Genomic DNA, 44,551 nt, shown 5'->3' with positions numbered 1-44,551 from the left:
CGTCCGGATCCGTCCCGGGACGGCGGTCCCGGCGGCGTCCCGGGCGCTCGGCGCGCTCCTGCTCGTCGCGCCGCGCCGCCTCGCGCAGCGCGGCCTCGTGGGCGGCGATCTCGGCGAGGTCGGCCTCGGTGGCCGGACCGGTGACCACGGGCCGGCGGGCCGTGTGGGAGATCGCCAGGATGATCGCCGCGATGATCCAGTTGGACAGCAGCGAGGAGCCGCCCGCGGACATGAACGGGGTGGTCAGCCCGGTCAGGGGGATGAGCCGGGTGACCCCGCCCACCACCACGAACAGCTGCAGCACGATGACCGCGGACAGCCCCGCCGCCAGCAGCTTGCCGAAGGAGTCACGGGTGCCCAGGGCGGCCCGGAAGCCCCGGGTGACGAACAGGAAGAACAGCACGAGCACGGCGCTCAGGCCGATGAGCCCCAGCTCCTCGCCGAACGCGGTCATGATCATGTCCGAGTTGGCGTAGGAGACGAGGTCCGGCCGGCCCTGGCCGAGCCCCTGCCCGAAGAGCCCGCCGGAGGAGAGCCCGAACAGGCCCTGGACGATCTGCCCGGAGCCGCCCGGGGCCCGGTTGTACACCTCCGGGTCGAACGCGTTGAGCCAGGAGTCCAGGCGTGCCGCCACGTGGCCGAAGGTCTGGCTCGCGAAGAACCCTCCGACGGCCACGAGCAGCAGCCCGATGACGATCCAGCCGAGCCGGCTCGTGGCGAGGTAGATCATGGCCAGGAAGAGGCCGAAGAACAGGATCGCGGAGCCGAGGTCCCGCTGGAACACCAGCACGCCGATCGCGATGATCCACGCCGCGAACATCGGCGCCATGTCCCGGAACCGCGGCAGGCGCACGGGGCCGATCTTCTTGCCGGCCAGCAGGATGAGGTCCCGGTTGGTCGAGAGGTAGCCGGCGAAGAAGACGGCCAGGGTGATCTTGGCGACCTCCCCGGGCTGGAAGGTGCGACCGCCCACGGAGATCCAGATCCGGGCGCCGTTGAGCTCCAGGCCGAGACCGGGCAGGAGGGGCAGGAGCAGCAGCAGCCCGCTGAGCACCAGGCAGATGTAGGTGATCCGCCGCAGCACCCGGTGGTCCTTGAGGAACCAGAGCACCAGGCAGGCGGCGGTCATGGCGAAGGCCGTCCACACCACCTGGGAGCCCGCGGCCGTCTGGTCCGTGGTGAGGTCGATCCGGTGGATCATGGCGATGCCCAGGCCGTTGAGGGCCACGACGATCGGCAGGACATAGGGGTCCGCGTACTTGGCCCGCAGCCGCAGCACCACGTGCAGGACCAGCGCGCCGATGCCCAGGACCAGCCCGGAGACGAAGAGGTGCGGGTCCCCCGAGCCCAGCTGGTCGGGGTCCACGAGGACGTTCGCGCCCACGCCGATGCCCACGGCGAGCACGAGCAGGAGCAGCTCGGTGAGCCGCCGCGGCTTCTGGCGGGGCTCGGCCTGCTCCTCCCGGGGGGAGGTCGCGGCGGGGGCGCTCATCCGTCACCACCGGGAGAGACCGCGGGAGAGGCCGCGGGGGAGGCGGCGGGGGAGGCGGTGGCCCGCTGGACGGTGCCCGTCGGGCGCGGCTCCGGGCCGGGCGTCTCCTCGGGCACGGACTCGCGCAGCTCGCGCACGATCCGCTCCGCCTCCTCGAGGCTGCCGGCGGGGATGGCGTTGCGGACCCGTTCCTGGGCGAAGCCCGGGAGGTCCTCGACCCGCAGGTCCGTGGCGCGCTCGAGGTCGCTGAGGCTCACGGGCCCCAGCGACTGGGAGACGCCGTTGTAGATCGCCACGTTGCCCTGCTGCTCGCCGACGTAGTACTGCGAGCTGATCCAGCCGCTCGTGAGCCAGCCCCCGGCCACGAGCAGCAGCCCTGCCGTGGCCAGCGCGAGCACGGCCACGGCGCGCCGGTGGCGGCGCCGGCGCGGGGACGGGACGGTGGCGTCGGCCCGGTGCAGCGCCGACTCGACGTCCCGCGGATCGGCCAGCGTGTCGGGGGCGGAGGTCTGCAGGAGGGTCGCGCGGCGCTCCAGGACGCTGTCGCTCACGGTGGGGATGCGCCCGGTCTGGGTGGCGTTGGCGGCGGCGCCCACCAGCAGGTGGGGGCGCGCGGCGAGGTCGCGGCGCAGCGCGGCCGCCGAGGACTCGGCCTCGGCGGTCCCCGGCGTCCCGGCGTCCCCGGTGATCTCGTCCGAGGTGCGGGCGAACTCCGGGTCCGGGACGGCGCCGCGGGCCTCGCCGGCCTGCGGCACGGGGGCGGTGTCGTCGGTCTCGAAGACCTGGACGACCACCACGGTCACGTTGTCGGGGGCCCCGCGGTCCAGGGTCAGCTCCACGAGCGTGTCCACGATCTGGTTGAGGTCGTCGGTGGAGCCCAGCACCGAGTGGATGGTCTCCGGGCGGACCACGGCGTTGAGCCCGTCGGAGCACAGCAGCCAGCGCTCGCCGCGCTCCGGGCGGAGGGTCTCCACGTCGATCTCGGGGGAGGCGTCGACGTCCCCGAGCACGCGCATGAGGACGTTCTTGTGCGGGTGGGACTCGGCCTCGTCCGGGCGCAGCCGGCCCTCGTCGATGAGCCGCTGGACGAAGGTGTGGTCCTTGGTGACCTGGCGGAACTCGTCGCCCCGGAGCCGGTACGCGCGGGAGTCCCCGATGTGGGCCACGACGAGCTCGTCCTGGTCGGCGAGCAGGGCCGTGACGGTGGTGCCCATGCCGCCCAGGCGGGCGTTGCCCAGGACCAGCTTGGCGAGGTTCTGGTTGGCGTTCTGGATCTCGTCCGTGAGCACGGTGGCGCCGTCGCCGTGGTGGTCCGGGCGGTCGAGGCTCGTGAGGTCCATGACCGCGGAGGCCGAGGCGACGTCCCCGCCCACGTGTCCGCCCATGCCGTCGGCGACCACGGCGAGGTGGCGGCCCGCGTAGGCGGAGTCGTCGTTCTTCGAGCGGACGCGGCCCACGTCGGAGCGCGCCGCGTAGCGGAAGGCGATCGCCATGCGTCAGGACCTCAGTTCCAGGACGGTCTTGCCCACCCGGAACGGGGTCCCGGGGTCGAGCGGCACGGCCCGGGAGAGGCGCTGCTGGCCGACGAAGGTGCCGTTGGTGGAGCCGAGGTCCTCGAGGAACCAGCGGGAGCCCTGCGGGAACAGCCGGGCGTGGCGCCCCGAGGCGTAGTCGTCGCCGAGGGGCACGGTGGCCTCGGGGGAGCGGCCCAGCAGCACCGGGGCGTTGCCCAGCGGGTAGCTGCGGCCGCGGAGCGGGCCGTCGAGGACGACCAGGGTCTGGGGGCGGGAGCGCTGCCCGGTGCTGGGGCCCGCGGCGGGCGGGACCGGGTCCTCCACGGCGCCCCGGCGCTCGGCGCGGGACCTCGTGAGGACCGCCGGGAGCTTCCCGCCGACCGCCAGGTCACGCCCCTGGCTGGCGACGATGCTGAAGATGAAGATCCAGAGCAGCGCCAGGAAGCCGAAGCGGAGCAGGGTGACGGTGAGTTCGGACATTCAGCGGTTCCCCTTCGGGGTCAGGAGGCGGAACGTGATCCTGGTCCGACCCATGGTGATCACGGAGCCGTTGACCAGCTCGGTGCGGCCGATCACCCGCTCCCCGTCCACGTAGGAACCGTTGGTCGAGCCGAGGTCCACGGCCACGAAGTGCTCGCCCTGCCGCCGGATCTCGAGGTGCTTGCGGGACACGCCGGTGTCCTCCACGGTGATGTCCGCCTCGGCGGAGCGGCCCAGCACGATCGAGTCCGCGTTGAGGGAGTAGCGCGCGCCGTCGACGTCGAGCACCGGGATCCAGTGCTGGGCGGGCACGGAGCGCGTCGGCTCCCCCTCGTCCTCCTCCCGGCGGTGGCCGCGGGCGATCCGCTGCCCGCTCGGGGTGGCGGGGGTGTTGGGGGACTCGGCGGTGCGCTGGGCCGAGGAGTGGACGCGGAACTCGCCGGCCTCCACCTCCGGGTTGCGGGTGAAGGACACCTTCACCGCCCCCTGGAGCGTGTAGGCCTGGCTGCGGGCGTGCTTGATGACGACGTCGCACAGCTCCTCCGCGAGCGGCGTGCCCCAGTCCTGGGCGCGCGGGAAGTCCTCGTCCGAGAACTCCACGACGAAGACGTTGGGGGCCATGGTGCGGCCGGCGGAGATCGTGAACGCCTCCTGGTCGAGCTCCCGCCGGAGGGCGCTGGCGATCTCGACGGCCTCCACCCGCTTCCGGGAGCCGGTGGAGAAGGTGGCGCGGACGGCCTTCTCGATGTTCTTCTCGAGGCTCTCGAGGAATCCCATGCCGCCTCCTTCCTGGCGTCGATCACGGTGCGCATGCACCCGGTCCCGGGTCAGGCGCTCTCCAGGATAGTAGACGCGACGCCTGTGAGCCCGGTGGGGGGTCCGCGCCGGGCGGGTCAGCGCCCCGGTCACGTCCTTGCCAGGGGGTCCGCAGGGGAGAAGAATCCCGGGTATGAAGCACACTGACCGAAGGCACCTGTCCCTGGCGGCGCTCGCCCTCTCCGCCCTGCTCCTCACGGGCTGCGGCGGCGACGGGGGTGACGGCGGCGCCGGAGGGGACGGCACCACCCCCCCGGCGGAGACCGGAGCCCCGGCCGACACCGCCACCCCCGACGACAGCGCGAGCCCGGACGACACCGCCACCCCGGACGACAGCGCGAGCCCCGACGACAGCGCGAGCCCCGACGACGACGGCACCGCCACGGCCTCCGGCTCGGCCTCGCCCTCGGAGAGCCCCACCGACGACGCCACCGGCGGGTCCGGCGGCGAGGCGGCCGTCGTGGCCTCCGCGGTCGCCGCGGCCGAGGACGCGGTGGGCGGTGACGCCCAGGCCTTCGAGATCGGACGGGAGGACAGCCCGGCCAGCTGGGAGGTCACCGTCGCCGCCGACGACCGCGAGCACCAGGTGTACGTCTCGCAGGACGGCGAGGACGTGATCAGCCAGGAGGAGGAGGGCGGCCTCGACAGCGACGACGGCGAGAAGCTCGCCCAGGTCCGGGTGCCCCTCGACGAGGGGCTGGCCACGGCGCTGGAGACGGTCAACGGCACGGTCGACGAGGCGCAGCTCGAGACGGAGGACGGCACGACCGTGTGGGAGGTCGAGATCGACGAGCCGGACGGCAACTCCGTGGACGTGTTCGTCAACGTCGAGGACGGCTCCGTGCTGAAGATCGACCGCTGACCCCGTGGTCGCGGACCCCGGCCGCACGGAGCGCCGCCGGCTGCGGCTGACGTTCCTGGGCCTGCTCATGGCGGTCCTGCTGGCCGCCCTCGACCAGACGATCGTGGCCACGGCGCTGCCCTCGATCGTCGGGGACCTGGACGGGCTCGACCGGATCTCCTGGGTGGTCACGGCGTACGTGCTCGCCGCCACCGTGGGCCTGCCGGTCTACGGGAAGCTGGGCGACCTCTACGGGCGCAAGCGGATCTTCCTGGTGGCCGTCGTGGTCTTCCTGCTCGGCTCCGTGCTCTCGGGCGCCGCCCAGGACATGACGCAGCTCATCGTCCTCCGCGCGCTGCAGGGCCTGGGCGGCGGCGGCCTCCTGATCGGGGCGCAGGCGATCATCGCGGACCTCGTGCCGGCCCGCGAGCGCGGCCGGTACATGGGCGTGATCGGGGCGGCCTTCGGTCTCGCCTCGGTGAGCGGGCCGCTGGTCGGCGGGTTCCTCACGGACCTCGTGAGCTGGCGGTGGGTGTTCTACATCAACCTGCCGCTGGGCCTGGTGACGCTCCTGTTCATCCCCCGCTTCCTGCACCTGCCGCACGTCCCCCGGGGACGGGTGCGCCTCGACGTGCTGGGCACGGCGCTGCTGGCGCTGGGCAGCGTGGCGTTCGTGCTCCTCACCACGTGGGCCGGCACGGCGTACGCGTGGTCGAGCCCGCGGATCCTCGGCCTCGCCGGGGCGGTCCTGGTGCTCGGCGTGCTGTTCGTGATGGTGGAGCGCCGCGCCGCGGAGCCGATCATCCCGCTGCACCTGTTCCGCGTGCGCAACTTCGTGGTGCCCACCGCGGCGGCCGTCGGCATGGGCGTGATCATGTTCGCGACCATCACCTACCTGCCCACCTACCTGCAGATGGTCGACGGCGCCTCGGCCACCACCGCCGGCCTGATGATGATCCCCGTGACGGCCGGGATGCTCGTCGGCACGATCGGCACCGGCCGCCGCATCGCACGCACGGGGCGCTACAAGCACTGGCCCGTGCTGGGCTCCGCGGTGATGGCCGCCGGGCTCGCGCTGCTCTCGCTGATCGACGAGTCCACCCCGTACGCCCTGACGGCCGCGGGGATGGCCGTCACCGGTCTCGGCATCGGCTGTCTCATGCAGAACCTCGTCCTGATCGTGCAGAACGCGGTGCCGCCCGCGGAGCTGGGGGCCGCGACGTCGTCGTCGAACTTCTTCCGCCAGATCGGGGCGTCCTTCGGGATCGCCGTGTTCGGCTCCGTCTTCGTCGCCCGGCTCGACGACGCGCTCGGGGGCCGCGTCGTGCCCGCCCTCGATCTCGACGCCCTGAGCCCCCAGGTGCTCGCGGGACTGCCCGCCCCGGTGCAGGAGGCCGTCGCGCAGGCCTTCGCCCAGGCGCTGCCGCCGATCTTCCTGTGGGGTCTCCCGGTAGCGGCGGCGTGCCTCGTGCTGTCCCTGCTCATCGAGGAGATCCCGCTGGGCACGACCGTGCCCGCCGCGCGGGAGGAGGCGCCGGGGCCGGCCGCGGCGCCCGCCGGGGCCGAGCGCGGCGGTTCCGCTGGCTAGGCTGGTGCCGGAACCACCACCGGATGCCTCAGGAGCAGCTCATGACCGATCCGCGCCCGTTCACCACCGCCGACCTCTACGACGAGCGCGGGGAGCAGCTGATGTCCTGCCCGCGCCAGTTCCTCGACCTGGGCGGGACGGCCGCGTTCACCGGGCCGGTGCGCACGGTCCGCTGCTTCCAGGACAACGGCCTGGTGAAGGCCGTGCTCAACTCCCCGGGGGAGGGCGCGGTCCTCGTCGTGGACGGCCACGGCTCCATGGGCACCGCGCTCATGGGGGACATGATCGCCGAGTCCGCGGTGCGCAACGGGTGGGCCGGGGTCATCATCAACGGCCCCGTGCGGGACCGGGTCGCCCTGGCCGGGCTGCCCCTCGGGGTCAAGGCCCTGGGCTCCAACCCGCGCAAGTCCGCCAAGGACGGCGTCGGGGAGCAGGACGTGCCGGTCGTCATCGAGGGCGTGACCTTCCGCCCGGGCCGGACGGTGTGGGCCGACGAGGACGGGATCCTCGTGGAGGGCTGAGCGCTGTCCGCTCCGTCCGGCGCCGTTCAGCCGGCGCGGTGGGTGAGCCGGCCGCCGCGGTAGGTCGCGCGCACGCCGATGTGCTCCACCGACCCGCCCCGCCGGTGCACCTCGAGGGGGTTCTCCTCCAGCACCACCAGGTCCGCGAGCTTGCCCGGGGCGAGCGAGCCGATCCGGTCGAACATCCCCAGCGCCTTCGCGGCCTCGGACGTGTAGGCGGCGAGGGCCTGCAGCACGTCGAGCCGTTCACCGGCGGGCCCGAACCGCCGTCCGTCACCGTCGAGGCGGTCGGTCCAGGCCTGGACCGAGCGCAGCACGTCGCCGTCGGCGACCGGCCGGTCGGAGCTGCCCGCCAGCCGCACCCCGGCGTCGAGGAAGCTGCGGCCCCGGTAGGTCCAGTCCGTGCGCTCGGGGCCCAGGAGCCGGCGGAACTGGGCGGCCATGGGGCGCAGGAAGCCGATCTGCGGGGTCACCACGATCCCCGCGGCCGCGAGCCGCGGCAGCTGGTCCGGGCGGGTGATGCTCGCGTGCTCGATCCGGTTGGGCAGCCGGTGGCGCCCGTGCTCGTCCTGGCAGCGGGTGATCACGTCGATCGCGAAGTCGATGGCCCGGTCCCCGATCGCGTGGGCGGCCACCGACCAGCCCGCGCGGTACGCCGCGTGGATCGCCTCGGCCATCTGCTCGGGGTTCTCCTGGAAGTAGCCCGTCGAGTGGCCTCCGCAGAACGCCTCGGTCACGGCGGCGGTCTCCCCGAGCAGCGAGCCGTCCACGAACACCTTGACCGGTCCGAGCCTGAGCTCGTCGTCGCCGAAGCCGGTGCGCAGCCCGAGGTCGAGCCCGCGCTCGGAGCCGTCCCCGAGGCCGCTGATCCCGTGCAGGACGTCCAGCACGGGCATCACCTGGGCCCGGGCGTGCAGGACGCCGGCGTCCCGGGCCTGCTGGTAGGCCTGCAGCTCGGAGGGGTTGTGCCCGATCCACCCGGCGCCCACCCCCGCCTCGGCGAACGTGGTGATGCCCTCGGCGGCGTAGCGGGCGGTGGCGCGGTCGAGCGCCGCCACGATCCGGTCCACCGGGTAGGGGCGGAACAGCTCCTGCACCACGGCCTGGGCGGTCTCCTCGACCAGGCCCGTGGCGCGGCCGGTGTCGTCCCGCACCACCCGCCCGCCCACCGGGTCCGGGGTCCCCGGGGTGAAGATCTCCGCCCGCCGCAGCGCCTCGGAGTTCACCACCGCCGCGTGGCCGGACGTGTGCCGGACGAACAGCGGCGTGCGGCCCGTGATGCGGTCGAGGACGTCGATGTCGGGCAGCGACCCGCCCACGGTGGCGGGGAGGAAGCCGGTGGCCATGAGCCACTCCTCGTCCCGCGGCTTCGCGGCCATGCCGCGCTCCAGGGCCGCGTACAGCTCGTCCAGGGATGCGCAGCCGGAGAGGTCCACCTCCGCCAGGCCGAGCCCGAACCACGCGGTGTGGCAGTGCGCGTCCACGAACCCCGGCAGCACGGTGGCCCCGCCGAGGTCCACGGTTTCGGCCGCCGGCACGTCCGGGTCGTCGAGGACCACGATCCGCCCGCCGTGCACGCCGAGGCTCGACGCCGTCGGGCGGTCCGGGTCCATGGTCAGGACCGTGGCGTTGACGAGCAGGAGGTCGAGCTGCATGGGGATCCTTTCCGCGGGAGTGACCCCATCGTGGCACCCGGGGCCCGGTCCCGCACATCGCCGCACGGCGCGGCCCGCTCCTGGCCCGGCCCTGCCCCGCCAGGCCGGGCCCGGGCCGGGAGCGGTCAGCCCAGGGCGGCGACGAGCTCCGTGGCCTGCCGGATCGCCCGCTTGGCGTCCAGCTCGGCCGCCACGTCCGCCCCGCCGATGAGGTGCACCGGTACGGCGCCGGTGTCGTGGCCGGTCCCCAGCAGCGTGTCGTGCAGCCGCCGCAGCGGCTCCTGGCCCGTGCACAGCACCACGGTGTCGACCGGCAGCACCTGCTCGACCGGCTCCGTGCCGTCGGGTCCCGGCGCGGTGAGGTGCAGCCCGTCGTCGTCGATCCGCCGGTACACGACCCCGCTCAGGGTGCGGACGCCGCCGGCCCGGAGCGAGGTCCGGTGGATCCAGCCGGTCGTGCGGCCCAGGCCGGCCCCGAGCTTGCCGGGGGAGCGCTGCAGCAGCGTCACCTCGCGCGCCGGGCGCCCGGGCCGGGGCTCGACCAGCCCGCCCCGGGCGGACAGCGTCGTGTCGACGCCCCACGCGCGGTAGAAGTCCGTGCCGGCGGAGTGCAGGAGGAACTCGGCGACGTCGAAGCCGATGCCCCCGGCGCCCAGGACCGCGACCCGGCGGCCCACGGGCGCCCCGTGCTGCAGGACGTCCCGGTAGCCCACGACCGAGGGGTGCTCCACCCCCTCGATCGCGGGCACGCGCGGTTCCACGCCGGTGGCGAGCACGAGCCGGTCGAAGCCGCGCAGGTGCCCGGGCCCGGCCTCCGTCCCGAGCCGCACCTCCACCCCCAGTTCGGCGAGCCGCACCCCGTAGTAGCGCAGCGTCTCCGCGTACTCCTCCTTGCCGGGGATGCGCAGCGCCATCAGGAACTGCCCGCCGATCCGGTCCGCCGCCTCGAAGAGGGTGACGGCGTGCCCGGCCTCCGCGGCGCCGACGGCGAAGGCCAGCCCCGCGGGGCCCGCGCCGACCACGCCGATCCGCTCGGCCCGGCGGGTGGGGCCGAGGCGCAGCAGGGTCTCGTGCCCGGCCCGCGGGTTGACCAGGCAGGACGCCGTGCGGCCCGCGAAGGTGTGGTCCAGGCACGCCTGGTTGCACGCGATGCACGTGTTGATGGTGTCCGCCCGGCCGCGCGCGGCCTTGACCACGAAGTCCGGGTCCGCGAGCAGGGGCCGGGCCAGGGACACCATGTCGGCGTCCCCGTCCGCCAGGATCCGCTCCGCGGTCTCCGGGGTGTTGATCCGGTTCACGGCGACCAGCGGGATCCCGACCTCGCCCTTGAGCCGGCGCGTCACCCAGGAGAAGCCGCCGCGGGGGACGACCGTGGCGATCGTGGGGATGCGCGCCTCGTGCCAGCCGATGCCGGTGTTGAGCAGCGTGGCGCCGGCGGCCTCGACCGCCCGGGCCAGTGCCACGACCTCCTCGAGCGTGGAGCCGCCGGGGACCAGGTCCAGCATGGAGAGCCGGTAGATGAGGACGAAGTCCGGGCCGGTGCGCTCGCGGACGCGGCGGACGATCTCCACGGGCAGGCGCATCCGGTTCGGGTAGCACCCTCCCCACTCGTCGGTGCGGTGGTTGGTCTCGGCGGCGACGAACTCGTTGATGAGGTAGCCCTCGGAGCCCATGATCTCCACGCCGTCGTAGCCGGCCTCCCGGGCGAGCGCGGCGGTGCGGGCGAAGTCCTCGATGGTCCGCTCGATCTCCTCCGCGGTGAGCTCGTGCGGCACCACGGGGCTGATGGGGGCACGCAGGGAGCTCGGGGCCACGGCGGCCGGGGCCTTGGCGTAGCGGCCGGAGTGCAGGATCTGCAGGGCGATCCTGCCGCCCTCGGCGTGCACGGCGCCGGTCACCAGGCGGTGCCGGGCCACCTCCTCGGGGGTGCGCAGGAGAGCACCCCCGGCCCGGGTGGCGCCCTCGGGGTTCGGCCCCACGCCGCCCGTGACGATGAGTCCCACCCCGCCCCGCACCCGCTCCGCGTAGAACTCCGCGAGCCGCTCGAACCCTCCGGGCAGCTCCTCGAGACCGGTGTGCATCGATCCCATGAGCACCCGGTTGGGCAGGGTGGTGAAGCCCAGGTCCAGGGGTGCGAGCAGGCGCGGATAGGGCACGGTCATCTGATACTCCTCGTCTCAGGTACTTGGTCACCGTAGGCGAGGAGTGAGCCGCCTCACAAGCGCGGCGCGGGCTCAGAGCGCGGCCAGCAGGTCCTTCCAGGCCGCGCGCCACCGCACGACGTCCTCCGCGGAGGCCAGGCCGGTGTGCGCGAGGGCCACCGTGGCGCGGCCACCGGCCTTGGCGCCGATGTTCGCGGAGACCCTGGACCCGTCGGCGAGGCGAGCCCGCCAGTAGCGCCACTTCGCGGTGGCGGCGGTGGTGGGCGGCTGCTGGAACGGGACGCCGCCGACCTCCGTGCGGCCGGCCATGAGCGCGCTCCACCGGGCGAGCGCCTCCTCCGGGGTGCCGGTCACGGTGCGGCTCGCGCTCGCCCCGAAGGTGCCGTCCCCGGCCTGACCGGGCCGGCGGGCGCCCGTGTGCTGCTCGTAGGCCACCGCGACGGCCTGCGCCCACCACTCGTGGTTGTCGACGGCGCCCTCGAGCTGCTCGGCCACTCGGCGGGCGAGCTCGGCGTGGCCCATCGTCCGGGCGCCGAGCTCGTCGAGCCGGGCCGTCCAGGTCTCCCACGGGACGCCGGTGGCCCGCGCGATCCCGGCGGTGCTGGTGCTGCGGGTGCTCATGGGACCCAGGGCAGCGGCGGCGCGCCGGGTCAGTCCCCGGCCGTGGGGCCGGGGCCGCCTGCGCCCGCGCCGAAGTCCGGGTCGGCGGGGTCCGCGGCGTCCCCCGCGCTCGGCACGCGCTGGCCGGCGTTGGTCTGGCCCAGGGGGTCCGGGGCCGTCTCGAGGTCGCGCGCCGGGGTGTCGGGGACGCCGACGTCGTCGGCCAGGTGCGGGTCGTCGGGGAGCTGGTCGCCGGAGGAGGGAGTCGTGTCCATGGGCCCCAGCCAATCAGTGGCTCCGCGTCCTGGCAAGGCCCCGATCAGGCGTCCTGCGGCGGGCGCGCATCCCCCGGATATCGCGGACAGCGAAGCGAATGGACAGGGTGCTGACAGTGGGTGGGAGGCGTGCCATAGTGGGGGCAGAGGCCCGTCCCGCGGGCCGCCCGCAGTTGTCGAGCCAGGCCGCCGCCCCGCGGCGGCCGGAAACACGGAGACGTACCCATGGCCACCCCGAACCAGCGCACCGCCCCCTACACCGTGCCCGGCCTGTCCACCGAGAACGGCCACGAGGTCGCCCAGACGCTCCAGCAGCGCCTGCACGCCCTCAACGACCTCCAGCTCACGCTCAAGCACGCCCACTGGAACGTGGTGGGCCCCAACTTCATCTCGGTCCACGAGATGCTGGACCCGCAGATCGAGCTCGTGCGCGGCTTCGTCGACGAGCTCGCCGAGCGCATGGCCACCCTGGGCGTGGGCCCCTCCGGGCTGCCGGGCGATCTCGTCCAGGCCCGCACCTGGGACGACTACTCGGTCCACCGCGCCACCGGCGTGGAGCACCTCGCCGCCCTCGACATCGTCTACAACGGCGTGATCGAGGACCACCGCGACGCGATCCAGAAGGTCGGCGAGCTCGACCCCGTCACGGAGGACATGCTCATCGGCCAGGTCAAGGAGCTCGAGCTCTTCCAGTGGTTCATGCGCGCCCACCTCGAGAACAGCGGCGGCGACCTCCAGCACGGCGGCGCCCGCACGGAGCAGGGCGCGGCGGAGTCCGCCGCCCAGTAGTCCGCCCCGCGACCGTGGCAGCCCACGCCCGCCCCGGCCCCGCCGACCCCCGTGGTCCGCGGGGCCGGGGCGCGTTCACGGCCATGACCTTCAACGTCCGGCGTCCCCTGCCGAAGTACGGCCGGATGGCGACGGACGCGTGGTTCACCCGGGCCCCCGCCGTGCAGGCCGTGCTCCGGGCCCACCGGCCGGAGCTGGTCGCCCTCCAGGAGGTCCTCCCGGAGCAGCTGCACCACGTCCGGCAGGCCCTGGGGCCGGACCACGTCCTCCTGGGCGGGGGCCGGGACGCCGACGGCGGCGGCGAGCGGTGCCTGCTGGCCGTGGACACCGCCCGCTTCCGGATCGAGCGCTGGCAGCAGCGGTGGCTGTCCGCGCTGCCGGAGGTCCCGGGGTCGAAGGTGCCGGGGGACCTCTTCCCCCGCACCCTGGTGCTGGCCGACCTCACGGACCGGCGCACGGGAGTGGCCTGGCGGGTGGGCGCCACCCACCTCGACCCGTGGCCGGAGCGGGCGCGGCTGCGCCAGCTGGCCGCGCTCCAGGGCCTCCTCCTCGGGTGGGACGGCCCCCTGGTGCTCCTCGGGGACATGAACGCGGCTGCCGGCCGCTCCCGCACCTGGGACGCCGCGCTCGCCGGCGGGCTGCGGGACACCCTGCCCCCGGACGCCGCGGGGACCTTCCCCCGCTACCGGGAGCCCGGGGCCAGGACGCCGCGCCTGGACTGGATCCTGTACGGCGGCCCGGTCCGCGTGCTCGACGCCCGGGTCCTGGCCGAGCGTCCGCGCGGGGTGTGGGCCTCGGACCACTTCCCGGTGCTGGCCGAGCTCGAGCACGACGGCGGCCCCGCCTCCTGAGGCCGGGACCGCCGTGCCCGGCACGCGGCGCTCCCCAGGGCGGCGATCCGTGCTCCGCGTGCCATCCGCCGCCTCCCGGTGGTAGGAATGAGCCGTCCGCCCGGGAGCACCCGGCAGGTGCTCCGTGCGGCCGCCCTGCCGGTGCGCACCCGGTCGTGGGTGTCGTCCCACCCTGTGCACCCGGGACGGCCCGCCACCAGCACCGCGGGCCCGGCGTGCCGGGGTGGAGGACGTCCCGCCCCGGTCCGCGCGGGGCATCCATCGACAACGATCCGGCCGGCACGGACGTGCCGGCCAGGAGGTGCTCGTGACCTACACCGTGATCGCCCGGAGCGCGGACTCGCGCCTGCTCGGCGCCGCCACGGCGAGCTGCTCGCTCGCCGTGGGCAACGCCGTGCCGGCCCTCGTGCCCACCGCCGGGGTGGTCGCCTCCCAGGCGTGGACCAACCGGCGGCTGCGCTTCGAGATGCTCCGCACCCTGCACCACGGGGGCACGGCCGAGGAGGCGATCGCGGCCCTGACCGACGCCGACCCGGACCTGGCGCTGCGCCAGGTGGCCGTCCTGCCCGTGGCGGGGCCCGGCGCCCACCTCACCGGCAGCCTGTGCACGCCCTGGGCGGGGGGCGTGGCCGGGGCCGACTTCGTGGTGATCGGCAACTACCTGACCGGCCCGGAGGTCGTCGAGTCGATGCGCGCCGCGATGGACGAGGCGCTCACGGGGTCCGGGCCGACCAGCACCGAGATGGCCGGCGCGCTCCTGGCCTGCCTGCGCGCGGGCCGGGACGCGGGTGGGGACAGCCGGGGGCAGCAGAGCGCCGCGGTGCTCGTGGCCGACACGCTCGCGGGCTTCCAGTACCCCGTGCTGCTCGACGTCGACCTGCGGGCCGACAACTCGCCCACCCCGCTGGAGGACCTGGAGGAGATGCTCGCGCTGAAGGGCAGGGCCCACCCGGCGCCGGCCGAGGTGGTGCCCAGCACCGAGGTCCCGCACCGTCCCGAGGACGAGGGGCTCTGGTCGACGGTCCTGTCCTGACCTCCCTCGGGTGGGCGGCCCCCGCCGGGGTGGCCTACCCTCGGTCCATGAGTTCTCGTCGTGTCCTCCCGCCGGTGCGCTACGGCCCCGCGGCGGGCCTGACCGCGGTCCTCCTGGCGGGGGCGACGGTCCTCGCCGGCTGCTCCCCGGAGCCGGCCGGGCCGCCGGCGAGCGCTCCGGACGGGACCGGGGCGGCGTCGTCGGCCCCCGCGACGCCGGAGGCGGCCCCGGACCGGCTGGAGGTCGTGGTCACCGGCGACGTCCTGCTCCACCCGGGGCTGTGGGCGCAGGCCGAGGCGGACGGGGACGGGGAGCTGGACTTCGGCCCGCTCGTGGAGGGCCTGCGCCCGTTCACGGAGGACGCCGGCCTCGCCGTCTGCAACATGGAGACCCCGCTCGCCGCGGCCGAGGGCCCCTTCTCCGGGTACCCCTCGTTCGAGGTGCCGCCGCAGATCGTCCCGGCGCTGGCGGACCTCGGCTACGACGCGTGCACCACGGCCTCGAACCATGCGGTGGACGCCGGCCCGGAGGGCCTCGAGCGGACCCTCGACGTCCTGGCCGACGCCGGGATCGCGACCACCGGCACGTACCGCGCCGCCGAGGACGCGCGGGAGCCGCTGGTCCTGGACGCGGACGGCGTGCGGGTGGGCCTGGTGACCGGCACCTACGGGCTCAACGGCAACGTCCCGGACGCCGCGTGGCGCGTGGACCTGCTGGACGTCCCCGAGATGGTCCGCAAGGCGCGCGCGGCCCGGGCGGCGGGGGCGGAGATCGTGCTGGCCGCGGTGCACGCCGGCGAGGAGTACTCCTCGGCGCCCGACCGGCAGCAGTTCGAGGTCACGCACGCGCTCGCCGACAGCGGGGAGTTCGACTTCGTCTACGGCCACCACACGCACTCGGTGCTGCCGATCGAGAAGCGCGGGGACACCTGGATCGTGCACGGCCTGGGCAACAGCGTCTCGGAGCACGCCACCCGGGTGCCGGTCAACAACGAGGGCCTGACGGTCAGCATGTCCTTCGCGCGCGAGGACGGGGAGTGGGTGGCCGGGGACCCGGTGTGGACCCCGCACATCCTCACCCTGGACCCGATCCGGTGGTGCGCGCTGCCGGCCGAGGACGTCTGCCGCTCCCGCGAGGAGGACGCGGCGTCCCTGGCGCGCACCGCGCGGACCGTGGGGTCGATGGGGGCGGAGGCCGACGGCGCCCGCCCGTGGCGCCCGCTCGCCCTCGGTCCCGCAGGGGAGTAGCGCTCAGTCCCGGTCGAGGGTGACGAGCGCCTGCACCGGGGCGTGGTCGCTGGGGTGGCCCCCCGCGAAGCGGGCGGTGTTGATCGCGGCGCGGCGCACCCGGACGCCGGGGCCGGCCAGCACCCAGTCGATCCGCTCCTCGCCCTCCACGGCCTCGCCGTAGTCCGGGAAGGTGCCCCACGCGGGGGTGAGCCGTTCCTCGGCGGCCGTCCAGGTGTCGGCGAGCACCCCGGAGCCCACGAGCGTCTCGTACGCCCCGGAGTCCCCCGCCTCCGCGTTGAAGTCCCCGGTGACCAGGGTGGGGGTGTGCGGGTGGAAGCTGTGCACGAGCTCGACCAGGGCCTCCGCGCTGCGGTCCCGGGCGGTCTCGGAGTCGTGGTCGAAGTGGGTGTTGACGAGCACGAGGTCGGTGCCGGTGCCGCGGTCCAGGAAGCGGCCCCAGGTGACGATGCGCGGGATGTCGTTGCCCCAGGTGGTGGAGCCGATGAGCTCCGGGGTGCCGGAGAGCCAGAACTGGTCCCACTCCACCAGCTCCAGGCGCCGGGCGTCGTAGAAGATCGCGGAGTACTCGCCCTTGCTGCCCCCGGCGCGCCCGTAGCCGACCATCCGGTAGCCGGCGGGCAGCGCCCGCTCCACCGCCGGCAGCTGGTGGTGGAGGGCCTCCTGCACCCCGAGCAGCGTGGGCTGCTCGAGCTGCAGCAGCCGCGCCAGCCGGGGCGCGCGGTCGGGCCAGTGGTCCGGGTTCCCAGCGTGCGTGCCGCTGTGGTGGAAGCGGATGTTGTAGCTCATCACGTGCAGGGCGCGGCCCGTGGCGGGACCGATGAGCGGCACCGCGGGATCGGCGACGCCGGGGGTCGTGGAACGGTCGAGAAGGACGGTGTCTGAGGACATCACTGCTCCAGGGTGGGGGAGTGCGGGGGCGTCGTCGTCCCATGGTGGACCGGGCGGCCCGACCACGGTGCCACCGAGGGGGAACCCCCGGTGATCATCCGGTGAACTCGTGGGGTCCTCCACGGGGACCGCGGCCCCGTGGCCGGCGGTGCACGGCTCAGGCATCGGTCACCGCCACGGGGAAGTGCCGGATCTGCCCGGCGGCGAGCTCGTGGACCTCGCCGTCGACGTTCACGCGCACGGGCTCGGCGGGGCCGGGGGCGAGGTAGAGCCGCAGCCCGGCGCGGGTGACCTCGACCTGGATGGGCTGGTCCCGGTAGCTGATCGAGAAGGACACCTTGGGCAGCTGCGGGGGGATCGCCGGGTGCAGCCACAGCATGTCGTCCCGGACCTCCAGGCCCGTGTAGCAGCGGGTGAGGATGTCCACGGAGCCGGCCATGGCCCCCAGGTGCACCCCTTCGCGGACCGTGTCCCCCTGGGCATCCACGAGGTCGCTGTTGAGCGCCCGGGTGAGGAAGGACCAGGAGCTGGGGCGGTCCCGGCGGGCCTCGACCCAGGAGTGCACCACGTTGGAGAGCGTGGACCCGTGCGAGGAGCGGTCGCAGTAGAAGGCGACGGTGGCCCGGACCGCCTCCGCCGGGAAGTCGTAGCCCATCTGCCCCAGCAGCTCCCGCAGCTCCTCCGCGGAGAACAGGTACAGCAGCATCAGGACGTCGGCCTGCTTGGCCAGCCGGTAGTCGTTCGTGGAGCGCCCCTCGGCGTCGAGGATGAGGTCGAGGCGCCCGATGTAGCCGTAGCGGGCCCGGTAGTCCTCCCAGGCGAGCTCCGGCAGCTCCTCGTAGCCCTCGAACTGGGCGAGGACGCCGCCGGCCAGGAACGGCACCCGCAGCCGGGTGCGGACCCGCTCCCAGCGGGCCACCTCGTCCTCCCGCAGGCCCAGGCGCCGCCACAGGGGCCCGCCGTAGTCCTGGCCGAGACGCTCGACCATCTCGACCGCCCGCGCGAGCAGCCACGCCGTCATGACGTTGGTGTAGGCGTTGTTGCGCAGCCCCGAGCCCGGCGCGCCCGGGGCGCCGTCGTGGAACTCGTCCGGGCCCATCACCCCCGTGATCACGTACCGGTCGTCCTCGGGGTCGTGCACCGCGAGGCTCGAGAAGAACCGGGCGATCTCCACCACGAGCTCGGCGCCCTGCTCGATCAGGAAGCGGGTGTCGCCCGTGGCCTGGTAGTACTGCCACACGCTGTGCGCGACCGCCAGCCCCACGTGGCGCTGCAGCCGCGAGTGGTCCGGGATCCACCGGCCGGTGCGGGGGTTGAACAGCGCCCGCGGGGTCTCCTCGCGTCCGTCGCTGCCGCTCTGCCACGGGAACATGGCCCCCTCGTGGCCGGCCGCGCGGGCCGCCGCCCGCGCCTCGGGCAGGCGCCGGTACCGGTAGGCCAGCAGCGCCCGGGTCCACTCGGGCCGGCGGAGGGTGAGCATGGGGTAGACGAACATCTCGTCCCAGAACACGTGGCCGCGGTAGCCCTCGCCGTGCAGCCCGCGGGGCGGGACGCCGGCGTCCAGGTCCGGGTGCGCGGCCGCCACCGACTGCAGGACGTGGAAGGTGTTGAGGTTCACGGCCAGGCCCTGCTGGCCGCCGGCGTCGGTGGCCACGGCGAAGGCGGACCACAGGGCCTGCCACGCGACCACGTGGGCGGAGAGCAGCTCGTCGAAGCCGCCCGCCCGCTCCAGCAGCGTGGACGCGGCGTGCGCGGGCGTGGCGATCGCCCGGTCCTGCGAGGTCACGAGGGCGACGACCTTCTCGACCCGCACGGCCCGCCCCGGGTCCATCCGCAGCCGCAGCTCGTGGCCCACCACGCCGGGCGCGGGCCGGGACGGGACCCGGGAGAGCAGCCGGTCCTCCGTGCCGCTGCGGAGCACCCGGGTGCGGGCGGCCACGGCGATCCGGACGCCGGACCAGGACGTGGCCACCTCGACCCGTGCGGTCCCGTGGCCCAGGTCCTCGAGCCGGGCGTCGGCCAGGTGCCGGCCGGCCAGGGCGGCGTGCTCCGCGACGTTGCGGTTGCGGACGTCGGCGTCCACGAGGCTGCGCACGGTCAGGGTCCCGCTCCAGTCCTCGGCCTCGAAGACCGTCTCCTGCCCCGCCAGGTGGCGCTGGTCCTGGGAGACGAACCGGCGGGTGGTCACGCGGGTGGTGTGCCCGGCCTCGTCCCGGAAGCGCAGGGTGCGGGTCAGCACCCCGGTGCGCAGGTCGAGGTCCTGGTGGTGCTCCAGCACGTTGTCCGGGGTGGGCTCGAACCAGTAGCCGTCCTGGACGCGGTACTGCACCAGCAGCCAGTTGGGGGCGTTCACGAGGTCCTCGTGCTCCAGGACGAGACCGGCGGCCTCGGAGCGCAGCCGGTTGTAGACGCCCGCGAGGTAGGTGCCGGGGTAGTGCGTGCCGTCGGCCCGGGACTCGCTCGCGGCGCCGCGCACGGCCATGTACCCGTTGCCGAGGGTGCACAGCGACTCCCGCATCCCCTCGCGCGGCGGGTCGAGGTCGGCGTAGGTCAGGTTCCACGGGCTGCCCCCGCCGCAGCCGCCGGCCCAGTCGGAGTCCCCCGGGGCGGTGGCGACCGGGATGTCGAGGTCCGTGAGGTCGTCCACCACGAGGTGGGCGCCGGCGGCGAGCAGCCGGCCCCGCCGGCCCGCGCCGTCGAGCCCCACGACGAGCCCGAAGCCGTGGGTCACGGCGGTCCGCACCAGGCGGTCGCTGTCGCTGACCACCACGATGTGCTCGGGCTCCACCGCCAGCCGGCGGGAGGCGAGCAGCAGGGAGGCGGCCGGCGGGTGCGGGTCCGGCCCGTCCCGCCCCGCGGTGCCGTCCCGCGGCGGATCGGCCGCGACCACGATGTCCGCCGGCGGTCCCGCGCCCAGCTCCGGGTGGGTGGTGACCACGGCCGTGAGCACGCCCTCGGCGCGCAGGCGGGCGAAGAGCTCGGCGGCCCCCGCCTCGTGGCGCGGGTGCAGGACTCCGCCGGCGGGGCGTATCGGGACCGGGGCGGCGTCGTCGCCGGCGCGGGCGGTGTCGTCGGGGCCCGGTGCGGCCCCCGCCGGTGCGAGGGCGAGCACCACCGCTCCGTAGGTGCTCCTGCCGTGGACGGCAGGCTGCTCCAGGACGCCGCTCATGCGGTCATTGTGCCACCTGCCTCCGTCAGGAGCCGGAGGCGGGCGGTGCGTCAGTTGATGGTGCTGAGGCGGATGGTCTCGGGCAGCCCCAGGATCTGCTCGATGACCTCCCGGGTCACGCCGTTGCCGGCGTCCGTGACGAGGTAGCCGGTGTCCCCGCGGGTGGACAGCTGCTGACGGTCGATGTTGATGCCGTGGTCGCCGAGCACGCTGTTGACGGTCGCCAGCACGCCCGGGACGTTGCGGTGCAGGTGCAGGATGCGGGTGCCGTTGACGGCGGTGTCCAGCTGGACCTGCGGCATGTTCACCGACAGGGTCGTGGAGCCCGAGGTCGCGAAGGACGAGAGCTTCCCTGCCACGAACCGCCCGATGTCCACCTGCGCCTCCTGCGTGGAGCCGCCGATGTGCGGGGTGAGGATCACGTTGGGCAGGCCCTGCAGCACCGAGGTGAACGGGTCCCCGGCCACCTTGGGCTCGTTGGGGAAGACGTCCACCGAGGCGCCGGCGATGTGCCCGCTGACCAGGGCGTCGCGCAGTGCGTTGTAGTCGACCACCATGCCGCGGCACAGGTTCAGGAACAGGGACCGGGGGCGCATCCGCTCGAACTGATCCCGGCCGAAGAGGTTGTTGTTGCTGGTGCGCCCGTCCACGTGCAGCGAGACGGTCTCGACCCGATCCAGCAGCTCCTCCAGCGTGTCGCAGCGCTGGGCGTTGCCCAGGGGCAGGCGGTCCACCACGTCGTAGTAGTAGACCCGCATGCCGAGGGTCTCGGCGAGCACGGACAGCTGGGAGCCGATGTTGCCGTAGCCCACGATGCCGAGGGTGCGGCCGCGGACCTCGTGGGCGCCCTCGGCGGACTTGTCCCACACGCCCTCGTGCATGCCCTTGTTCTTGTCCGTGAGGTGCCGGGCCATCGAGATGATCTCGGCGATCGCGAGCTCCACCACGGACCGGGTGTTGGAGTAGGGGGCGTTGAAGCACGTCACGGCGTGCTCGGTGGCGGCCGCCAGGTCGATCTGGTTCGTGCCGATGCAGAAGGCGCCCACGGACAGCAGCTGCGGGTGGGCCTCGAACACCTCCCGGGTCACGTGGGTCTTCGACCGGATGCCGAGCAGCTCGACGCCCTCGAGGGCGTCGACGAGCTCTCCGGTGTCGAGGGCGCCCTTGCGGGTCTCGACCTCGATGCCCTTCTCGGACAGGATGCGTTCGGCCTCGGGGTGGACGTTCTCCAGGAGCAGTGCTTTCACAGTCGCCCAGTCTATGGCTACGGCGCAGGGGACCGCGACGCCGGGCGTCACCCCGCGGCCGATGTGGCCCGGATCACCGGGCTCCGTGGGGGACCGGCCCGCGCGGAGCCCGTGGACGTTCCGCCGGCGGACGCAGGTCTACCGAGCAGTACTTCCACTGTTGCGGGCCGGCCGGTGACGGACGTGTGCCATCGCGAATAGCATCGCGAGCACCCCCTCAGGCGCGGCCCCCGGGCCGCACCGGCAGCCCCATCCCCCAGGAGGACCAGCACATGATCCCTCAGCACCGCGACCCTGCGGCCGCACGCTCCTCGGACCGCCCGCGCCGCCGGCGCCGGACCGCGGCGGCGCTCGCGCTCGCCGTCGCCCTTCCCCTCGGTGCCGCCGCACCTGCCGCCGCGGACGCGAACTTCCCCGCCACGGAGGGGAGGACCAGCATCTCGAGCATCCTGACCCCCGACGACGTGGAGCGGGAGCTGCAGAAGCTGGAGCGGACCAGCCGCCACGGTGTCGACGCCTTCACCCTCGCCGAGGCCGGCATGGAGGTGAGCACCTCCGAGCAGGGCCGGGACCTGTGGGTCGCGACCGTCGGCTCGGGGCCGGAGCACGTGTGGCTCCAGGGCCGGATCCACGGCAACGAGCCCTACGGCACCGACGCCCTGCTGAGCCTGCTCAAGGAGCTCGGCACCAACGGCTCGTCCGAGTACGAGCTGCTGCGCTCGAGGTTCACCTTCCACATCATCCCCATGTACAATCCGGACGGCGCCGAGGCCAACATCCGGCACACCGTCCTGTGGGACCAGGTCTCCGGCGCGCCGGAGGGCGGGACGCCGCAGCGCATCGACCTCAACCGCGACTGGACGGCCGAGGGCTTCGCGGCCGACGAGTCCCGCGCCTTCTACGAGTACTGGACGACGGTCGACCCGGCCTGGGGCGTGGACATCCACCACCAGGGCCTCAAGACGCAGTACGGGACCGGCGACGACGTCACCCTGTCCCTGGGCATCTCCCTCGCTCCCGGCGGACCGACCCTGCCGGGGCTCGAGGGCGGCGCCTACGACCGGCTCACCCGGCAGATGAACGTGCACGTCTACGACGAGCTCTCGAAGTACGGCTCCATCAACATCGACCGCTACCAGGTGGGCGGCAGCTACGAGATCGACATCAAGGGCGGTGTCGTCTCGGCGATGATGCTCGGCCTGGACCACGGCGGGCTCAACCCCGAGGGGCACTCCCACCCGGTGGTGTTCTTCGAGACCTCGGGCAACTCCTCGGACGGCAGCCTCGGTCAGAAGGCCCGCGGCAAGAGCGTGCGGCAGAACGTGCTCGCCGTGAAGGAGCTGCTGCTCGGCCTGGCCACCGGGGAGGTCCAGCAGGAGGACCCGGAGCGCTGGGACGAGATCCCGCACGCCCCGGTCACCGGCTACCAGACCGACTACGCCGGGGTGATCCCGGTCGGCTGAGCCCGGCCGCCGGGGCCCGGCTGCTCCGGCCGGTCCGAGGGCATCAAAAAGGCGAAGCGGGACATCCGTCGGATGTCCCGCTTCGCCTGTGTGGTGCGCGAGGGGGGAGTTGAACCCCCACGCCCTTTCGGGCACACGGACCTGAACCGTGCGCGTCTGCCTATTCCGCCACTCGCGCTGATGGATCACAGCGGCGGACCGCTGTGGGCAACGACGACAATCCTACCCACAGTCGCCCCCGTTGGCCAATCGTGGTCTCCGGCCTGCTGTCAGTAGGCTTGCCGCATCCCGGTCAGGGGTCGACGAGGGCACACAGGGGGCACGGATGGAACCCGACAGGGAGAATCTCGAGGAGAAGCGCAAGGAGCTGGGCAGGACGGACGAGCCGCTCGAGGACGAGCTGGTCGAGGAGTTCGAGAACACGGTCACCGAGGGCGCCGAACGCCTGACCCGCACGTGGCGGGCGATGACCATCACCGGACTCTTCGGGGGCATCGACGTGGGGGTGGGCATCCTCGCCTACCTGGCGGTCAAGGAGGCCACCGGATCGGACCTGCTGGCCGGCGCGGCGTTCGGCTTCGGGCTGCTCGCGCTCCAGCTCGCCCACTCGGAGCTGTTCACGGAGAACTTCCTGGTGCCCATCTACGCCGTCGTCTCCCGGCACAGCACCTGGTGGCAGCTGGCGCGCTTCTGGACGGTGACCCTGCTGACCAACCTCCTGGGCGGATGGCTGTTCACCTGGTTGATCGTGGCGGGGTTCCCGCAGTTCCACGACGTCCTTGAGGAGTCGGCGACCAAGTACCTCGAGGGGGGCCTCACCGTGGAGTCGGCCGCTCTGGCGCTGCTGGCCGGCAGCACCATCACGCTCGGGACGCGGATGAGCCAGGGATCCAGCAACGAGGTGGTGCACACCGCCATCGCGCTCATCGACGGCCTGCTGGTCGTCGGGCTGGGCATGCTGCACGGCGCACTGAACTCGGCGGTCATCTTCGGGGCGATGCACGCGGGCGCCGACATCTCCTACACGGAGTGGCTGGTGTGGATGCTGTGGGTCATCCCGCTGAACATGGTGGGCGGGCTCGTCATCATCACGATGCCGCGGCTCATCCGCACGCTCGAGCTGATCAAGAAGGAGCGCGGGCAGCAGGTGCGCGAGCACGCCGCCGACGGGCGGGTGGTCTGAGGCTCAGGCGACCACGAGCCCGGTGGTCAGGGCGAAGGCCCCCCACAGGCCCGTCAGGGCGAAGAGGGTGATCGGGGCGAGCAGCGCGATCTCCGCGGCCGAGCCGGCGTTGCCGATCAGCGGCACCGTGAGGAAGGACCGGTTCTTGTACACCGACCGGGGCAGGGGCAGCGGCATCCGCAGCGGGTAGAGCAGGTGGATCCCGCGCGTGGTCACCAGGTCCCCGGCCAGGTGGGCGACCACCCCCGTGGCCACGGCCGCGGCGAACCACCACTCGTGGGCGGGCGGGTGCAGCCCCACCAGAACGCCCAGCCCGATCCCCACGACCCAGTTGAGCTTCGCGACCCGGTCCGGCACGAAGGCGAGCACCTGCACCGCGAAGGCGATGAGGAGCACGGACATCACCGCGGCGAGCGGCCACACCCAGCCGAGGCCCTCGACCGGGATCCCGATCTTCTGCGCCGCGGCGGCCAGGCCGGTGAACACCGCCACGCCCAGCACGGAGTGGGTGCCGCGCCGGTGCCCGCCGGAGAGCCGGCAGATCCCGCGGGCCAGCCAGGTGGACAGCGGGCGCAGGGACCGGGCCACGGTCCCGTCCGGGTGGTCGAGGTCCGGCAGCAGGGCCGCCCCGGCGGTGACGAGCGCCCCGGTGAGCACACCGGCGTCGCCGACGTCCAGGACGCCCCAGCCGATCGGGACGGTGAGGTCCTGGAGGTGCAGCTGGTAGTCGGCGGTCAGCGCCACCCATGCGGCCGCCCCGCAGGCCGCATGGCTCGGTCCCATCATGAGAGTGATGTCCTCCTCGGATTTTCGGTGCGGTGGGGTCAGGGCGACCTCACCAGCGGAAACACTAGGGTCCCGGCCGGACAGCACAGCGCCGGGGGCCGCCCGACGGGCGCCCGGTGACACCGGATCCCCCGGGTCCGTAGGCTGACGGCCAGGACTCCGCCGACGGAAGGACAGCGCCGTGCTCCGATCCGATCGCTCCGGTTCGGGGGCGCCCACCCTGCTGCTGCTCCCGGGGCTGCTGTGCACCCAGCGGCTGTGGGACCGGGCGCGGCCGCTGCTCGAGGCCTTCCACGACGTGCTCACGGTGGACCTGCCGGGCGTCGGCGGCGGCGACCTCCCGGAGGGAGCCGCCGACCTGGAGGCGTACGCGGACCGGGTGTGCGAGGTGCTCGACGCCGAGGGGATCGAGCGTTGCGTGTGGGTGGGGCACTCGCTGGGCGGCTACGTGCTGGCGGCGGCCCTGGAGCGCCACGCCGACCGGATCAGCCACGCCGTCCTGGCCTACAGCACCACCGAGGCCGACGACGCGTCGGCCCGCGCCGGCCGGGACCGGGGGATCGACGCCGTGCGGGAGCACGGCGTCGCCGCCTACGCGGACCGGCAGATGCCCCGGACGTTCCGGGAGGACGCCCGCGAGGAGGACGTCGAGGACGCGCTCCGGCAGGCCCGGGACTGGCCGGAGGACGCCGTGGTCCGGGCCCTGGAGGCCATGCGGGACCGGCCGGACCGCACACCCCTGCTGCTCGAGCACACCGAGCTGCCGGTGCTGCTCATCCAGGGGGACGACGACCCCGCGATCGACGCGCTCGACCCGGAGGAGGGCCATGTCACGCGGATCGTCACGGACACCGCGCACATGGGCGTGCTCACCGACCCGCACACCTTCGCGGGCATCGTGCACGGCTGGGTGGCCGACGAGCTCGAGCGCTCTGCCTGAGCGGGCCTCGTCGGGGAGCGGGGCGTCAGGGGGCTGCCACGGACCGCCACCCCGCGGAGTCCACCTCGACGACGACGGGTGCCCGGCCGCGCACGCTCCGCCGCCGCAGCGCCGCCTCGATGTCACCCGCGGGGGCGGCGACCACGAAGGTCTCGCCGCGGAACAGGTCGGCGGAGTCCTCGACGAGCGAGACCAGCTCCTCGGCGCCGCGGGCCGTGAACCGCTCGGCCACGCGCAGGCGCGCGGTCCACGGCGGGGGAGGGACGGCGTCGTCGAGGAGGACGGCCGTGGCCGGGCACTGCAGGTCGGTCATGACCCCAGTCTTCCCCTCGCGCCGCGGCGGGGGAAGGCGGGAGCCGCAGAGCACGGCCACCGGTCCCGGCCGACCGCTCAGTCCAGGGACTTGGGCCGCCACGGCAGCTGCTGGTCGCAGCCGGGGGTGAGCCAGGCCTTCACGAAGCCGCCGGACTGGTAGACGAACTCCCGCAGGTGACCCCGCGGCACGGCCGGGTAGTCGAAGGAGAGCACGTCCAGCTTCCCGGCGTAGCAGCGTTCCAGCAGCAGGCGGGAGCGGGCGACGTGCTGACGGTAGGTGAGGGCGCTGACGTGCTCCCACCCGCGCTGCTCGCTGAGCGCGCGCAGCTCCATGGCCTCGCCCTGGGTGGTCGAGGGGTCGGGGCGGAAGCAGATCACCTCGTAGTCCTGCTCGCCGCCCCCCGCGCAGGTCTGCGCGGCCCGCGTGTAGTACACCCGGCCCGAGGCGTCGCCGAGGTCGCCGGTGCCGGGGTTCGCCACGACCAGCACGGGCGCCACTCCGGCGTCCATGAGCCGCAGCGCCTCGGCCATGCGGGTCCGGTCCGGCGGGCCCAGCACGAGCAGGGCGTCCGAGCGCGCCGGGACGTCGGTCCGGGGGTGCTGGAACGCCGTCCAGCCGGCGAGCAGCCAGACCAGGAGCAGCGCGAGCACCGGGACGAGCACCCAGGTCGCCCGGGCAGAGCAGTGGACGGGGCGGCGGGTGGTGCGGGCACTGCGGGGCATCGGGGCCGCTCCTCGCCGGTCGTGGGGACGGAGTCCGGATCAGCCGACATTGTCGCACCCGCCGCTGGGCGCGGCCGCCGTGTGACGGGCCGAGACCGCCCGGGCGGGCCGGTGCGGGCCTACGATGTAGCACGCCGGTGCGGTGCGCGCGGGCGTGCCGCGCGGACGTGCCGTGCGCACGGCAGGTCGAGGACCGAGGAGGACGGACCGCATGACGGTGGAGGACGAGACCGGGGTGCTGTGCCGGGTGCCCATGCGCTGGGGCGACATGGACCCGTACGGGCACGTGAACAACGTGGAGGTCGTGCGGCTGCTCGAGGAGTCGCGGATCGCGGCCCTGGGCGTGCCCGTGGGCACCGGCGACCAGGTGGAGCCCCCGCTGATCCCGTTCTTCTCCGCGCTGCCGGAGGGCACCCAGGCGCTGATCACCGAGAACCGGATCAGGTACCTCCGCCCCCTCGAGTACCGCAACACGCCGGTGGAGGTCCGGGTGTGGGTCGTCTCCGCCCGCGGCGGGGCGCTGACGCTGGGCTTCGAGATCACCGACGTGGTCTCGCGCCGGGCGTGCGTGCGGGCCGAGACCCAGCTGGCGTTCTTCGTGCCCGCCACGGGGACGGTGCTGCGCATCTCGGCGGAGCAGCAGGAGCTCCTCGCCCCGCACGCGGGCCCGCGCGTCTTCCGCTGACCCGCGCGCCCCGCGGCGGGGTGCTCAGGCCTCCGTGCGCGCCCGGTGGGCCGCCTGCGAGCGCCGGTACTGCGCCGCGAGCCGGACCGGGGCGTTGGGCGCGCCGAAGCCGGAGTACCCGTTGCGGCGCTCGACCACCTCGAAGAACACCGTGCCCAGGGTCTCCGTGTAGAAGTGCAGGAACTCGCCCTCGGCGTCCCGGTCGTAGAGCAGGTGCAGCTCCTGCAGGGACGCCAGGAACCCGGCGTCGAGGTCGAAGCGGGCGTCGAGGTCCTCGTAGTAGTTCTGCGGCACGGGCAGGAACCGCAGCCCGCGCCGGCGGGCGCGCCGGGCCACGGCGAAGACGTCCGTGCAGGACAGCGCCACGTGCTCGGGGTAGGCCGCGCCCACGAAGGAGCCCTGCTCCGCGGCGGCCGGGGCCACGTTGAGCGGCATCCGCACCGCCCCGTTGGCCGAGCGCATCACCTGGCTGCGCACCAGCCCCGAGGGGCCGGGGACGTCCTGGGCGGCCTGCGCCTCCAGCGCCAGCACCGAGGTGTAGAACAGCACGGCCTCGTCGTAGTGCTGCCACGGCTGGGCCATGTTGACGTGGTCCACCCCGGTGACCAGGGCCCCCGTGTCGAGCTCGTCGTCCGCGCCGAACTCGCCCAGCCACCCCGGGACCCCGTCCGCCGTGCGCTCGCAGAAGAAGATCTCCGTGCCGTCCGGGGCGAACACGCCGCGCAGGACCTGCTCGTCGTCGCGCTGGGAGCGGGGCACGGGCAGGGCCTTGAGCCGGGCGGCCCGGTCGACGGCGGCGTCCGGGTCGGCGACGTCGAAGCCGAGCGCGGCGACCTCGGTGGGGGAGCCGTCCGGGACCGCGTCGTTGACGACGACCCGCACCGGTCCCTGCACCCACACCTGCACGTTCTCCTTGGACTGGTGGTGCCCGCCCAGGGCGAAGCCGAGCTGGTGCAGGAGCCGGGTGGTCTCGCCGAGCCGCCCGGTGCGGATCTCCACGAAGTCGTGGCCGGCCGGCTCCTCGACCGCGGGCAGCGGCTGGAGCTCGAGCGTGTCCCGGGACCGCTCCCCGGCCAGGGCCCGTCGGGTCTGGTCCTCGAGCCAGCGCAGGGAGCGCAGCCCGTCCACCGCCGTGCGGTTGACGTCGGCCTGGCGGAAGGCGTCGTTGAAGATCTCCAGGGACACGGGGCCGTCGTAGCCGGCGCGGACCAGGTGGGACATGAAGCCGACCATGTCGAAGTCGCCCTGCCCGGGGAACACCCGGTGGTGGCGGGACCAGGACAGGACGTCCAGGTGCAGGAGCGGGGCGTCGGCAAGCTGCACGAAGAAGATCTTCTCCGCCGCGATGTCCTCGATCGGGGCCGGGTCCCAGGCGCGGGAGAGGATGTGGAAGCTGTCGAGGCAGGTCCCCACGCTCGGGTGGTCGGCGAGGTCCACGATCCGCTGGGCGCGCTCGAAGTCGTTGACGAACCTCCCCCAGGCCAGTGCCTCGTAGGCCAGGCGCACGCCGTGGCGCGCGGCGAGCTCGCCGAGCCGGTGCAGCTGCCCCGCCATGACCTCGTCGTCGTCGATCTCGGCCGTGGCCACGTTGGAGCACACGAGCAGGGTCTGCGTGCCGAGCCGGTCCATCAGCCGGAACTTGGCCTCGGCGCGCCGCAGGTTCGCGGCCAGCCGCTCGGGGCCCACAGCGTCGAAGTCCCGGAAGGGCTGGTAGAGGTCCAGGCTCAGGCCCAGCTGCGCGGCGAGCTCCCGGATCTGCTCGGGGGAGGAGGGGGAGACGACCAGGTCCTGCTCGAAGACCTCGATCCCGTCGAACCCGGCGGCCGCGGCGGCGTGCATCTTCTCCTCGAGGGTGCCCGAGAGGCAGACCGTGGCGATCGAGGTGCGCATCAGCGTGCCGCCCCGGCGGCGACCGGCTCCGCGGCGCCCTCGTTCTCGGCGCCCCGGCCCCGGGCCTCGAGGGCGCGCAGCTCGGCGGCCTCGGTGCGCGAGGTGTGCAGCGCGTCGATCTCGTCGAGGGACTTCCGCGCCGTCTCCTTCGCGGTGAGCGCGGCGCCGCCGGAGATCAGGCACGCGACCGTGACGAACACGGCCACGCCCAGCCAGTTGTCGCCGGCGGGACCGGCCACGGCGGAGGCGAGGACGGGCGCGAAGCCGCCCGAGACGGCGAAGCCGATCTGGGTGCCCAGGGCCAGGCCGGTGACCCGGACCCGCAGCGGCAGCATCTCGGCGTAGAACGAGGGCCAGATGCTGTTGGCCATCGAGTAGAAGCACCCGGACATGACGGCGCCGAGCACGAAGATGAGCGGCCAGTTCCCGGCGTGGACCGCCGAGAGGTAGGGGTACATCAGCACGGCGGGGCCGAGGACCCCCGCGAGGAAGACGGGCTTGCGGCCGATGCGGTCGGCGAGCACGGCCACGACCGGGATCACGAACAGGGCGACGGCGTTGGCCAGCACGGAGACCCACAGCATGGTGGAGCGCTCGAGGCCGACCACGGAGGTGGCGAAGGAGAGAGACCACACCGTGAACACCACGTTGACGGTGTTGATCATGGCGGCAGCGGCGATCCGGACCACGGCGGCCCGGTGGTGCCGCAGGAGCACGCGCAGCGGGGACTCCGGCTGCTCGGCGGGGGTCTCGGCGCGGGCCTCCCGGAAGGCCGGGGGCTCCTCCAGGTGGCGGCGGATCAGGTAGGCCACCACCACGACGACGGCGGAGAGCCAGAACGGCACGCGCCAGCCCCAGCTGAACAGCGCCTCCTCCGGCAGGAGGGTGAACGGGATGAACACGGCGGTGGCGAGCAGGGTCCCGAACTGGGTGCCCTGCAGGGTCCAGCTGGTGGTGTACGCGCGGCGGTCCTCGTCGGAGTGCTCGAGCGACATGGAGATGGCGCTGGCCTGCTCGCCCGCGGCGGACAGCCCCTGGACCACGCGGCACAGCACGAGCAGCACCGGGGCCAGCATCCCCACCTGGTCGTAGGTCGGGAGGCAGCCGACGGCGAAGGTCGCCCCGCCGATCATGAACAGGGTCAGCATGAGCACGAACTTGCGGCCGAACCGGTCGGCCAGCGGACCCATGACCAGGGCCCCCAGCGGGCGGACGACGTACGCCACGCCCACGGTGCCCATGGCGAAGAGGATGGCCACGCCGGGGGACGTCTCGGCGGGGAAGAAGAGGTGGTTGAGCACCAGGGCGGCGGCGGTGCCGTAGACCGCGAAGTCGTAGTACTCGAGGGCGCTGCCGATCCAGCTGGCCAGCGCGGCCTTGCGGGGCGTCCGGCCGGAGGGCGGCGGGGCCGTGGTCTCGGCGGTCGTCGCTGCTGAGCTCATGGAGGTCCTTCGGGTCGGTCCACAACGCGATCTGGTTCTCATATTGTGGAAGTCACTGCTACTGTGTGATCATGATCTCTGTGAGCTGGTCCACATGTCAACCGCAGGACGGACGGAGCGCTGCTGTGCGAACGTCGATCAGGACCGCCCTCCCCGGCGCCGGGGGCCCCCGGTGACGGCCCCGGAGCCGGCGGGGGCCGCCCGCCAGGACATGGTGGGCAAGGCCCTCCGGCTGCTCGAGCTGCTGGGGGAGCACCCGGACGGGCTGACCGCGGCCGAGGCCACCAAGATCTGCGGCTACCCCTTCAGCACCACCTACCGGCTGCTCAACGCGCTCGTCCGGGACGGCTTCGCCGAGCTGCAGGAGGACAGGCGCTACGTTCTGGGGCTGAAGATCTTCCACGCCGCCCACAGCGTGGCCCAGCGCCTCGGGATCACGGGGACGGTCGTGCCCGTGCTCCGGCGGATGGTCGAGCGCACGGGGGAGTCCTGCCTCTTCGCCGTCCTGGACGGCGACCGCTTCCACACCCTCGCCAAGGAGGACGGGCCGGACTTCCGGGTCACCTCCGACCCCGGCTACCGCGGCGCGCTGCACTCCTCGGCCCTCGGGCTGTGCCTGCTCGCGTTCGCCCCGGAGGACGTGCGCGAGCACCTGCTCGGCACCATCGAGCTCGAGGCCCGCACCCCGGCCACGCTCACGGACCGGGACGAGCTGCGCCGGCGGGTCGAGCGGATCCGGCGGGAGGGCTGGGCCACCCAGGACCAGGAGCACGACGTGGGGATGGTCGCCGTCGCGGTGCCCGTCCTGCGGCCGGGCGGGGGCTGCATCGGCTCGCTCGCGCTGTCCGCGCCGGTGTTCCGGCACCGGCTGGAGGACCTCGTGGACATGGTGCCCGCCCTCCGGGAGGCGGCCGGCGAGCTGGGCGCGCGGCTCACGGGCTGAGCGGCCGGGGCGGGCTCAGGGGACGGACTGGCCCCGCGCCGCCGTGAGCAGCGCGTACCAGTCCTCGTGGCCGAGCCGGGACGCGAGCTCCTCCGCCGCGGCGCACGCGGCGATCCGCTCCGGGTCGGTGGTCCCCAGCACCGGGCGGATCCCGCCGGGGTGCTTCATGAGCCACGCGAGGACCACCGCCTCGCCGGGGACGCCGTGCGCCGAGGCGATCCGGTGGACCGTCTCGGCGGTGGCCGCGGCGTGCTGGTCCTCCGGCGGGATCGGCGCACCGGTGTACAGGCCGCGGGCCAGGGCGCCCCACGCCTGCACCTCGATGCCGTCGGCCGCGCAGTACTCCAGGAGCCCTTCCGGGAAGGAGTGCTCCGCGCCCTCGGGGTGGTTGGCCAGGATCTGCTGCTCCACGAAGCTCCGGTGCCGCAGGCTCAGCTCGAGCTGCACCGCGGTGACGGGCGTGCTGAGCACCTGCTGGTAGCGGGACACCTGGCGGGTCGACATGTTGGACAGGCCCACTGAGCGGATCAGCCCCTCCTTGCGCAGCTCGTCCAGGGTCCCCGCGACCTCCCGGGGATCGGCCAGGGGGTCCGGCCGGTGCAGCATGAAGCGCTCCACGGAGTCCACGCGGAGCCGGCGGAGGGACCCCTCGAGGCCGCGCCGGATCGTGTCCCGGTCCAGCCGGTAGTGGGTCGGCGCGCCGGGTGCCGCGGTGTTGCCCGGCAGGCGCACCCCGCACTTGGTCTGGAGGCGCACCCTCCGGCGCAGCTCCGGGTCCTCCGCGAGGAGCTCGCCGAAGACCTCCTCGGACTTGCCGTGGGCGTAGATGTCGGCGTGGTCGAAGTCGGTGATGCCGGCGTCCAGCGCCGCGTGCACCGCGGCCCGGGCACGGTCCACGGTCCCTGCGCTCGGCGGGGCGTCGTCCCACGACCCCCCGATGGTCATGCAGCCGTAGATCAGGCGCGAGCTCATGAACGGTCCTCTCCGTCGGGCACCCCGGCGTCCCGGGCGGGGCTCTGCTGCTCCAGGCGCTGCTGCTCGGCGGACCAGCGCAGGCGGGCGGCCGCCGCGTAGGCGGCCCCGGACTCCTTCATCCGGCCCGCGCGCTCGTAGAGCCGGCCCAGGGCGGTGAAGCACTCCGCCTGGTCCGTGGCCGTGGCCTCGGTCTCCTGGTAGAAGTCCAGCGCCCGGTTGTAGGCCGTGATGGCCTGGGTGTGGCGCTCGCCCAGCTCGTACACCCGTCCCAGGTTGACGTGGCACTGCGCCTGGTCCTGCGCCTCGTGCGGGGCGTCGAGGTACTGGCCCAGGGCGTCGAGGAGGTGCTCCTCCGCGTCGTGGGCGCGGTCCAGCTCGAGCAGCAGGCTGCCCAGGATCAGGTGTGTGCGGGCCAGGTGCTTGCCGCTGCCGGGGATGCGGCAGAACAGCCCGAGGGCGTTCTCGTAGGCGGTGACGGCCCGGCCGGGGCGGTTCATCCCGAGGTAGAGATGACCCAGGTTGTAGTGGCAGGCGGCCTGCTCCTGGAGGGAGTCGCCCTCCTCCTCGAAGAGCACGATGGCCTGCTGGTAGGCGGTCTCGGCCTCGTCGAGCCGTCCGCGGTCCTCGGCGTCCAGGGCCCGGGTGAAGAACCCGTGCCCGTCCTGGGTGTAGCTCATGCGGAGTCCTTTCTCGGCCGGGTCCTGCGGGGGTGTCGGCGGGCTACGCGGGGTGCGGGTCCTGCGGGCGCGGGGCCCGGCGGCCCAGCGCGAACCACAGTCCCGCGCCGGCGACGGGGAACGCGAGGATCACGAGCAGCCACAGCAGGCGCAGCACGGGATCCAGGGCCGGGCTGCGCAGCAGGGAGACCGTGGCGGCCACCATCAGTACGACGACGACCGCTCCGGCCACCGTCGCACCGCTCTCCCACGCCCCCGTCCGCACGGCCTCGGCGCCGCCGGCCGCGAGGGCGGTCCAGGTGCTCATGCATCGATCCTCGCACCGTGGGCCCGGGCGGACAAGGGCGGGCGCTCCGGCGCGCCGGTCCCCGGTCCCCCGTAGAGTGGAATGCGCCACAGCTCAGCACGCTGATAAAATGTGGCTGTCGACTGCAACCCCGAGGAGAGTCCACGATGTCCACCTCCGACGACCGCCCGTACGACCAGGAGTCCGCCCACGAGGAGCCCACCGCCGGGCGCGCCGGCGGGCGGGACGCGGACGACACCGGGGTGGAGCGCCACCCGCCCAGCTCGGCGACCGAGCTCTGGGACCACAACGCCTACGGGCGGGAGGACGGCGACATCGGCGGCTCCGCGACCTCGGGTGCCACCGACACGCGCGACCCGCGCGGCGGGGCTCCCGCCTACAACATCGACGCCGGGGACGACGACGCCGTCCGTCACGGCGACGACTCAGGCCGCGACGACGGCTCGCCCGTGCGCGGGACCGGCGAGTCGCTGACCGGGGCGGACGCCACGGCCGGCCACGACCGCGAGAGCGTGGGCGACGATCGGCCTGACGATCGGCGCGACCACGGCCGGCGCGACGAGCCGTCCGGCGCCGGCGGAGGGGCCTTCGACCAGGAGTCGACCGGCCGGGACGCCACCGGCCGGGACGTCACCGGCCCGGACACCGCCGACCTGGACACTGCCGACCTGGACACCGTGGAGCGGGACGCCACCGGCCCGGACACCACGACCCGGGACACCACGGACCGGGACACCACGACCCGGGCCGGGGCGGAGCGCGGTGCCGGCCGCCACGCCGCCGGGGACGCGACCGGTGACCTCGGGGGCGGTGGTCGCTCCGGCGAGACCCCCTCCGTGGTCCGGCACGAGGAGCGGCTGCAGGTCGGGACCGAGCGCGTCGAGTCCGGGCGGGCCCGGCTGCGCAAGTACGTGGTGGAGGAGCCGGTGCGCGCGGAGCAGACCCTGGCGTCCGAGGACGTCGAGGAGGTCCGCACCCCCGTCACCGAGGAGGAGCGCGAGGCGTTCCTCGCCGGCCGGGAGCTGCCGGTGGGGGAGGACGAGGTCATCCTCTACCGGGAGGTGCCCGTGGTGCAGACGGTGCGCGTGCCCTACGAGCGGGTGCGCCTGGTGGTGCGCCGCACGGAGCGCACGGAGGTGGTCGAGGAGACCGTGCGCCAGGAGCGGGTCGACGTCGAGGAGGACTGAGCCCCTCCGTCCCGGACCCCCTTGGCCACGGCGCCGAGGGGGTCCGTTCCGCTCCGTCCGGGGAGTCCGCCCGGGGCGCGGTCGGCTGTTCACCCAGCGCGGAGGCGGGTCCGGTGACTTGTGCCCTGCCTCACGGGAGTGCACTAATGGTAAGTGAGCTGGTCGTTCCCGTCCGTCCGGACCGGGACCGGCCGGTGTCGACCGCACTTCGACGACCGGGAGGTCCATCATGCGCAAGAGGCTGAACAGGAAGAGGCAGAGGACCGAGGGGCAGGCGCCCATGGCTCCCGGCGTCCCCGGCAGCGAGACCGCCCCGCTCGCGGAGCCCACCACGCCCCGCCCGCCGCTGCCGCCCAAGCCGGACCAGGGCACGCCGGAGCCGGTGAGCCCCACGGGCCAGGACACCGGGATCGACCCGACCTTCAACGCCCAGGGCGGCGAGCACCTGACCACCGCCCACGGCTCCCGGCGCGCCGACACCGACCACTCCCTGAAGGCGGGCCGGCGCGGTCCCGTGCTCCTGCAGGACCACCACTTCCGGGAGAAGATCAGCCACTTCGACCACGAGCGCATCCCGGAGCGCGTGGTGCACGCCCGCGGCGCCGGCGCCCACGGCGTGTTCCGCTCCTACGGCACCGCGAGCAGGATCTCCTCCGCCGCCGTGTTCGGCAAGGACGTCGAGACCCCGGTCTTCGTGCGCTTCTCCACCGTCCTCGGCTCGCGCGGGTCCGCCGACCTCGCCCGGGACACCCGCGGCTTCGCCACGAAGTTCTACACCTCCGAGGGCACCTGGGACCTCGTGGGCAACAACATCCCCGTGTTCTTCATCCAGGACGCCATCAAGTTCCCGGACGTCATCCACGCGGGCAAGCCCCACCCGGACCGGGAGATCCCGCAGGCGCAGTCCGCCCACGACACCTTCTGGGACTTCGTCTCCCTGCACACCGAGGCGCAGCACCACACGATCTGGAACATGTCGGACCGCGGCATCCCCCGGTCCTACCGCACCATGGAGGGCTTCGGCGTCCACACGTTCCGGCTCGTCGACGACGCCGGCCGCAGCGTGCTCGTGAAGTTCCACTGGAAGCCGAAGCTCGGCGTGCACTCGGTGCTGTGGGAGGAGGCGCAGATCGCGATGGGCATGGACCCGGACGTGCACCGCCGGGACCTCGCGGACGCCATCGAGGCAGGCGCCCACCCCGAGTGGGAGCTCGGGGTGCAGGTCTTCGAGGACAACGAGGAGCAGGTCTTCGAGGGCATCGACCTGCTCGACCCCACGAAGATCGTCCCGGAGGAGCTCGCGCCCGTGGAGCCGGTCGGGCTGATGACGCTCAACCGCAACCCGTCCAACTACTTCGCCGAGACCGAGCAGGTCGCCTTCAACCCGAACAACCTGGTCCGCGGCATCGACGTCACCAACGACCCCCTGCTGCAGGGCCGGCTGTTCTCCTACCTGGACACCCAGCTCAGCCGGCTGGGCGGGCCCAACTGGACCCAGCTGCCGATCAACCGCCCGCACGCCCCGGTCAACGACATGCTCCGGGACGGGATGCACCAGACGGCCGTGCACAGCGGGGTGGCGCCCTACCACCCGAACTCGCTGGACGGGAACAACCCCTTCCCCGCCGACGAGCCGGCCCGCCCCTTCATCGACCACCCGGCCCCGGTCGCGGAGTCGGTCAAGGAGCGCGGGAACCCCGTGACCTTCGAGGACCACTACACCCAGACCCGCCTGTTCTGGCTGTCGATGAGCGACGTCGAGAAGGAGCACATCGCGCAGGCGTACACCTTCGAGCTCGGCAAGTGCTGGGAGCAGGCGGTCAAGGAGCGCCAGCTGCAGGCCCTGGCCAACATCGACGAGAAGCTGTGCGCCGTGGTCGCCCAGGGCCTGGGCCTTCCGGCGCCGAAGCCGACCGTCAAGCACGGGAGGATCAAGCCCAGCCCCGCCCTGTCCCAGGTCGGCGGGCAGTGGCCCCTCGACGGCCGGCAGGTCGGGATCGTGGTGGGCCCCGACCCCGACGAGAACGACCTCCTGGCCGTGGTCTCCGCGATCGACGACGCCGGGATGGTGCCGCTGGTCATCGCCCCGCACGGCGGGCCGGTCGGGCGCGGCGGGAAGGTCGTGGCCCACCGGACCTACCTCACGGCGCGCTCCGTCGAGTTCGACTCGGTGCTGGTGGCCGGCGCCGTCCCGCCGGCCCCGGACGCCCGGCAGGGCCTCGACGCGAAGGCCGGAGCCGTCGCCCCCGGCGGCGTGGACCCGCGCGTGCACCTGCTGCTCGGCGAGGTGTTCCGCCAGGCCAAGGCCATCGGCACCTGGGGCGCCAAGGGCCAGGTGCTCGCCGCGGCCGGCCTGCCCGAGGGCGCGCCCGGCGTGGTCTCCGGCAAGGACGCCGCCGCCGTGGTCGAGCAGGTGGTCACGCTCATGAAGAGCCACCGCGCCTGGGAGCGGTTCCCGGTCTCCGGCCGCCTCTGACGGCCGTCCTGCCGCTGACCCGCCACGTCGGCGGTGGCGGCGGGCGGGCCGGGGCGGGTCAGAAGCGGCCCAGCTCCTCCCGCAGCGCCGAGCCGAGGTCGGGGTGGCGGAACCGGTAGCCGCGGTCGATGGCCCGGTCCGCCGAGACCCGCTGGTCCGCGAGCGCCATCAGCTCGGCGCCCTCGGAGCCGAGCACGAGCTTCGGCCCGAACCCCGGGGTGGGCAGCAGGGCCGGCCGGCCGAGGACCTTGCCGAGGGTCCGGGCGTAGTCGCGGCCCGTCACCGGCATCGGGGCCACGGCGTTGACGGGCCCGTGCAGGCCGGGGGAGAGCACCGCGTGGGCGAACAGACCCACCGTGTCGTCCAGCGAGATCCAGCTCAGCCACTGGTCCCCGGAGCCGAGCCGCCCGCCCAGCCCCGCGAGGAACAGGGGCAGCTGGGCCTTGAGGGCGCCGCCGGCGGGGCTCTGCACCACCCCGGTGCGCACCGTGACCACGCGGGTGCCGATGGCCTCGGCCTCCTGGGCGGCACGCTCCCACGCCGTGCAGACCTCGGCGAGGAAGTCGTCGCCCGGCGGGGACTTCTCCGTGACGCTCTCCCCGTGCGTGTCCGCCCCGTAGTAGCCGATCGCGGAGCCGTTGACCAGCGCGGCGGGGGCCTCGTCGCCGAGCGCGACGAAGGCGCGGACGAGCAGCCGGGTGCCGAGCACCCGCGAGTCGTGGATCTGCTCCTTCGCGGCGTCCGTGAGCCGCCCCCCGATGCTGCGCCCGGCGAGGTTCACCACGACGTCCACCCCCCGCAGCGCGGCGGGGTCCAGCTCCCCGGCCGCCGGGTCCCACGAGATCTCGAGGGGGGTGCGCGCCTCGCGGCGCACGAAGCGCAGGACCGTGTGGCCCCCGGTGCTCAGCAGCGCGGCCAGCTGCACGCCGATGGTGCCCGAGGCCCCCGTGACGGCGACGGTCAGCGGCCGGCCGGGATAGCGGCTGTGGAGGTCGAGGTCGGCGGCCAGCCGCCGGGCGCGGGCCTCGAACTGGCGGCCCAGCGCCGGGCTCATCAGCCGGTCCCCGAACGCCCTGCTGCCCGGCAGCGCCGCGTACTCCACGGTGTCCGTGACCACGGTCCCGCCGTGCCCGTCGTCGTCGAACCGGTGGTGGTGCTCCCACGAGGCGAGCGGGCCCTTCACCATCCGGTCCCGGAACTCCCGGCCGGGGACGAAGCCGTGGTGCTCCGCGGTCCAGGGCACCGAGGCCAGCCCGTAGGAGCCCGGCACGGCCACCCGCAGCCGGGACCGCGTCCCGTCCTGCAGCGGGGGCGAGGACTCCTCCACCACGGAGCCCGTCCACGCGGGCGTGAGCCGGGTGAGCGCCCCCGGGCGGGCGTGCCAGGCGAAGACGTCCTCGACGGGGTGGGGCACGCGGGAGCTGAACGTGAAGGTGGTCATGCGTGCCACTCAACCCGCATTGCCCCGGTTCGTCCAGGACCTCGGGCCGCGGGCCGTCCGTGTCCTGGCCCGGAGGGCCGGCGGCGGCCGGGTGCGGTGCGGTGCCCGGGCCCCCGCGGACCGGGGTTCCCGCCGTCCCGCTTGCCCCCCGGCGGGCCGTCGCCCAGAGTGGGGGACGTGAACACCCCCGGACGCATCGTGCTCATCCGCCACGGCCAGACCGACTGGAACCTCGAGGAGAGGCTCCAGGGCGCCACGGACGTCCCGCTCAACGACGCCGGGCGGGAGCAGGCCCGGGTCGTCGCCCGCCACCTGCACGCCGAGGCCCTCGGCTGGGACGTCCTGGTCTCCTCGCCGCTCGGCCGGGCCGTGGAGACCGCCCGGATCATCGGCGAGGCCCTGGGCCTCGAGCTCGCGGCGACCTACGACGAGCTCGTGGAGCGCAGCTTCGGCCCGCTCGAGGGCTCGCGCCTGGCGGGTCTCGAGGGCGCCGCGCGGGAGCAGGTGCTCTCCGCCGGGGAGCCGCCGGAGGCGGTCGTCCGCCGCGGTCTGGCGGCGCTGCGCCGGATCCGCGCCGACCACCCCGGGCGCCGCGTGCTGGTGGTGGCGCACGGCTCGCTCATCCGACTGACGGTCTCCGAGCTCAACGGGGAGGCCCATCCCCGGGTCGGCAACTGCGAGGTGGTCCCCGTGCGGACGGAGGCCCTCGGCGCCGCGCGCCTGCGAGATGACGCGTCGGAGTCCACCGCACCCTGACAGTCCCGGCTTCGTTCAATAAGCTGGGACCCACCAGGGACGGTCCCACGAGGTGCCGTCCACCCCCTGGGGCGGCGAGGGCGGCGCACGGACCGTGCCCCCTGCCGTCCACGGCGACGAAGGCGTGATGCGGCTGTGGCCTCTGACCAGTACACGATCCCCGACGAGGACCGGACCGAGGCGCTGCAGGTGATCCCGCGGGCCCCCGAGTGGTCCGGGGACCGGGCGTGGATCAACGAGTACTACCGCCACGTGCCCCAGGAGGACCTGCTCGCGCGCACCGAGGACCAGCTGCGCGAGCGGGCCGACCACCACCACGAGGTGGGCCGGGTCCGCGCGCCCCGGGAGATCGCCGTGGGCGTGCGCCAGGAGGACTCGACCTCCGTGGTCTTCGTGGTCACCGAGGACGTCCCCTACCTCGTGAGCACCGTGTCCGCGGAGATCGCCGCGAAGTGGGGCGGTGCCCGCCTGCTCATCCACCCCGTGCTCGTCGCCGCCCGGGACGCCGGGACGCACGAGCTGCGCGAGCTCCAGCAGGTCCCGGACTTCTCGGCCACCTCCAGCGGCGACACCACCGCGCTGCCCAGCCTGGCCGGGTTCCGCTCGGACGGGGGCACCACGCACGTGGTGGAGTCCTGGATCTCCGTGGAGCTCTCCCGGCAGATCTCGGACGAGACCGCCCAGGAGCTGGTGCACCGGCTCACGAGCCTGCTCGAGGACGTCCAGCGGGTCGACGACGACCAGGTGGAGCTCAAGGAGCGCGTCGGACGGCTCGCGGACGAGCTCGACCGGCTGCGGCGGCTGGACCTGCCCGAGGGCGGGCACCCGCCGCTGGTCGGACCGTCCCAGGAGTTCCTGCGCTGGCTGGTCCGGGGCAACTTCATCCTCATGGGCTTCAAGGAGTACGACCTCGAGGACTCCGGCGACGGCCTCTCCCTGGTCAGCCGTCCCGGGACCGGTCTGGGCCTGCTCGTGGAGCACGACCGCAAGCCGCACCGGCAGGTCCTCACCGGACTGGGCCGGGAGCACGCGCGCGAGGCCGGCACGCTGTTCATCACGAAGGCCAACCGCCGCTCCTCGATCCACCGCAGGGAGTACCTGGACTACATCGGCGTCGCGAAGTACGACGACGAGGGCCGGATCGTGGGCGAGTACCTCGTGCTGGGGCTGTTCACCCGCCGCGCCTACAACACCCCGGCCCGCGAGACGCCGCTGATCAAGGACAAGATGGCCGAGGTCGCCGAGCGGTTCGGCTTCCTCGAGGACTCGCACTCGGCCCGGGACCTGATGGGCAACATCGAGGACTACCCGCGCGACGAGCTGTTCCACATGACCGCGGACGAGCTCTACGACATCATGCGCGGCGTCATGGGCCTGGACGAGCGGCGGCAGACCCGGCTGTTCCTGCGCCAGGACCACTTCGGGCGGTTCATGTCCGCGGTCGTCTTCCTGCCCCGCGACCGGTACAACACGTCGGTGCGCGGGCGGATCGAGGCCGAGCTGAAGCGCACCTTCGACGCCGAGTCCATCGACTTCGACGCCCGGCTCACCTCCTCGACGCTCGCCCGCCTGTTCTTCCGCATCCGGCTGCCCTACACCGGTCAGGTGCAGTCCTTCGACCGCTCGGGCCTGGAGGCGCGGCTGCGGGCCGCGGTGCGGTCCTGGTCCGAGGCGCTGGCGCGCGCGATCCACCGGGACTTCTCGGAGGAGCTCGCGCGGACGCACGCCGAGAACTGGGCGGAGGCGTTCCCGGACGCCTACCGGGCGGACTACGAGATCGAGGAGGCGGTCGAGGACCTCCAGCGCTGCGAGGAGCTGTGGGGACGGGACCCGGACCTGCCCGCGGAGGTGCGCGTCGTCGACGACCCCGGGGGCGTGCGGCTGAACATCTACCTCACCCGCTCCCTGTCCCTGACCGAGCTGCTGCCGATGCTGCAGAACCTCGGCCTGACGGTCCTGGACCAGAAGCCGTACGAGGTCACCCCCGCCGACGGCCGCCACTTCCAGCTCTACGACTTCGGGGTGCGGCTGCCGGAGGGCGTGGACGCGACCGGCCCGGAGGACGCCAAGACCGAGGACCTCATCGAGGACACCCTGTGCGCGGTGCTGTCCGGGCGCTCCGAGTCCGACTCCTTGAACCGGCTGGTCCTGACGGAGCGCATGACGTGGCGGACCGTGGCCGTGCTGCGCTCCTACGTCCGGTACCTCCTGCAGCTGGGGCACCCCAACTCCTTCGACTACATCGCGGACACGCTCCTGGGCTTCCCGCGGGTCACCCGGGCGCTGGTCGAGTTCTTCGACGCGAGCTTCAACCCGGCGCTCGACGACGCCGTGCGCGGCTCCCAGCGCGACGCCGCGCAGGGGCGGCTCACCGAGGCCCTGGACGAGGTCCCCACCCTGGACGCCGACAAGCTGCTGCGGGCGCTGGCCGAGTGCATGGCCGCCACGCTGCGCACCAACGTGTACCGGCACCGCCCCACCATGGCGTTCAAGCTGGACCCCCGGCGGATCAGCACGGCCCCGCTGCCGCACCCCATGTTCGAGGTCTGGGTGTGGTCCCCGCGGGTCGAGGGCACGCACCTGCGCTTCGGGCCCGTGGCCCGCGGCGGCCTGCGCTGGTCGGACCGCCGGGAGGACTTCCGCACCGAGGTCCTGGGCCTGGTGAAGGCGCAGATGGTGAAGAACTCGGTGATCGTCCCCAACGGGGCGAAGGGCGGGTTCTACCCCAAGCAGCTGCCCGAGCCGGCCGCGGACCGGGACGCCTGGGTGGCGGAGGGCCGGGAGGCGTACAAGCTGTTCATCGCCTCCCTGCTGGACATCACCGACAACCTCGTCCGCGACGCGTCCGGCCAGGACGTCGTCGTGCACCCCGAGAACGTGGTGCGCCGCGACGGCCAGGACTCCTACCTGGTGGTGGCCGCGGACAAGGGGACGGCGTCCTTCTCGGACACCGCCAACGCAATCTCCGCGGAGTACGGGTTCTGGCTCGGGGACGCCTTCGCCTCGGGCGGCTCGGTGGGCTACGACCACAAGGCCATGGGCATCACGGCCCGGGGGGCGTGGGAGTCGGTGAAGCGGCACTTCTTCGCGCTGGGCGTCGACACCCAGGCGGAGGACTTCACCGTGGTGGGCGTGGGGGACATGTCCGGCGACGTGTTCGGCAACGGCATGCTGCTGTCCGAGCACATCCGGCTGCTGGCCGCGTTCGACCACCGCGACATCTTCCTCGACCCCGACCCGGACCCGGCCGTCTCCTACGCCGAGCGCGAGCGGCTGTTCGGCCGCCCGCGCTCCTCGTGGCAGGACTACGACCCGGAGAAGATCTCGGCCGGCGGCGGCGTGTACTCGCGCACCGCGAAGTCCGTGCCGATCTCCCCGCAGGTCCGCGAGGCCCTCGACCTCGACGACGGCGTCGAGGAGCTCTCCCCGATCGAGCTGATGCGGGCGATCCTGACGGCGCCCGCCGACCTCCTGTACAACGGCGGGATCGGCACGTACGTGAAGTCGGCGCAGGAGACCTCCACGGACGTGGGGGACAAGGCCAACGACCCGATCCGCGTCGACGGCGGGGACCTCCGGGCCAAGGTCGTCGGCGAGGGCGGCAACCTGGGCTGCACCCAGCTCGGCCGCGTGGAGGCCGCGCTGAACGGGGTGCTGATCAACACGGATGCGATCGACAACTCCGGCGGCGTGGAGTCCTCCGACCGCGAGGTCAACATCAAGATCCTCGTGGACCGCATGGTCGTGGCGGGCGAGCTCTCCGCGGCGGAGCGCGCCGGCTTCATCGAGGCCATGACCGACGAGGTCGCCGGGCTGGTGCTCGAGACGAACGTGGCGCAGAACGTGCTGCTCACCACGGAGCGCTCGCGCGTGCGGGCCCTCAACGAGGCCTACATCCGGTTCCTGCACTGGCTCGAGGACGAGGCCGACCTCGACCGGGGCATCGAGTTCCTGCCCTCCGACGAGCAGCTGCGCGAGCGGGTCCGCACCGGCCACGGGCTCACGTCCCCGGAGCTGTCCGTGCTGGCGGCCTACGCCAAGATCCAGCTCTCGGAGGCGCTGGTCGAGGGCGGTCTCGCCGAGGACCCGTGGTTCGGGGAGGTCCTGGAGGCCTACTTCCCGGAGCAGATCACCCAGCGCTTCGGCGAGCTCGTCGGCACCCACCCCCTGCGCGCCGAGATCATCTGCACGATGGTGGCCAACCAGATGGTCAACTACGGCGGCATCCCGTTCGTCTACCGCGTGATGGAGGAGACCGGGTGCGGGCCCGTGGAGGTGGCCCGGGCCTTCGTGGCGGCCGTGCAGATCTACGAGATCGACCGCTACGCCCACCAGCACCGGGAGCTGCCCGCGGAGGTGCCCACCGAGGTGTGGGACCGGATGTTCCTGGACATGCGGCGCCTGCTGGACCGCGTGGTGCGCTGGCTCATCAACCGGGAGGAGACGGCCAACCCGGTGGCCGAGGTCATCGACCGCTACAAGCCCACCGTGGACATCCGGTTCCTCGAGGACCGGCTGCTCGGGGAGGACTCCCGGCAGCGGGTCGACTCGCGGGCGGAGGCCGCCGCGCGGCAGGGCGTCCCCGGGGCGCTGGCCACGGAGTGGTCGCAGCTGCTGGACGCGTTCGCGCTGCTCGACGTCGCCCGGCTCGCCCACGCCTCCGGCGAGGCGATCGCCGAGGACGGCGGCCTCGACGAGGAGCAGATCAAGACCATCGCCAAGGTCTACTTCCGGCTCTACGACCGCTACCGCATCGAGAGCCTGCTCAACCGCATCACCGGCCTGCCGCAGACCACCCGCTGGGAGAACCTCGCGCGGATGTCCATGCGGGAGGACGTGTACGCGACCCTGGTGGCCCTCGCCGACCAGGCGCTCGAGGCCCCCGGCCGGGACGCGCGGGAGAAGGTGGAGTCCTGGGAGTCCAGCAACGAGTCCCGCCTGGGCCGGCTGCGCGAGGTGCTGGGGGAGATCGAGGCCGAGGACACGGGCGAGGCCTCCGCGGAGCTCGCGTCCCTGTCCGTGGCGCTGCGGACCATGCGCAGCGCCCTGGTCGGCTAGGACGGCCCGTGCAGGGGACGGCCGCGGTCGTCGGCTCGGGGCCCAACGGGCTCGCCGCGGCCGTGGTGCTGGCCCGCGCGGGCCTCGACGTCACGGTCCACGAGGCGGCGGGCTCGGCCGGCGGCGCGGCCCG

36 protein-coding genes and 1 tRNA gene are annotated in these 44,551 nt (G+C 73.9%); 16 read left to right on the top strand and 21 right to left on the bottom strand.

The window, feature by feature from the left end; genetic code table 11:
• The 4 genes from CRM73_RS06425 to CRM73_RS06410 form a co-directional block, all read right to left on the bottom strand.
• Positions 1-1,492 (bottom strand): FtsW/RodA/SpoVE family cell cycle protein (locus CRM73_RS06425; protein ID WP_229587194.1); only part of this gene is annotated, 1,492 nt, incomplete at its 3' end.
• Entirely contained in the window at positions 1,489-2,985 is a 1,497-nt protein-coding gene (locus CRM73_RS06420) for a PP2C family serine/threonine-protein phosphatase (protein ID WP_229587193.1), read from the bottom strand. The genes CRM73_RS06420 and CRM73_RS06425, both read right to left, overlap by 4 nt.
• Positions 2,986-2,988: 3 nt before the next feature.
• Positions 2,989-3,486, bottom strand: a complete 498-nt coding sequence (locus CRM73_RS06415; protein ID WP_017834090.1) for an FHA domain-containing protein — start codon at positions 3,484-3,486, stop codon at positions 2,989-2,991.
• The gene (locus CRM73_RS06410) at positions 3,487-4,263 is read right to left on the bottom strand and encodes a DUF3662 and FHA domain-containing protein (RefSeq protein WP_095651319.1); all 777 of its coding nucleotides are present in this window, start codon (positions 4,261-4,263) and stop codon (positions 3,487-3,489) included. It lies immediately after the preceding gene.
• Between the two features lie 172 nt (positions 4,264-4,435).
• Here CRM73_RS06410 and CRM73_RS06405 point away from each other — a divergent pair, with 172 nt between their 5' ends.
• From CRM73_RS06405 to rraA, 3 genes are read left to right on the top strand one after another with little or no spacing between them, the layout of a single operon-like run.
• Positions 4,436-5,164, top strand: a complete 729-nt coding sequence (locus CRM73_RS06405) for a PepSY domain-containing protein (protein WP_229587192.1) — start codon at positions 4,436-4,438, stop codon at positions 5,162-5,164.
• A 4-nt stretch (positions 5,165-5,168) separates the two neighbouring features.
• A complete protein-coding gene (locus CRM73_RS06400; protein ID WP_229587191.1) occupies positions 5,169-6,731 on the top strand; it encodes an MDR family MFS transporter in 1,563 nt (520 codons plus the stop codon).
• 41 nt (positions 6,732-6,772) lie between these two features.
• Complete coding sequence (gene rraA, locus CRM73_RS06395; RefSeq protein ID WP_017834086.1) at positions 6,773-7,252, top strand: ribonuclease E activity regulator RraA; 480 nt, start codon at positions 6,773-6,775, stop codon at positions 7,250-7,252.
• A 26-nt stretch (positions 7,253-7,278) separates the two neighbouring features.
• On the opposite strand, the gene CRM73_RS06390 is transcribed toward rraA, so the two are convergent.
• The 4 genes from CRM73_RS06390 to CRM73_RS06375 all read right to left on the bottom strand — a co-directional run bounded on the left by CRM73_RS06390 (position 7,279) and on the right by CRM73_RS06375 (position 11,944).
• Complete coding sequence (locus CRM73_RS06390) at positions 7,279-8,907, bottom strand: amidohydrolase (RefSeq protein WP_144836814.1); 1,629 nt, start codon at positions 8,905-8,907, stop codon at positions 7,279-7,281.
• Positions 8,908-9,032: 125 nt separating this feature from the next.
• Complete coding sequence (locus CRM73_RS06385) at positions 9,033-11,069, bottom strand: NADPH-dependent 2,4-dienoyl-CoA reductase (RefSeq protein ID WP_017834084.1); 2,037 nt, start codon at positions 11,067-11,069, stop codon at positions 9,033-9,035.
• 72 nt (positions 11,070-11,141) lie between these two features.
• Complete coding sequence (locus CRM73_RS06380; RefSeq protein ID WP_017834083.1) at positions 11,142-11,690, bottom strand: hypothetical protein; 549 nt, start codon at positions 11,688-11,690, stop codon at positions 11,142-11,144.
• Positions 11,691-11,719: 29 nt separating this feature from the next.
• Positions 11,720-11,944 carry a hypothetical protein gene (locus CRM73_RS06375; RefSeq protein ID WP_229587190.1) on the bottom strand — a complete coding sequence of 75 codons (225 nt, stop codon included), beginning with the start codon at positions 11,942-11,944 and terminating at the stop codon, positions 11,720-11,722.
• A gap of 225 nt (positions 11,945-12,169) precedes the next feature.
• On the opposite strand from CRM73_RS06375, the gene CRM73_RS06370 reads away from it, so the two are divergent.
• The 4 genes from CRM73_RS06370 to CRM73_RS06355 all read left to right on the top strand — a co-directional run bounded on the left by CRM73_RS06370 (position 12,170) and on the right by CRM73_RS06355 (position 15,864).
• Complete coding sequence (locus CRM73_RS06370; RefSeq protein ID WP_109243685.1) at positions 12,170-12,733, top strand: Dps family protein; 564 nt, start codon at positions 12,170-12,172, stop codon at positions 12,731-12,733.
• An 83-nt stretch (positions 12,734-12,816) separates the two neighbouring features.
• Entirely contained in the window at positions 12,817-13,584 is a 768-nt protein-coding gene (locus tag CRM73_RS06365; protein ID WP_229587188.1) for an endonuclease/exonuclease/phosphatase family protein, read from the top strand.
• A gap of 307 nt (positions 13,585-13,891) precedes the next feature.
• A complete protein-coding gene (locus tag CRM73_RS06360; RefSeq protein ID WP_017834079.1) occupies positions 13,892-14,617 on the top strand; it encodes a DUF1028 domain-containing protein in 726 nt (241 codons plus the stop codon).
• A 47-nt stretch (positions 14,618-14,664) separates the two neighbouring features.
• Entirely contained in the window at positions 14,665-15,864 is a 1,200-nt protein-coding gene (locus tag CRM73_RS06355; RefSeq protein WP_109222277.1) for a CapA family protein, read from the top strand.
• Positions 15,865-15,867: 3 nt separating this feature from the next.
• Here the strand turns inward: CRM73_RS06355 and CRM73_RS06350 are convergent, their stop codons facing one another.
• The 3 genes from CRM73_RS06350 to serA all read right to left on the bottom strand — a co-directional run bounded on the left by CRM73_RS06350 (position 15,868) and on the right by serA (position 21,171).
• Positions 15,868-16,755, bottom strand: coding sequence for an endonuclease/exonuclease/phosphatase family protein (locus tag CRM73_RS06350; protein ID WP_017834077.1), 888 nt, complete (start codon positions 16,753-16,755; stop codon positions 15,868-15,870).
• A 157-nt stretch (positions 16,756-16,912) separates the two neighbouring features.
• Entirely contained in the window at positions 16,913-19,924 is a 3,012-nt protein-coding gene (locus tag CRM73_RS06345; RefSeq protein WP_229587187.1) for a glycosyl hydrolase family 65 protein, read from the bottom strand.
• Positions 19,925-19,974: 50 nt separating this feature from the next.
• A complete protein-coding gene (gene serA / locus CRM73_RS06340; protein ID WP_229587186.1) occupies positions 19,975-21,171 on the bottom strand; it encodes a phosphoglycerate dehydrogenase in 1,197 nt (398 codons plus the stop codon).
• Between the two features lie 272 nt (positions 21,172-21,443).
• Here serA and CRM73_RS06335 point away from each other — a divergent pair, with 272 nt between their 5' ends.
• Complete coding sequence (locus tag CRM73_RS06335; RefSeq protein ID WP_229587185.1) at positions 21,444-22,634, top strand: M14 family zinc carboxypeptidase; 1,191 nt, start codon at positions 21,444-21,446, stop codon at positions 22,632-22,634.
• Between the two features lie 91 nt (positions 22,635-22,725).
• Here CRM73_RS06335 and CRM73_RS06330 read toward each other — a convergent pair.
• A tRNA-Leu gene (locus CRM73_RS06330) sits at positions 22,726-22,812 on the bottom strand.
• A 147-nt stretch (positions 22,813-22,959) separates the two neighbouring features.
• On the opposite strand from CRM73_RS06330, the gene CRM73_RS06325 reads away from it, so the two are divergent.
• The gene (locus tag CRM73_RS06325; RefSeq protein ID WP_095651309.1) at positions 22,960-23,817 is read left to right on the top strand and encodes a formate/nitrite transporter family protein; all 858 of its coding nucleotides are present in this window, start codon (positions 22,960-22,962) and stop codon (positions 23,815-23,817) included.
• 3 nt (positions 23,818-23,820) lie between these two features.
• On the opposite strand, the gene CRM73_RS06320 is transcribed toward CRM73_RS06325, so the two are convergent.
• Positions 23,821-24,603: a metal-dependent hydrolase gene (locus CRM73_RS06320; protein WP_017834072.1), complete on the bottom strand. Its 783-nt coding sequence runs from the start codon at positions 24,601-24,603 to the stop codon at positions 23,821-23,823.
• 181 nt (positions 24,604-24,784) lie between these two features.
• Here CRM73_RS06320 and CRM73_RS06315 point away from each other — a divergent pair, with 181 nt between their 5' ends.
• Complete coding sequence (locus CRM73_RS06315; protein WP_229587184.1) at positions 24,785-25,543, top strand: alpha/beta fold hydrolase; 759 nt, start codon at positions 24,785-24,787, stop codon at positions 25,541-25,543.
• Positions 25,544-25,568: 25 nt separating this feature from the next.
• Here CRM73_RS06315 and CRM73_RS06310 read toward each other — a convergent pair whose 3' ends face one another.
• Entirely contained in the window at positions 25,569-25,856 is a 288-nt protein-coding gene (locus tag CRM73_RS06310) for a hypothetical protein (RefSeq protein WP_035925795.1), read from the bottom strand.
• Positions 25,857-25,933: 77 nt separating this feature from the next.
• Entirely contained in the window at positions 25,934-26,581 is a 648-nt protein-coding gene (locus CRM73_RS06305; RefSeq protein WP_229587183.1) for a YdcF family protein, read from the bottom strand.
• 211 nt (positions 26,582-26,792) lie between these two features.
• Here CRM73_RS06305 and CRM73_RS06300 point away from each other — a divergent pair, with 211 nt between their 5' ends.
• On the top strand, positions 26,793-27,266 hold the full coding sequence (locus CRM73_RS06300; RefSeq protein WP_017834068.1) for a thioesterase family protein: 474 nt from the start codon (positions 26,793-26,795) through the stop codon (positions 27,264-27,266).
• Between the two features lie 24 nt (positions 27,267-27,290).
• On the opposite strand, the gene CRM73_RS06295 is transcribed toward CRM73_RS06300, so the two are convergent.
• A complete protein-coding gene (locus tag CRM73_RS06295; protein WP_229587182.1) occupies positions 27,291-29,156 on the bottom strand; it encodes a sugar phosphate isomerase/epimerase and 4-hydroxyphenylpyruvate domain-containing protein in 1,866 nt (621 codons plus the stop codon).
• Positions 29,156-30,598: an MFS transporter gene (locus CRM73_RS06290; RefSeq protein ID WP_229587180.1), complete on the bottom strand. Its 1,443-nt coding sequence runs from the start codon at positions 30,596-30,598 to the stop codon at positions 29,156-29,158. The genes CRM73_RS06295 and CRM73_RS06290 overlap by 1 nt, the downstream gene beginning before the upstream one ends.
• A gap of 172 nt (positions 30,599-30,770) precedes the next feature.
• On the opposite strand from CRM73_RS06290, the gene CRM73_RS06285 reads away from it, so the two are divergent.
• Entirely contained in the window at positions 30,771-31,541 is a 771-nt protein-coding gene (locus CRM73_RS06285) for an IclR family transcriptional regulator (RefSeq protein WP_126349817.1), read from the top strand.
• Positions 31,542-31,556: 15 nt separating this feature from the next.
• Here CRM73_RS06285 and CRM73_RS06280 read toward each other — a convergent pair whose 3' ends face one another.
• The 3 genes from CRM73_RS06280 to CRM73_RS06270 are packed head-to-tail and all read right to left on the bottom strand — an operon-like array spanning position 31,557 to position 33,500.
• Positions 31,557-32,513 carry an aldo/keto reductase family oxidoreductase gene (locus CRM73_RS06280; protein ID WP_109222268.1) on the bottom strand — a complete coding sequence of 319 codons (957 nt, stop codon included), beginning with the start codon at positions 32,511-32,513 and terminating at the stop codon, positions 31,557-31,559.
• Complete coding sequence (locus CRM73_RS06275; protein WP_095651303.1) at positions 32,510-33,193, bottom strand: tetratricopeptide repeat protein; 684 nt, start codon at positions 33,191-33,193, stop codon at positions 32,510-32,512. Before CRM73_RS06275 ends, CRM73_RS06280 begins: the two co-directional genes overlap by 4 nt.
• Before the next feature lie 43 nt (positions 33,194-33,236).
• Positions 33,237-33,500, bottom strand: a complete 264-nt coding sequence (locus CRM73_RS06270) for a PLDc N-terminal domain-containing protein (RefSeq protein ID WP_035925812.1) — start codon at positions 33,498-33,500, stop codon at positions 33,237-33,239.
• Positions 33,501-33,646: 146 nt separating this feature from the next.
• Between CRM73_RS06270 and CRM73_RS06265 the strand changes: the two genes are divergently transcribed.
• Together CRM73_RS06265 and CRM73_RS06260 are read left to right on the top strand one after the other, a co-directional pair.
• Positions 33,647-34,687, top strand: coding sequence for a YsnF/AvaK domain-containing protein (locus tag CRM73_RS06265; protein ID WP_229587178.1), 1,041 nt, complete (start codon positions 33,647-33,649; stop codon positions 34,685-34,687).
• Between the two features lie 280 nt (positions 34,688-34,967).
• Positions 34,968-37,163 carry a catalase gene (locus tag CRM73_RS06260; RefSeq protein ID WP_229587176.1) on the top strand — a complete coding sequence of 732 codons (2,196 nt, stop codon included), beginning with the start codon at positions 34,968-34,970 and terminating at the stop codon, positions 37,161-37,163.
• A 58-nt stretch (positions 37,164-37,221) separates the two neighbouring features.
• Here CRM73_RS06260 and CRM73_RS06255 read toward each other — a convergent pair whose 3' ends face one another.
• The gene (locus CRM73_RS06255; RefSeq protein ID WP_095651301.1) at positions 37,222-38,604 is read right to left on the bottom strand and encodes a TIGR01777 family oxidoreductase; all 1,383 of its coding nucleotides are present in this window, start codon (positions 38,602-38,604) and stop codon (positions 37,222-37,224) included.
• A gap of 177 nt (positions 38,605-38,781) precedes the next feature.
• Here CRM73_RS06255 and CRM73_RS06250 point away from each other — a divergent pair, with 177 nt between their 5' ends.
• Positions 38,782-39,360, top strand: coding sequence for a histidine phosphatase family protein (locus CRM73_RS06250; RefSeq protein ID WP_017834387.1), 579 nt, complete (start codon positions 38,782-38,784; stop codon positions 39,358-39,360).
• A gap of 135 nt (positions 39,361-39,495) precedes the next feature.
• Complete coding sequence (locus CRM73_RS06245; RefSeq protein WP_017834388.1) at positions 39,496-44,418, top strand: NAD-glutamate dehydrogenase; 4,923 nt, start codon at positions 39,496-39,498, stop codon at positions 44,416-44,418.
• The last annotated feature ends 133 nt before the right edge of the window (positions 44,419-44,551 follow it).

The sequence above is a fragment of the Kocuria sp. CCUG 69068 genome (genome assembly GCF_020833785.1).
Taxonomy (GTDB): Bacteria; Actinomycetota; Actinomycetes; order Actinomycetales; family Micrococcaceae; genus Kocuria; species Kocuria rosea.
The sequence above is the reverse complement of the archived record's forward strand: the minus strand, read 5'-3'. Positions and strand labels throughout refer to the sequence as shown.

Excerpts from the sequence above, each read along its gene's own strand:
- CRM73_RS06420 (WP_229587193.1), bottom strand. The coding sequence starts at position 2,985 with ATGGCGATCGCCTTCCGCTACGCGGCGCGCTCCGACGTGGGCCGCGTC.
- CRM73_RS06415 (WP_017834090.1), bottom strand. The coding sequence starts at position 3,486 with ATGTCCGAACTCACCGTCACCCTGCTCCGCTTCGGCTTCCTGGCGCTG.
- CRM73_RS06410 (WP_095651319.1), bottom strand. The coding sequence starts at position 4,263 with ATGGGATTCCTCGAGAGCCTCGAGAAGAACATCGAGAAGGCCGTCCGC.
- CRM73_RS06405 (WP_229587192.1), top strand. The coding sequence starts at position 4,436 with ATGAAGCACACTGACCGAAGGCACCTGTCCCTGGCGGCGCTCGCCCTC.
- rraA (WP_017834086.1), top strand. The coding sequence starts at position 6,773 with ATGACCGATCCGCGCCCGTTCACCACCGCCGACCTCTACGACGAGCGC.
- CRM73_RS06390 (WP_144836814.1), bottom strand. The coding sequence starts at position 8,907 with ATGCAGCTCGACCTCCTGCTCGTCAACGCCACGGTCCTGACCATGGAC.
- CRM73_RS06385 (WP_017834084.1), bottom strand. The coding sequence starts at position 11,069 with ATGACCGTGCCCTATCCGCGCCTGCTCGCACCCCTGGACCTGGGCTTC.
- CRM73_RS06380 (WP_017834083.1), bottom strand. The coding sequence starts at position 11,690 with ATGAGCACCCGCAGCACCAGCACCGCCGGGATCGCGCGGGCCACCGGC.
- CRM73_RS06375 (WP_229587190.1), bottom strand. The coding sequence starts at position 11,944 with ATGGACACGACTCCCTCCTCCGGCGACCAGCTCCCCGACGACCCGCAC.
- CRM73_RS06370 (WP_109243685.1), top strand. The coding sequence starts at position 12,170 with ATGGCCACCCCGAACCAGCGCACCGCCCCCTACACCGTGCCCGGCCTG.
- CRM73_RS06365 (WP_229587188.1), top strand. The coding sequence starts at position 12,817 with ATGACCTTCAACGTCCGGCGTCCCCTGCCGAAGTACGGCCGGATGGCG.
- CRM73_RS06355 (WP_109222277.1), top strand. The coding sequence starts at position 14,665 with ATGAGTTCTCGTCGTGTCCTCCCGCCGGTGCGCTACGGCCCCGCGGCG.
- CRM73_RS06350 (WP_017834077.1), bottom strand. The coding sequence starts at position 16,755 with ATGTCCTCAGACACCGTCCTTCTCGACCGTTCCACGACCCCCGGCGTC.
- CRM73_RS06345 (WP_229587187.1), bottom strand. The coding sequence starts at position 19,924 with ATGAGCGGCGTCCTGGAGCAGCCTGCCGTCCACGGCAGGAGCACCTAC.
- CRM73_RS06335 (WP_229587185.1), top strand. The coding sequence starts at position 21,444 with ATGATCCCTCAGCACCGCGACCCTGCGGCCGCACGCTCCTCGGACCGC.
- CRM73_RS06325 (WP_095651309.1), top strand. The coding sequence starts at position 22,960 with ATGGAACCCGACAGGGAGAATCTCGAGGAGAAGCGCAAGGAGCTGGGC.
- CRM73_RS06320 (WP_017834072.1), bottom strand. The coding sequence starts at position 24,603 with ATGATGGGACCGAGCCATGCGGCCTGCGGGGCGGCCGCATGGGTGGCG.
- CRM73_RS06310 (WP_035925795.1), bottom strand. The coding sequence starts at position 25,856 with ATGACCGACCTGCAGTGCCCGGCCACGGCCGTCCTCCTCGACGACGCC.
- CRM73_RS06305 (WP_229587183.1), bottom strand. The coding sequence starts at position 26,581 with ATGCCCCGCAGTGCCCGCACCACCCGCCGCCCCGTCCACTGCTCTGCC.
- CRM73_RS06300 (WP_017834068.1), top strand. The coding sequence starts at position 26,793 with ATGACGGTGGAGGACGAGACCGGGGTGCTGTGCCGGGTGCCCATGCGC.
- CRM73_RS06295 (WP_229587182.1), bottom strand. The coding sequence starts at position 29,156 with ATGCGCACCTCGATCGCCACGGTCTGCCTCTCGGGCACCCTCGAGGAG.
- CRM73_RS06290 (WP_229587180.1), bottom strand. The coding sequence starts at position 30,598 with ATGAGCTCAGCAGCGACGACCGCCGAGACCACGGCCCCGCCGCCCTCC.
- CRM73_RS06280 (WP_109222268.1), bottom strand. The coding sequence starts at position 32,513 with ATGAGCTCGCGCCTGATCTACGGCTGCATGACCATCGGGGGGTCGTGG.
- CRM73_RS06275 (WP_095651303.1), bottom strand. The coding sequence starts at position 33,193 with ATGAGCTACACCCAGGACGGGCACGGGTTCTTCACCCGGGCCCTGGAC.
- CRM73_RS06270 (WP_035925812.1), bottom strand. The coding sequence starts at position 33,500 with ATGAGCACCTGGACCGCCCTCGCGGCCGGCGGCGCCGAGGCCGTGCGG.
- CRM73_RS06265 (WP_229587178.1), top strand. The coding sequence starts at position 33,647 with ATGTCCACCTCCGACGACCGCCCGTACGACCAGGAGTCCGCCCACGAG.
- CRM73_RS06260 (WP_229587176.1), top strand. The coding sequence starts at position 34,968 with ATGGCTCCCGGCGTCCCCGGCAGCGAGACCGCCCCGCTCGCGGAGCCC.
- CRM73_RS06255 (WP_095651301.1), bottom strand. The coding sequence starts at position 38,604 with ATGACCACCTTCACGTTCAGCTCCCGCGTGCCCCACCCCGTCGAGGAC.